The sequence below is a fragment of the Mucilaginibacter flavidus genome (assembly GCF_024055575.1).
Lineage (GTDB): Bacteria > Bacteroidota > Bacteroidia > Sphingobacteriales > Sphingobacteriaceae > Mucilaginibacter > Mucilaginibacter flavidus.
The window spans coordinates 115,344-173,014 of record NZ_JAMXOE010000011.1 but is presented as its reverse complement, the minus strand read 5'-3'; the positions used below and the strand labels follow the sequence as shown (position 1 = coordinate 173,014).

57 protein-coding genes and 1 pseudogene (2 of these 58 cut by a window edge) are annotated in these 57,671 nt (G+C 41.1%); 30 read left to right on the top strand and 28 right to left on the bottom strand.

Features of this window, described 5'->3' with window-relative positions; all coding sequences use genetic code 11:
• The 7 genes from NAF19_RS17170 to NAF19_RS17140 form a co-directional block, all read left to right on the top strand.
• A protein-coding gene (locus NAF19_RS17170) for a cbb3-type cytochrome c oxidase subunit II (protein ID WP_252791413.1) crosses the window boundary here: on the top strand, positions 1-856 show its 3' portion. Its footprint begins 170 nt before the window's first position; 856 of the gene's 1,026 nt are visible here — the last part of the coding sequence; its start codon lies off the left edge, out of view; its stop codon occupies positions 854-856.
• Positions 857-881: 25 nt separating this feature from the next.
• Complete coding sequence (locus tag NAF19_RS17165; protein ID WP_252791411.1) at positions 882-1,154, top strand: hypothetical protein; 273 nt, start codon at positions 882-884, stop codon at positions 1,152-1,154.
• Positions 1,155-1,158: 4 nt separating this feature from the next.
• The gene (locus tag NAF19_RS17160) at positions 1,159-1,572 is read left to right on the top strand and encodes a cytochrome C (RefSeq protein WP_252791410.1); all 414 of its coding nucleotides are present in this window, start codon (positions 1,159-1,161) and stop codon (positions 1,570-1,572) included.
• 148 nt (positions 1,573-1,720) lie between these two features.
• Complete coding sequence (locus NAF19_RS17155) at positions 1,721-2,080, top strand: group III truncated hemoglobin (RefSeq protein WP_370362889.1); 360 nt, start codon at positions 1,721-1,723, stop codon at positions 2,078-2,080.
• Positions 2,081-2,175: 95 nt separating this feature from the next.
• Positions 2,176-2,475 (top strand): cupin domain-containing protein, encoded by a 300-nt coding sequence (locus NAF19_RS17150; protein ID WP_252791408.1) that lies wholly within the window; start codon positions 2,176-2,178, stop codon positions 2,473-2,475.
• Positions 2,472-2,969 carry a hemerythrin domain-containing protein gene (locus NAF19_RS17145; protein ID WP_252791406.1) on the top strand — a complete coding sequence of 166 codons (498 nt, stop codon included), beginning with the start codon at positions 2,472-2,474 and terminating at the stop codon, positions 2,967-2,969. Before NAF19_RS17150 ends, NAF19_RS17145 begins: the two co-directional genes overlap by 4 nt.
• Position 2,970: 1 nt before the next feature.
• On the top strand, positions 2,971-3,303 hold the full coding sequence (locus tag NAF19_RS17140) for a 2Fe-2S iron-sulfur cluster-binding family protein (protein WP_252791405.1): 333 nt from the start codon (positions 2,971-2,973) through the stop codon (positions 3,301-3,303).
• A 394-nt stretch (positions 3,304-3,697) separates the two neighbouring features.
• Here the strand turns inward: NAF19_RS17140 and NAF19_RS17135 are convergent, their stop codons facing one another.
• From NAF19_RS17135 to NAF19_RS17105, 7 genes and pseudogenes are all read right to left on the bottom strand, one after another.
• The gene (locus NAF19_RS17135; RefSeq protein WP_252791403.1) at positions 3,698-4,039 is read right to left on the bottom strand and encodes a DUF488 domain-containing protein; all 342 of its coding nucleotides are present in this window, start codon (positions 4,037-4,039) and stop codon (positions 3,698-3,700) included.
• Positions 4,040-4,058: 19 nt separating this feature from the next.
• Positions 4,059-4,193, bottom strand: a pseudogene (locus NAF19_RS17130) (BON domain-containing protein); the annotation flags it as partial.
• Between the two features lie 252 nt (positions 4,194-4,445).
• Entirely contained in the window at positions 4,446-5,894 is a 1,449-nt protein-coding gene (locus tag NAF19_RS17125; RefSeq protein WP_252791401.1) for a hypothetical protein, read from the bottom strand.
• A gap of 53 nt (positions 5,895-5,947) precedes the next feature.
• Positions 5,948-7,195 carry an MFS transporter gene (locus tag NAF19_RS17120; protein ID WP_252791400.1) on the bottom strand — a complete coding sequence of 416 codons (1,248 nt, stop codon included), beginning with the start codon at positions 7,193-7,195 and terminating at the stop codon, positions 5,948-5,950.
• 383 nt (positions 7,196-7,578) lie between these two features.
• Positions 7,579-9,315 (bottom strand): thiamine pyrophosphate-dependent enzyme, encoded by a 1,737-nt coding sequence (locus NAF19_RS17115; RefSeq protein WP_252791398.1) that lies wholly within the window; start codon positions 9,313-9,315, stop codon positions 7,579-7,581.
• 354 nt (positions 9,316-9,669) lie between these two features.
• Positions 9,670-10,551, bottom strand: a complete 882-nt coding sequence (locus NAF19_RS17110; protein ID WP_252791396.1) for a Rieske (2Fe-2S) protein — start codon at positions 10,549-10,551, stop codon at positions 9,670-9,672.
• 256 nt (positions 10,552-10,807) lie between these two features.
• Positions 10,808-11,530 (bottom strand): FAD-dependent oxidoreductase, encoded by a 723-nt coding sequence (locus tag NAF19_RS17105; RefSeq protein WP_252791395.1) that lies wholly within the window; start codon positions 11,528-11,530, stop codon positions 10,808-10,810.
• Positions 11,531-11,864: 334 nt separating this feature from the next.
• On the opposite strand from NAF19_RS17105, the gene acnA reads away from it, so the two are divergent.
• From acnA to gap, 3 genes are all read left to right on the top strand, one after another.
• Positions 11,865-14,642: an aconitate hydratase AcnA gene (acnA, locus tag NAF19_RS17100; protein ID WP_252791393.1), complete on the top strand. Its 2,778-nt coding sequence runs from the start codon at positions 11,865-11,867 to the stop codon at positions 14,640-14,642.
• A 32-nt stretch (positions 14,643-14,674) separates the two neighbouring features.
• A complete protein-coding gene (locus tag NAF19_RS17095; RefSeq protein WP_252791392.1) occupies positions 14,675-15,025 on the top strand; it encodes a carboxymuconolactone decarboxylase family protein in 351 nt (116 codons plus the stop codon).
• 253 nt (positions 15,026-15,278) lie between these two features.
• Positions 15,279-16,268, top strand: coding sequence for a type I glyceraldehyde-3-phosphate dehydrogenase (gene gap, locus NAF19_RS17090; RefSeq protein ID WP_252791390.1), 990 nt, complete (start codon positions 15,279-15,281; stop codon positions 16,266-16,268).
• 167 nt (positions 16,269-16,435) lie between these two features.
• Here gap and NAF19_RS17085 read toward each other — a convergent pair whose 3' ends face one another.
• The 6 genes from NAF19_RS17085 to NAF19_RS17060 form a co-directional block, all read right to left on the bottom strand.
• Positions 16,436-17,296, bottom strand: a complete 861-nt coding sequence (locus NAF19_RS17085; RefSeq protein WP_252791388.1) for an oxidoreductase — start codon at positions 17,294-17,296, stop codon at positions 16,436-16,438.
• Between the two features lie 446 nt (positions 17,297-17,742).
• A complete protein-coding gene (tkt, locus tag NAF19_RS17080; protein WP_252791387.1) occupies positions 17,743-19,770 on the bottom strand; it encodes a transketolase in 2,028 nt (675 codons plus the stop codon).
• A gap of 171 nt (positions 19,771-19,941) precedes the next feature.
• A complete protein-coding gene (locus NAF19_RS17075; protein ID WP_252791385.1) occupies positions 19,942-20,145 on the bottom strand; it encodes a hypothetical protein in 204 nt (67 codons plus the stop codon).
• An 804-nt stretch (positions 20,146-20,949) separates the two neighbouring features.
• Positions 20,950-21,387 carry a hypothetical protein gene (locus NAF19_RS17070; protein ID WP_252791383.1) on the bottom strand — a complete coding sequence of 146 codons (438 nt, stop codon included), beginning with the start codon at positions 21,385-21,387 and terminating at the stop codon, positions 20,950-20,952.
• 102 nt (positions 21,388-21,489) lie between these two features.
• Positions 21,490-22,422 (bottom strand): slipin family protein, encoded by a 933-nt coding sequence (locus tag NAF19_RS17065; RefSeq protein WP_252791382.1) that lies wholly within the window; start codon positions 22,420-22,422, stop codon positions 21,490-21,492.
• The gene (locus tag NAF19_RS17060; RefSeq protein WP_252791380.1) at positions 22,419-22,646 is read right to left on the bottom strand and encodes an SHOCT domain-containing protein; all 228 of its coding nucleotides are present in this window, start codon (positions 22,644-22,646) and stop codon (positions 22,419-22,421) included. Before NAF19_RS17060 ends, NAF19_RS17065 begins: the two co-directional genes overlap by 4 nt.
• A gap of 202 nt (positions 22,647-22,848) precedes the next feature.
• Here NAF19_RS17060 and NAF19_RS17055 point away from each other — a divergent pair, with 202 nt between their 5' ends.
• From NAF19_RS17055 to NAF19_RS17015, 9 genes are all read left to right on the top strand, one after another.
• Positions 22,849-24,156 (top strand): NAD(P)/FAD-dependent oxidoreductase, encoded by a 1,308-nt coding sequence (locus tag NAF19_RS17055; RefSeq protein ID WP_252791379.1) that lies wholly within the window; start codon positions 22,849-22,851, stop codon positions 24,154-24,156.
• Positions 24,157-24,648: 492 nt separating this feature from the next.
• Positions 24,649-24,945, top strand: a complete 297-nt coding sequence (locus tag NAF19_RS17050) for a cupin domain-containing protein (RefSeq protein WP_252791377.1) — start codon at positions 24,649-24,651, stop codon at positions 24,943-24,945.
• Between the two features lie 2 nt (positions 24,946-24,947).
• Entirely contained in the window at positions 24,948-25,952 is a 1,005-nt protein-coding gene (locus NAF19_RS17045) for an NAD(P)/FAD-dependent oxidoreductase (RefSeq protein WP_252791375.1), read from the top strand.
• A gap of 2 nt (positions 25,953-25,954) precedes the next feature.
• Positions 25,955-26,272 (top strand): 2Fe-2S iron-sulfur cluster-binding protein, encoded by a 318-nt coding sequence (locus tag NAF19_RS17040; protein ID WP_252791373.1) that lies wholly within the window; start codon positions 25,955-25,957, stop codon positions 26,270-26,272.
• 398 nt (positions 26,273-26,670) lie between these two features.
• Positions 26,671-27,072 carry a cupin domain-containing protein gene (locus NAF19_RS17035; protein WP_252791371.1) on the top strand — a complete coding sequence of 134 codons (402 nt, stop codon included), beginning with the start codon at positions 26,671-26,673 and terminating at the stop codon, positions 27,070-27,072.
• 104 nt (positions 27,073-27,176) lie between these two features.
• Entirely contained in the window at positions 27,177-27,737 is a 561-nt protein-coding gene (locus tag NAF19_RS17030; RefSeq protein ID WP_252791369.1) for a DUF488 domain-containing protein, read from the top strand.
• A gap of 74 nt (positions 27,738-27,811) precedes the next feature.
• Complete coding sequence (locus NAF19_RS17025) at positions 27,812-28,381, top strand: uracil-DNA glycosylase family protein (RefSeq protein ID WP_252791368.1); 570 nt, start codon at positions 27,812-27,814, stop codon at positions 28,379-28,381.
• Positions 28,382-28,405: 24 nt separating this feature from the next.
• A complete protein-coding gene (locus NAF19_RS17020) occupies positions 28,406-29,254 on the top strand; it encodes an isocitrate lyase/PEP mutase family protein (RefSeq protein ID WP_252791366.1) in 849 nt (282 codons plus the stop codon).
• 4 nt (positions 29,255-29,258) lie between these two features.
• Positions 29,259-29,693 (top strand): carboxymuconolactone decarboxylase family protein, encoded by a 435-nt coding sequence (locus NAF19_RS17015; protein ID WP_252791364.1) that lies wholly within the window; start codon positions 29,259-29,261, stop codon positions 29,691-29,693.
• A 52-nt stretch (positions 29,694-29,745) separates the two neighbouring features.
• Here the strand turns inward: NAF19_RS17015 and NAF19_RS17010 are convergent, their stop codons facing one another.
• From NAF19_RS17010 to NAF19_RS16995, 4 genes are all read right to left on the bottom strand, one after another.
• The gene (locus tag NAF19_RS17010) at positions 29,746-30,546 is read right to left on the bottom strand and encodes a succinate dehydrogenase/fumarate reductase iron-sulfur subunit (protein WP_252791363.1); all 801 of its coding nucleotides are present in this window, start codon (positions 30,544-30,546) and stop codon (positions 29,746-29,748) included.
• 81 nt (positions 30,547-30,627) lie between these two features.
• Entirely contained in the window at positions 30,628-32,601 is a 1,974-nt protein-coding gene (locus tag NAF19_RS17005; RefSeq protein ID WP_252791361.1) for a fumarate reductase/succinate dehydrogenase flavoprotein subunit, read from the bottom strand.
• A 52-nt stretch (positions 32,602-32,653) separates the two neighbouring features.
• Positions 32,654-33,322, bottom strand: coding sequence for a succinate dehydrogenase cytochrome b subunit (locus NAF19_RS17000; protein ID WP_252791359.1), 669 nt, complete (start codon positions 33,320-33,322; stop codon positions 32,654-32,656).
• Positions 33,323-33,523: 201 nt separating this feature from the next.
• Positions 33,524-33,739 (bottom strand): hypervirulence associated TUDOR domain-containing protein, encoded by a 216-nt coding sequence (locus NAF19_RS16995; protein WP_252791357.1) that lies wholly within the window; start codon positions 33,737-33,739, stop codon positions 33,524-33,526.
• A 206-nt stretch (positions 33,740-33,945) separates the two neighbouring features.
• On the opposite strand from NAF19_RS16995, the gene NAF19_RS16990 reads away from it, so the two are divergent.
• On the top strand, positions 33,946-34,299 hold the full coding sequence (locus NAF19_RS16990) for an MGMT family protein (RefSeq protein ID WP_252791355.1): 354 nt from the start codon (positions 33,946-33,948) through the stop codon (positions 34,297-34,299).
• Positions 34,300-34,367: 68 nt separating this feature from the next.
• Positions 34,368-34,862, top strand: coding sequence for a DUF421 domain-containing protein (locus NAF19_RS16985; protein ID WP_252791353.1), 495 nt, complete (start codon positions 34,368-34,370; stop codon positions 34,860-34,862).
• Positions 34,863-35,034: 172 nt separating this feature from the next.
• Here the strand turns inward: NAF19_RS16985 and NAF19_RS16980 are convergent, their stop codons facing one another.
• A complete protein-coding gene (locus NAF19_RS16980; RefSeq protein WP_256484338.1) occupies positions 35,035-35,373 on the bottom strand; it encodes a glycoside hydrolase family 130 protein in 339 nt (112 codons plus the stop codon).
• A gap of 450 nt (positions 35,374-35,823) precedes the next feature.
• Between NAF19_RS16980 and tal the strand changes: the two genes are divergently transcribed.
• The 3 genes from tal to NAF19_RS16965 all read left to right on the top strand — a co-directional run bounded on the left by tal (position 35,824) and on the right by NAF19_RS16965 (position 39,270).
• Entirely contained in the window at positions 35,824-36,918 is a 1,095-nt protein-coding gene (tal, locus tag NAF19_RS16975; RefSeq protein ID WP_252791350.1) for a transaldolase, read from the top strand.
• Between the two features lie 309 nt (positions 36,919-37,227).
• Positions 37,228-37,527, top strand: a complete 300-nt coding sequence (locus tag NAF19_RS16970) for a phosphoribosylpyrophosphate synthetase (RefSeq protein WP_252791349.1) — start codon at positions 37,228-37,230, stop codon at positions 37,525-37,527.
• A 72-nt stretch (positions 37,528-37,599) separates the two neighbouring features.
• Positions 37,600-39,270 carry a molybdopterin-dependent oxidoreductase gene (locus NAF19_RS16965; protein WP_252791347.1) on the top strand — a complete coding sequence of 557 codons (1,671 nt, stop codon included), beginning with the start codon at positions 37,600-37,602 and terminating at the stop codon, positions 39,268-39,270.
• A gap of 253 nt (positions 39,271-39,523) precedes the next feature.
• Here NAF19_RS16965 and NAF19_RS16960 read toward each other — a convergent pair whose 3' ends face one another.
• From NAF19_RS16960 to NAF19_RS16945, 4 genes are all read right to left on the bottom strand, one after another.
• A complete protein-coding gene (locus NAF19_RS16960; RefSeq protein WP_252791345.1) occupies positions 39,524-39,880 on the bottom strand; it encodes a hypothetical protein in 357 nt (118 codons plus the stop codon).
• Positions 39,881-39,939: 59 nt separating this feature from the next.
• On the bottom strand, positions 39,940-40,128 hold the full coding sequence (locus tag NAF19_RS16955) for a hypothetical protein (RefSeq protein ID WP_252791344.1): 189 nt from the start codon (positions 40,126-40,128) through the stop codon (positions 39,940-39,942).
• Positions 40,129-40,401: 273 nt separating this feature from the next.
• Complete coding sequence (locus tag NAF19_RS16950) at positions 40,402-40,998, bottom strand: hypothetical protein (protein WP_252791343.1); 597 nt, start codon at positions 40,996-40,998, stop codon at positions 40,402-40,404.
• A gap of 68 nt (positions 40,999-41,066) precedes the next feature.
• Positions 41,067-42,278 carry a hypothetical protein gene (locus NAF19_RS16945; protein WP_252791341.1) on the bottom strand — a complete coding sequence of 404 codons (1,212 nt, stop codon included), beginning with the start codon at positions 42,276-42,278 and terminating at the stop codon, positions 41,067-41,069.
• A 359-nt stretch (positions 42,279-42,637) separates the two neighbouring features.
• On the opposite strand from NAF19_RS16945, the gene NAF19_RS16940 reads away from it, so the two are divergent.
• Genes NAF19_RS16940 through NAF19_RS16930 form a run of 3 tightly spaced genes read left to right on the top strand, consistent with a single transcriptional unit; the run spans position 42,638 to position 46,974 of the window.
• Entirely contained in the window at positions 42,638-42,778 is a 141-nt protein-coding gene (locus tag NAF19_RS16940) for a hypothetical protein (protein ID WP_252791340.1), read from the top strand.
• 48 nt (positions 42,779-42,826) lie between these two features.
• Positions 42,827-45,061, top strand: coding sequence for an ATP-dependent endonuclease (locus NAF19_RS16935; protein WP_252791338.1), 2,235 nt, complete (start codon positions 42,827-42,829; stop codon positions 45,059-45,061).
• On the top strand, positions 45,061-46,974 hold the full coding sequence (locus NAF19_RS16930; protein ID WP_252791337.1) for a UvrD-helicase domain-containing protein: 1,914 nt from the start codon (positions 45,061-45,063) through the stop codon (positions 46,972-46,974). The genes NAF19_RS16935 and NAF19_RS16930 overlap by 1 nt, the downstream gene beginning before the upstream one ends.
• 80 nt (positions 46,975-47,054) lie before the next feature.
• Here NAF19_RS16930 and NAF19_RS16925 read toward each other — a convergent pair whose 3' ends face one another.
• Positions 47,055-47,285: an amidohydrolase family protein gene (locus NAF19_RS16925; protein WP_252791335.1), complete on the bottom strand. Its 231-nt coding sequence runs from the start codon at positions 47,283-47,285 to the stop codon at positions 47,055-47,057.
• 71 nt (positions 47,286-47,356) lie between these two features.
• Complete coding sequence (locus tag NAF19_RS16920) at positions 47,357-48,346, bottom strand: hypothetical protein (protein ID WP_252791334.1); 990 nt, start codon at positions 48,344-48,346, stop codon at positions 47,357-47,359.
• Between the two features lie 60 nt (positions 48,347-48,406).
• On the opposite strand from NAF19_RS16920, the gene NAF19_RS16915 reads away from it, so the two are divergent.
• Both NAF19_RS16915 and NAF19_RS16910 read left to right on the top strand, forming a co-directional pair.
• On the top strand, positions 48,407-49,267 hold the full coding sequence (locus tag NAF19_RS16915) for a DUF4238 domain-containing protein (RefSeq protein WP_252791332.1): 861 nt from the start codon (positions 48,407-48,409) through the stop codon (positions 49,265-49,267).
• A gap of 43 nt (positions 49,268-49,310) precedes the next feature.
• Entirely contained in the window at positions 49,311-50,234 is a 924-nt protein-coding gene (locus NAF19_RS16910; RefSeq protein WP_252791330.1) for a DUF4238 domain-containing protein, read from the top strand.
• Here the strand turns inward: NAF19_RS16910 and NAF19_RS16905 are convergent.
• Together NAF19_RS16905 and NAF19_RS16900 are read right to left on the bottom strand one after the other, a co-directional pair.
• Positions 50,231-52,756 (bottom strand): KAP family P-loop NTPase fold protein, encoded by a 2,526-nt coding sequence (locus NAF19_RS16905; RefSeq protein ID WP_252791328.1) that lies wholly within the window; start codon positions 52,754-52,756, stop codon positions 50,231-50,233. The two genes, NAF19_RS16910 and NAF19_RS16905, sit on opposite strands and share 4 nt — an antisense overlap.
• A gap of 12 nt (positions 52,757-52,768) precedes the next feature.
• A complete protein-coding gene (locus NAF19_RS16900) occupies positions 52,769-54,904 on the bottom strand; it encodes an ATP-binding protein (RefSeq protein WP_252791327.1) in 2,136 nt (711 codons plus the stop codon).
• Between the two features lie 408 nt (positions 54,905-55,312).
• Between NAF19_RS16900 and NAF19_RS16895 the strand changes: the two genes are divergently transcribed.
• On the top strand, positions 55,313-55,564 hold the full coding sequence (locus NAF19_RS16895; RefSeq protein WP_252791325.1) for a GIY-YIG nuclease family protein: 252 nt from the start codon (positions 55,313-55,315) through the stop codon (positions 55,562-55,564).
• 304 nt (positions 55,565-55,868) lie between these two features.
• On the opposite strand, the gene NAF19_RS16890 is transcribed toward NAF19_RS16895, so the two are convergent.
• Together NAF19_RS16890 and NAF19_RS16885 are read right to left on the bottom strand one after the other, a co-directional pair.
• Positions 55,869-56,756 (bottom strand): hypothetical protein, encoded by an 888-nt coding sequence (locus tag NAF19_RS16890; RefSeq protein ID WP_252791324.1) that lies wholly within the window; start codon positions 56,754-56,756, stop codon positions 55,869-55,871.
• Between the two features lie 367 nt (positions 56,757-57,123).
• Positions 57,124-57,671, bottom strand: partial view of a T9SS type B sorting domain-containing protein gene (locus NAF19_RS16885; RefSeq protein WP_252791322.1) — the end only. Its footprint extends 2,569 nt past the window's final position; 548 of the gene's 3,117 nt are visible here — the last part of the coding sequence; its start codon lies beyond the right edge, outside the window; the stop codon is at positions 57,124-57,126.

Sequence of the window (57,671 nt, the reverse complement as noted above, 5' to 3'; positions counted from 1 at the left end):
TATAAGAGAAGGCTGTATCGCCTGTCATACGCAGCAGGTTAGAAATGTAGATATGGATAAAATGTGGGGCACACGCCCAAGTATTGCCGCCGATTATGCCAGGAACATAAGAACTGATATATGGCGTAACACAGCGAACCTGATGGGGTCAGAACGGACCGGGCCGGATTTGATGAACATTGGCAACCGGCAGCCCAGCCAGGACTGGCACCTGCTGCACTTATATAATCCGAGGTCAGTAGTTGAACAATCAATTATGCCTGCCTACTCCTGGTTGTTTGAAGTAAAGGATTATCCTTATCCGGGTGATATCGTGCTTCATGTTCCCGATCAGTTCCGTAAAGGGGTAACCGGACAGATTGTAGCAACCCGGGAGGCTTTGCAATTGGTCGCTTACCTTAAATCATTTAAGCAGTATAAACTTCCGGATGGCAAGCCAACACCAATTTTTCTATATGGCAAAACCTTATCAAAAGCGGAACCGGCAGGAACTACAAGTAAACTGAATACTGAATTAGACGGGGCAGCTTTATATGCTGCCAATTGTCAAAGCTGTCACCAGGAAAACGGCGAAGGTTTAAAAGGCGCCTTTCCACCTTTAAAGGGCAGTTCGATTGTTTTGGATAAAGATCCCAAAGTACAGCTCACCGTTATCATGAAGGGATATAACGGAAGGGCCAGTGAAGGTTACGGCATTATGCCGGCTGTTGGAACCAACAATAACCTGAAGCCGGAGGAGATTTTGGCCATCATCAATCATGAACGCAGTAGCTGGGGTAATAATTCTCGAAAAATCACCCTTACAGAAATCAAGGAACTATTTAATCAAATTAAGTCAGGGCCTATAGCTAAGTAGTATGGAAAAGAATAGGAAACTCAAAATGAAAAGTCTGATAATGACGATGTCCATCACCCTTGGGATATGGATAGCAGCGTACGCACCCGCAAAAGCTTGTGATGCTTGTAAAGCGCAGCAACCCCAATTTTTACAAGGCATAACCCATGGCGGTGGTCCTACAGGTAACTGGGATTATATCATCGTAAGCATTATGGTTGTGATCACGCTATATTCCCTGTACGCCTTGATCAGATGCCTGACAAAACCAGAAAATCCCGAACATCAGGATATTAAAAAGATCATCTTAAATTCTTAAGGTTATGGAAGATAAAAGCATGGTGACGCTGTTCATTGATGAAGACCCGCAACCCATCGGAACATTTCCGGCTCCGGTATCTTTTGACCTGGATACAAAAAAACTGACAGATGGCAAGCATGTGCTAAAGGTTGTAAGTAAGGATCATAAAGGAAAAGAAGGCATTAAAACAATTCCTTTTATTGTTCGTAACGGGCCTGCAATTGCAGTTGAAGGTATAAGAAAAGATGAAGTGGTGGATGGTATTTTGCCGTTAATGATCAATGCTTATAGCAAAGGAGATCAAAAAACTTTTTTGCTGCATGGCAGTGAAACGCCCAAAAGCATCCCTTTTTGGATAATTGTTCTTTTAATTGCATTTGCCGCCTGGGCTGTCTATTATCATATAACCTCCGGTCAGATGACTTTATTTAAATAGAAAAGCCAGGCGTAATCAACAATATATAACACCAATGCAATAAAAGATATAAAACTCTTTTAATATTAATTATTGAGATACCTTTGTATAGGTTAAATATTCAATACCAAAATGAATGAATATGAAAGATATTAAAGACATTTAATCGATCAGGATTTTTGTAGATGAGTTTTATAGCCGGGTACGTAAGGATGCACTGCTGGGGCCTGTCTTCGAAAAAGCTGTTAAAGATAACTGGACACTACACCTCGAAAAAATGTATGCATTTTGGAATGCAGCGTTATTTGGTGTGGCAGGGTTCAGAGGTAATCCTTTTGCAAAGCATGCACCTTTAGCAATTGAACAAAAGCATTTTGACCGTTGGCTGGAACTTTTTAATGAAACGATAGATCAGCATTTTAAGGGTGCTGTAGCAACAGATGCAAAAAACCGGGCCGGATTGATGGCGAATATGTTTCTAATCCGGTTGCAAAAAATGACCGGAAGCATTGATAAAATAATTGTTTGATAATTTGAATAGTGTTATAGGAACAAAGAATTGCAGGGTCAGACTCAATAACAAAACGCCTTATCAAATCTTAAATCAATTTAATACTTACAGGCATGGAAGAACTTCTGAGAAATGTTCAGTATAAGGTAGTCAAGGTTGAATTTTCAGCTGGTACTCATATGCCCAGGCATTTTGCTAACTCAAAGGCCTTTGTGATTGTAGAATCAGGCGAAGCCTTACTGATTTATAAAGGCGATACGTATGAATTAGGTCCAGCGTCAAGTGAGGCGATCCCGGCACATGAACCGCATCTGTTAAAAGTAATTTCCGATTTTAAGGCTTTTATCATTTTGGCAATGATGCCGAGATTCATTATGTCGTGGAATAATGACTTAATCAAAAAAAACAAATGACAACTCAACCGATCAAGCGCAGTAAGCATCTTTTAATACTTTCCAAAGACCATCATGCTGGATTACTCTTTTGCTGGAAGATCAAGGAAGGAATAAAGAGAAATATAGAACTCCACAGAATAAAAAAATACATTAACTTTTTTTGGGAGCGTCATTTGAAAGAACATTTCCATGAGGAAGAAGCCTTGTTATTCGCCCAGATCGATGACCTGCTCTGTCAGCAGGGTAGAACAGAACATCTTATGCTGGAGAGCAGGCTGCAGCGGTTAAATTACTATGAGAATGAAGCCGCAGAAGAATATGTCCTATTCGCAGAACTGTTGATCAACCATATCCGTTTTGAGGAAAGGGTACTGTTTCCTCACCTCGAAACTGCGCTCCCGCCATCAGTTTTATCAAACATTGGTGAGGTTTTGGCTCAGCAAAATCCAGCATCTTTTCAAGAGGAATACCCGGATGAGTTTTGGATAACTAAAAAGGATAAAGCAGATTGATATGGCCAGCGCCCCGGTTAAAGACATAGCTGTTTCTATTTTATATGATGGCGAAAGTCATGAGATCCAAACTTATACCAATGAGTATAGAAGCCTGATGATGCTCATCTATGACAAGATATACACGGAGGATTTTGGAGAATGTTTGGGGATGGGAAAATGCGGAACCTGCCTTATTGAAATTATCAGCAATTGCGGCGGGTTATCTTATTATGAACGTAATGAAGACATAACGCTGCTTCGGGCAGGCCATACGGATAAAAAGTTTCGTTTATCCTGCCAAATATTGGTTGACAGGCATCTCGATGGATTAAAAGTGAAAGTTTTAACATAAGAATGATAAAATGATTATACAGGAGATTTTGCAACAATTAGAAAATTCAACCTCCCCGATTGTCAAAATTTCACAGCGCGGCGAACATTTCAAAGTACTCGTATTAGGCTTCAAAAAGGGGATGATTTTAAAGGGACATCAAACAAACATGAAAACCAGATTGGTTATTGTAGATTGAAGCGGCGTTTATCGACGAGCAAACGATGCAGTTAACCTGAACAAATTTGACGAAATAGATATTCCCATTAATGTACCGCATTCAGTAGAAGCACAACAAGATAGTATTTGCTTTTGAATACAAGGATAATATGATTACTACAGACATTTGCATTGTTGGGGCCGGGCCGGCTGGTTTATTTGCGGTATTTGAAGCGGGCTTATTAAGAATGCGCTGTCATTGATAAAATTCTTTAAGTACAAGCGCTTCGTTATGTTTTTCATCTTTTGCGCCATAGACTAATGTTACAGTTCCTCTTTTCAATTGTTCTTTCAATAGCAATACCTGTTCATTGTTTTCTTTCAGTTCCTGATGGTAACGCTTTTTGAACTCCACCCATTTAGCCGGTTTATGACCAAACCATTTTCGGAGTTCAGTACTTGGGGCAATTTCTTTTAGCCATGTATCTACCGCTGCTTTTTCCTTTGTTAGTCCTCGTGGCCATAGCCTGTCCACAAGAATCCGTACGCCATCCTCTTTGGCTGGCGCTTCATATACTCTTTTAATATTGATTTTCATTTTAAAACTGTTGTAAAATTTATTGCTTTAAGAGAAAAAATATTGAGAGATAATACAAATCATTATCAACAATCCCAACACCTGGTGCATTCCAGGCTATTCGTTCAGCCTCATCCTTTTGGTAAAATGAATGAACTGTACCATTTAGTGTGACTCTATTTCCCGAAACCTAACTAGGATATCATAAGTTTTGACGTTTCCTGTTTTGAATAATTTCATTGTAAATAATGAAGTATGTAGCTCTTTAACTTAAAATTAATAGCTGCAAAGTTTACTGCTGTGTTTCTAACAAAGCAATTAGCAGTCACTTTCATAATAAAGATTTATCAAAACGGACAAGATAATATCGTAATAACCCTCCCATTTGGATATCAAAGTAGTGTATAAAATGTTGTAGTAATGTATCTCAAAGGTAAACTTGAGTTGCTATTATAAAAGTACCTTTAGATGATTCTTGTTTGTTGTTCATAACAATTGGTCTTGTCTGGTATTTGAATGTTACGCTGGCGTGGTGTCCGTCCAGATAGATGTTGCTACCCGCGCTCCAATACATGAATTTGGAATCTCCAAAACGGTCGAATTTTTGGAGGCTAACCTCGCCAAATGGTTGGAACCGGATTTTTGCATCAAGTAAATTTTTTGGCAGGAGCAAACCTGCCTGTGTAAACCAAGATATACCCGTGCCAATAAGTGGGGCTAGATTGCCAAAACCAGCTTGCGAAACTTTGCCTGTATAGTTTGGTGCAAGACTTACGTTTTGGTTCATAATGGAACCATACCGAAGATATTTCGGTCCAAAATCGTAATGATAACAAACGGTGTAACCGGTAAAGGCCCAATTACTATTTGAACCACCGAATGGTAGATCAGCAAAGACATCTATTGCCCAAATAGTAATGTTATGACGAGTAAGCGTCGATGTAGCGGTGTTGCGGGCTTGTGTTACTGTACCTTCTGCTGCACTATAATAACCGACCCCGATATTTAATACACGCATGGTGCCTACATAAGTACCTGTTGTGTATGGTAATTTATTACTTTCCTTATCAAGGAACTGCCATGCAGCATAACCCGTAGTGGAAAACTTTCCAGTCGCATTATTATCTACGGCATAACTGCTGTCCGGTGCCCCATTAGGAAATGCTGTAATGGGCGAAATAACCGTAAACGGTTTATTAATAGCCCACCTGTAACTAACAGGACCAATATTTCCTTTTAGATAAACGCCGAGTTGCCTTGCAAACTGGTCAGAAAGGTCAACCAAAGGCCAATTATAAACCGGTGCATCCAAAGCCAGGTAGTTGGCTGAACTACACGTGGTCATTCGGCTTATGCCCATCCAGTAATGCAAACCTGTACCAATATAAAGAGATGATTTACGTGGTCTACCACTTATTGGATCTTTGTCAGGAAAAACGGCATATTCATTCCAAAGATCGTGTAAATAAAGCTCAGGCTTTTTACCGAGCGTTCCACTAAAGGTTGCTCCTCCATTTCCAGTATTCCCACCACCGACAGATCCTCCGCTTGAAAAAGACTGGTTATCTATGCCTATATCGGCAAATATCAGATACCTTGGCGAAAGTTGGCTGTAGGTAACAAAACGAAACTGCCTAAGGCTAAAATCTATCCAATTTTTTATTTCGATCCCGTTCAACGCAGTTCCAGGATTCGCTTCCGTATTCCTTGCCCAAAAAGTGGCCCATGTAAAAAAACGGATATACTTTTCGCCCGAACTGTCAAGCTTGATGGTCATACCATCCTTATATTCAGGTGATCCATTCTGGCTATAACTGCTATTGCTCCAAAACAACAACAGAATGAAAAGAGAAGCAGCAGTTAAGTTTTGTGTCATATGTTTTTATTATATAATCCGGAACCTTAATTACCCAAGTAAACAAGATGTATTTACCTCCTTACTGGTTTAGTTGATTTTGCGCCGGTTTCCTTTATAAGAAGGCTTACCAGAATTGCTAATGTTATAACGGCCAGCCAAAAGATACCGGCAAATTTAAAATGGGCTGCGTGGTCCGTTGCGCTCATTAGGCTTTTACCATATAGCCCAGCGAATACAGGATTCAGTAAAGCCGTTACACCAAACGTTAAGAAGTTAATTGCACCCGTTGCACTGCCTTTTACCTTATCCGGATTTGCTTCTTTAATAATAGTATAAGGGATCATTGCGGCCCCTGAACCTATACCAAAAATGATCATAGAGAGTACACCTGGCAATAAGCCAGGTAGGAATATGAGCTGCGCAAAACTTAACATCATTACTGCTGATCCTCCTATTAACACGGGTTTTCTACGACCTATTTTGTCAGAGATCCAACCTAATAAGGGTGCCCCAACAACCCAGCCCAGGGGTACCATAGAACAAATTAAAACAGCCGAAGAGTAACTTACATGCCTGTCATGTCGAAAAAATGCGATGCCCCAGGTCATCGCAAAAATAGTGGTGGGAGCAAAGAGCAAACCAGAAACAACGCCGCTTAAATAAGACTGCAGATTACCAAATACCAGCTTGTAGGGCTGAAGCAAACTTAATGCTCCCTTTGATTTTTCTTCAGCCAGTTTTTTTTCGCGGGGTGTAACAAAAAAGATTATTATACATAGCAATCCACAAATTATTCCTATTCCTATCCAAAATAGGCTCACGTGGAGCCCTTTTTGTATTAAAGGCCCAACTATAAACTGTCCGGCCGATCCCCCAAGCATACCTACACATTGTGTAAAACCGATAGCTGTTGCTATATAACGTGCAGGAAAGCCGTGTGAAGCCAAATAAACGCACCCTGTAAAGGCAAAGGCTGAACCAACCCCCTGAAATAAGCGACCACTATACCCCGCAAAAACGTGTGGAAAGGCAAATAAAATACAACCTATACTTAAGATACCTATACCAACGCTAATCGAATATTTTGCTCCGGCACGGTCAAGTGCAACACCGGCAATCAAGCTGGTGAAGGCATATGTATAATAATACACCCCGAGTATAGAACTGACCGTTAAAACACTAACTTTAAATGTACTGGATAGTTCGGGAATCATAACGGCAGGAGATGCCCTAACCACATACTCCAAAAAATAAAAAATACATCCCAGTACCCAGGCGATGATAAAAGGCCTCCCACTATATTTAGTTGATTGACTCATTTTAATTTTTGTATAGTCGTTACGCTTTCAAATTTAAATTCCTGAAAGATTCAATTGAATAAAGAGCATCTCTAATTCTACTTTGACAAGCCAATCGTTTTTAATTTTTTGTTGACCAGCAGCGGTTTTTCATGGCGACATCGTTGTGTCACTCACTTGTACTGTATTTTTGATGGCAACTTTTCCGTTCCATAATTAAGATTATTGTAATGCTGAACTACGTTTTCTAAACATGTCAAAGTAGAATTAAAAACTCATTTTTTTTTACCTCACCCCGTCCGAATGGTTTCAACCAGACGGGCTTTAAATCTTCTCCAGAGGAGCCGAAAAGGAGAGTTTTTAGAGATGCCCTAAATAATATGCAACCTAACTACCGGGCTGCACTATAATATTTCTTCTAAATGCTTATAGTTCGATTTAACTGTGTCCAATACTTCTTCAAATCTTCCTCCAAGCATCAGTTTAGTCATGGAAAGAGCCATTCCCTCCATCATTTTTAATTCAACTTTAGGAGGCATGGCCAAGGCGTTTGGATCGGTCATAACATTTATTAGTACTGGGCCGTTATACAGAAATGCTTCTTTTAAACTGGATTCAACATCGTTAGGTTCACTAATTGTGATGCCTTTTATACCTATGGCTTCGGCAACAAGAGCAAAGTCGGGATTAAGCATATCCGTTTCAGAATCTGGTAAACCTGCAACTTCCATTTCTAATTTGACCATGCCAAGCGAACGGTTATTAAATACAACTATTTTGATTGGAAGATTATACTGTTTAATAGTAGCCAGATCACCAAGCAGCATGGAGATTCCGCCATCACCACACAGTGCGACAACTTGTTTGTCTGGACATGCCAAAGCCGCACCGATCGCATGAGGCATTGCGCCAGCCATAGATCCATGCACAAAAGAACCCAACAAGCGGCGTTTCCCATTAGCCTGAATATATCGGGCACCCCATACACAACACATGCCGGTATCAACGGTGAATATGGCATCGTCTGATGCTAATTTGTTCAATTCAAAAGCAACAGCCTCGGGGTGAATAGCATCTTTTTTACCTTTGTCAAGTACATAAATGTTCAGCTGCTCTTTTACTTTTTTATAAATTTGTAATTGTGCATTTAAAAAGCTTTTGTCTTCCTTAATATTCAACAGTGGAATCAAAGCTTTGATCGTGATTTTAATATCACCAAACAATCCCATAGTTAGTTTAGCTCTTCTTCCTAGTCTTTCGGGGCTTATATCCACCTGTACCAATATTTTATCCTGGGGAATGAAAGGTACATAAGGAAAATCGGTACCCAGCAACAGGACGAGATCGCTTTCATGCATACTGTGATAGGCAGAGGGCAAACCTAACAACCCAGTCATACCTACCTCATAGGGATTATTGGGTTGAATGTCCATCTTACCGCGGAAGGAATAACCCACAGGCGCATTCAGCAAACCGGCAAGCTCAACTACTTCATCATGTGCATTTGCAGCGCCAATTCCGCAGAATATGCAAATCTTCTTGTATTTATTGATCAGATCGGCTAATGCTTGCAGGTCATGGTCTGCGGGTCGAATATCTGCTTTGGAGAAATAATTTTTGTCAGAAGAAACATTCTCTACCGCATGCATCGCGGTTACATCACCTGGCAGGCCTAAAATTGCTACACCCTTCTTCTGGATTGCATGCTGGAGAGCTGCCTGTGCCATTCGGGGTAACTGGGCAGGTGTAGATGCGATTTGGTTATAGCAGCTGCAATCATCAAAGAGTTTGATAACATTCGTCTCCTGAAAATAACCTGTGCCGAGCTCTGTCGTAGCACAGGTCGAAGCAATCGCAAGAACAGATGCACCAGAACGATGTGCATCGTAAAGGCCGTTGATTAAATGAACATGCCCAGGCCCGCTGCTACCCGCACAACATGCTAACCCCGTTAGTTGGGCCTCAGCTGACGCAGCAAAGGCTCCAGCTTCTTCATGCCTGACGTGAATCCACTTTATTTTTGGGTTTCGTCTTACAGCATCATTTAATTCATTAAGGCTGTCGCCTGTTACTGCGTAAATATGTGTGATACCTGCTTGTACCAACATTTCTACTAATTGTTCTGCTACTTTCTTTGCCATATCCTAAGATTTAAATGATTTATTTTCATTCCCAACTGGTTGCCTATGCCTTTAACTGTTAAGAAACTCATGATAATTTAATCAGCTCAATTTAAACTTCCTTCTACTTTGGCTATCTCAGATAGCATGTTTCAGAGCTGCTTATCTTTTAATTTTATATTGATTATACCATGCTATATAACATTCATAAGCCTAAACCATGCGATAGATGTTACAACAATTATTTATGTTACGGTATCAAAAATTCATCCTAACATTCACTATTATTCTATCACATAGATATGAATGAATAATGCAAACAAAGTTGAGTATTGTCAACACAGAAAACACACAATAATTATGCCGACACATTTACTATTTTGCCCTCCTTACTTCAATTTGACCGTTATTGATACGCACATCAAATTTAGGTTGGGATTCTGTTGCCGGGCCGTCCACTACGCTTCCATCTTGCATGGAAAAAACCGAACCATGCCAAGGGCATTTCACGCGGCAATCATCCAGCAGTTCCCCTTCTGAAAGTGGACCGCCGAGATGGGAACAAGTATTAGCAATTGCGAAAATATTTCCATTTTCCCGTACCAGCAGCACTGGAATTGCTCCAGCTTTTACACAGCGCATTTTATTTTCTATTAATTCGTTTTCCGGAAGCACTACTACAAACTCCATTGGATATTCCTCGGATGTAGCTGTATGGTCAACGCCTAATTGCTCGCTATAAACAAGATGGCCGCCCAGATAAGCTGCTATACCAGTAACTCCATAACCAAGCATTGCCAAAGTGATTGCCCTATTGCGTGAACCTTTGCAATTGCGCAAAACGAGTGAAGTAGCATAAAGTGCGGTAGCACTCAGGTTTAATATTCCATGCAGTAAACCAATTTTACGTTTCTTCTTGGTCGTTCCGGTCCAATCAGTTAGTCCGGTAACCGCTGATCCAACCGCTCCTGCAAGTCCTAGGGCAATGGCTGCATCTGCACCTGCTTTATATTTATTTTTGCCTGCCAGTTCTAGTCCGTCTAAAACTGCGGCGACGGTCCAAGCGCCAATCGGAACATCTGTTATTACCGGATGCAGGGGGTGACCGAGCCATGTTCCATGCAGAAAATTTTTTATTTTCTGACCGGTTTCACCACCCGCTTCAAAGGCCTTAATAACGACGGGCTGGATTGCATCGCCGGCTTCACCAAGCCAGTCCTGTTTTTCAATAAAGTCAATTGCGATTTTCTGATTCATTTGTCTTTATCTAACTTGTTTACAATTTGATTTCCTATTTATTTTTAAATTTATTTAATAGCGCCAGCGCTTCATTGTGTTCTTCATCCTTTGCGCCATGTTATACACTAATGTTACAGTCCCTTTCTTCATTTGTTCTTTTAAAAGCGAAACCCGCTCTTTGTTCTCTTCAAATTCTTTGTGATACCCATCTTGTTTGGCCGGGACTTCATATACTCTTTTGATATTGATGTCGTTTTATTTTATTAATCTATTCTTAATATCCTGAAAATTCTTCGGTGCGTATGTTATCATCATCAATACCTGACTCATTAAGCGTTTTTCGTATGGAAGTAACCATAGTTGCCGGACCGGCTACATAATAAATCGGTAGCGTTATATCATCGATATATTTTTGCAGCATTTCTTTGGTGAAGAACCCAGTTTCTCCATGCCAATCCTTATTTAATTTCTCTTTATCTGTCATAGAGGGAACAAAAGTGTAGTTCGGATTTCTTTTTTCAGCGCCAAGCAGTTCGTCCATAAACGCTGCATCTTCGGGTGTTTTATTAGCGTAAAAAAGAAATATCTTGTGCGCTGTCTTATCGTGCGTAGCCTGGAGAATTATGCTTCTAACCGGAGTAATGCCAATACCGCCTGAGAGGAAAACTGCGGGGATTTGAGTATTGTTTTGAAGGGTGAATGACCCGTAAGGAGCATCCAGGGTCAGTTCAGTACCTATATCCATCTTTTTCAGGTCCCGTTTGAATGCAGTATCACGCATCCTGGTTGCGAACATGATATCATCTTCATAGGGAGCGCTTGTCAGGGAGAAACCGCGTACGTTTCCTTCCGCATCGGTTTCGGATGGGTTAATGAGTGTGTAATCAGCGAATTGACCGGCTTTATAGGTGAATCCTGCCGGTTTTTCAAAATGAAATGCCATCGTTCCGGAGGCTATTTCCTTTTTGCTTTTTAGTTTGACCTTATAAATGGGCATAGCAACAAAAATTTTAGATTGATATAAAAATATAGTTATAAAAAACTTATTGCGCGCGGTATCCAACTATTCATCACTCCGATCTGAAATGCTTTCGAAACGATGTGTTTGTCTATAACAAATCCATCAGAAAATGGTTTGTAAATAATTGTCATTATAATCCAATTCTGGAAAACTGGCGCCAATGCTAATCAGTTGTGCAATTAAAAAAAATGCAAAGAAATAGAATCATTTACAAACAATCAGAAATTAATCTGTTATATAAAGAGAAGAACACCATAATAAGAATGATTTTTAAGCTTCGTTTTTGTAAGAAAAATTAAATGGCACAATTATGCCTAATGACCCATATCAAATAAAAAGATTATTAAATACTAAAAATGGCACTTTTACATATTACAGCCTTGCAGAACTTGCTAAACAAGGTCATGAGATTAGTAAACTGCCTTTTTCCATTCGCATTTTATTGGAAAACGCATTGCGGAATTTTGATGATTTCGCCATTACCCGGAAAAGTATAGACACCATTCTTAACTGGAAACCCGCTGCGTCGAATAAGGATATCCCATTTAAACCGGCACGCGTACTTATGCAGGATTTTACCGGCGTTCCCGCTGTAGTGGATATCGCTTCGCTGCGTGCTGAAATAGCAAGGAAAGGAAAGAACCCTGATGAAATTAATCCTTTGATCCCTGTTGACTTGGTTATTGATCATTCTGTACAGGTCGATTATTTCGGAACGGAATACGCTTATAGCCACAACATGGATGAAGAGTATAAACGCAATAAAGAACGCTACCAGTTTTTAAAATGGGCGCAAAAATCCTTTACGAATTTCAATGTTGTTCCACCCGGAATGGGTATTTGTCATCAGGTAAATTTAGAATATTTCGCTAAGTGTGTAATTGAACGAAATGGAGAAGTTTTTCCGGATACACTGGTTGGTACTGATAGCCATACACCCATGGTAAATGGAATTGGTGTAGTGGCCTGGGGTGTTGGCGGCATTGAAGCCGAAGCTGTCATTCTTGGGCAGCCCATCTATTTTATTTTGCCTGAAGTGATCGGACTAAAGCTTACCGGGAAAATTCCATTGGGTTCCACAGCTACAGACCTGGTATTAACTATTGCTGATTTACTTAGAAAATATGGGGTTGTAGGAAAATTTGTAGAAGTCTTTGGTCCGGGGCTCGACAACCTTTCTGTTCCGGACCGGGCGACCATTGGCAATATGTCGCCAGAATTTGGTTGTACTATCACCTATTTCCCCATTGATGATAAAACTTTGGAGTATATGCGTAAAAGCAACCGCTCTGAAGAACAGGTAAGGTTAGTGGAAGATTATTGCAAGGCCAATATGTTATGGAGAACCGGAAGCGAAGCTATCAACTACACAGATATTGTAGAATTGGATCTTGCAGCTATTGAACCTACCGTAGCAGGCCCAAAACGTCCACAAGATAAAATATTGCTGAAGGACTTTAAGCCCACCTTCATCGACCTGCTAAACAAAAGCTTTGGACGGAAATATATTCAGCCGCAGGATCAATTAACACGATGGTTCGCAGAGGGCGGCAGTCAGCCCGCACAGCTTCCTTTACCAATGCCACCCGAAACCAAAATTGAAGAAAAGATAGAAAATGGAATGAAGACGGTTTGGGTCACCGTTGGGCAAGAAAAATTTATGATATCAGATGGTGCGGTTGTCATTGCTGCTATTACTTCATGTACCAATACTTCCAATCCTTTTGTTATGATAGGCGCCGGCCTGGTAGCCAGAAAAGCGCGTGAACATGGGCTGGATACAAAGCCATGGGTGAAAACCTCGCTTGCTCCCGGTTCAAAAGTAGTTACTGATTATCTCGAAAAGGCAGACCTGCTGGATGATTTGGAAGCATTGAAGTTTCATTTAGTAGGATATGGTTGCACTTCCTGTATTGGCAACTCAGGTCCACTACCCCCTTATATCGCAAAAGCAGTGGAAGAACACGATTTGGTCGTGGCTTCCGTGCTATCAGGCAACCGGAATTTCGAAGCCAGGATCCATCCGCAGGTAAGAATGAATTTCCTGATGTCACCAATGCTGGTAGTTGCTTATGCCATCGCAGGCAGAGTGGATATTGATTTGATTAACGATCCTATAAGTTACGACCCTAATCAGCAGCCAGTTTATTTAAAGGACATTTGGCCTGCAGACGATGAAATTAATGAGCTGATGAACAAAGTGCTTTCGCCTAAAGATTTTTCAAAGAGTTATGGTGAAATATTTGAAGGCAATGATATTTGGAAAAACCTGGAAGTGCCGGATGATCAATTATATATTTGGGATGCGGCGTCTACTTATATTAAAGAGGCGCCTTTCTTCTACAACATTTCTGATAATGCACAGCCTTTAAAAGACATTTATGGGGCAAGGGCTTTATTAGTGTTGGGCGATAGTATTACTACGGATCACATTTCGCCGGCAGGGCAGTTCAACGAGTATTCACCGGCAGGCAATTACCTCATTAGCAGGGGCGTAAAAAGAGAAGAGTTTAATTCTTATGGTTCGCGAAGAGGACATGACGAAGTGATGGTACGCGGTACCTTTGCAAATGTACGGATCAAAAATAAACTGTCTCAAAAAGAAGGTGGCTATACCCGGCATTTACCTTCCGGGGAAGAAATGTCGGTTTATGATGCATCAATAAAATACCAGCAAGCACAAACACCATTAGTCGTTTTGGCCGGGAAAGAATATGGTAGCGGTTCGTCGAGGGATTGGGCAGCGAAAGGCACATTTTTATTGGGAATTAAAGCGGTGATAGCCGAAAGCTATGAGCGCATTCATCGAAGCAATTTGGTGGGAATGGGCGTTTTGCCACTTCAATTTAAAGAAGGAGAAAATATAGAAAATTTGGGTTTAACAGGGAATGAGGTATTTACAATAACAGGTATTGCCGATGACCTCAAATCTTTAAAAGAAATTCAGGTAATTGCTCAAAAGGAGGATGGGCAGGAAGCTAAATTCCAGGTAATTGCAAGATTGTATTCTGAAATCGAGATTGAATATTATCGCCATGGAGGCATATTACAATATGTGTTGAGACAATTTTTAGATAAGGTAAATTGAATAAATAAACAAATAGAATAAAATTAGCTATTATGAAAAACGATCAACTTTTTCCGGCAGCAACCAGGGAGATCAATGAAAAGAAAGCCGCGCTTGCTCCAGAAATAATAGAAACGTGGCGCAATTTCAGCAAGGCGGTTTTTAAAGAAGGCGCGCTGCCTCAAAAAACTAAACAACTTATCGCGGTAGCGGTAGCGCACGTAACGCAATGCCCGTATTGCATACGCGGGCATACTGCAATGGCTTTGAAAAAAGGAGCAAGTAAACAAGAAATTATGGAAGCTATTTGGGTAGCTTCCGAAATGCGGGCCGGCGCGGCTTACGCTCATGCTTCATTGGCAATGGATGAAATGGGAAAAATAGAGAATCCTGATTTAGGCTAAGTCCGGATACTTATTAATCTATCGTAAACTATCAATCTTGCTTAATGAATATTCGAAACGTTGATCGTTACAATACAACCATAAATGCATTGACTGATGATGACTTTTGAAGGTTAAAAATGTTTCATAAATAATAGAAAGGATTACGATTTGAATAACAATGCCTTTAAACTTAGAAATTGTTTATTAATGATTTTGAAGATTAGACAGTTTCTAAATGTGAATATATTTTATAACGATAAAAAACAAAAACATGAAAAAAATAGCGATCAATGGCTTTGGCAGAATCGGAAGGGCTGCTTTGAAAATAATCATGAATGCTCCGGAAATGGAGGTTGCAGCTGTCAATGACTTAATGAGTATTGATAATGCAGCGTATTTACTCAAATACGATAGTGTTTATGGTAAATATGAAAATGAGGTGAGTGTTTGCGATAATCATTTACTTATCGGGGATAAAAAGGTTTTATTTATATCGGAAAACGATCCGGCCAAACTTCCATGGAAGGAACTGGATATAGATGTCGTAATAGAAAGCACCGGTTTCTTTACAAATAGGGAAGAAGCAGAAAAACATATTTATGCAGGAGCGAAAACTGTGGTAATATCGGGCCCTACTAAAAGCAAAGACACGCCAACAGTGATACACGGTGTAAATTCCACAGATGGGAAGACCTCCATATTCTCGTGTGCAAGTTGTACTACCAATAGCATTGGCCCAATAATAGAGATCATAGATAGAAGAATAGGTATAAAAAAAGCCATATTAAATACAATTCATGCTTATACCGCTTCCCAAGCCCTGGTAGATGCCCCTTCAAAAAAAGCACTTAGGATGGGACGTGCCGCTGCGGTAAACTTAGTACCCGCTTCAACAGGCGCAGCTATTGCTACAATTAAAGCGATCCCTCAATTAGCAGGCAAGTTTGATGGGGTTGCAATACGCACGCCGGTACCGGTAGGTTCTATTTCAGATATTACTTTTGTCGCAGCCAGAAATACCTCAGTTGATGAAATTAATAGTATTTTACTAGAAGAATCGAAAAGTAACAGATATAAACTGGTGTTGTCAGTTTCAAATGAGCCTCTTGTTTCGTCAGATATTGTCCAAAGTCCCTTTGCTGCTGTTGTTGATTTGGAAATGACCCGGGTGGTTGATGGTGATTTGGTTAAACTCATGATTTGGTATGACAATGAATGGGGATTTACCAATCAGATGATCCGTCAGATTTTAGAGATATAACAGAAGAATATTATTTGCTATTTAATAACAACACGTGATCAGTTGAATTAACAAAAGAAATGTCAGTAATGCATGAACTGCGCCGCACGGCGTTTTGGCAAAACGAGCTGTTTTTCGTGGTATAGTTTAATAACTACAAGAATCGGCTATCCTTTTCTCTTAGTGCTTCATGCCTTATTATTACCTTCAGGAAAATCGGCGCCCAAAGTGAGTTCTTTCCAAGCGTTGAAATTATGTTTCATCGCTTCTGTTTTTTCATTAGCAAGAGTATATGCCATTTTGCCCAATAATAATCTCAGGTGTGGTACACCTTCTTCCACTGCTCTTATAACGGCTTCACAACCTCTAACAGGGTCGCCCGCCTGTTTACCACTTCCCTGGAGACTAATATTCATGCGTGCGCCAACGATATCTTTATATTCTTCGATCTTTACAGGGGTGCGGGCAGTTGAGCGTCCGGCCCAGTCGGTTCGGAAAGGTCCCGGTTCTACTATTAAGACTTTTATTCCTAAAGCCGCTACCTCTTTTGATAATGATTCAGATAATCCTTCTACTGCAAATTTTGACGCATGATAATATCCTGTTGCGGTAAAACCGACCAACCCTCCAATGGAAGAGAAATTGATAATATTGCCACTACGTCGCTTACGCATGCCAGGTAGAACAGCCTGTACCATATTCACCAATCCAAAAAAATTGGTTTCAAACTGTGCCCTTATTTTTTCTTCTTCACCTTCTTCAATGCTGGTGAAGTAACCATACCCGGCATTGTTAACTAATACGTCAATCTTGCCAAAGGATGCTTCAGCTTTTGCAACTGCCGATGATACCTGGTCTTTCTTATTTACATCTAAAGGCAAAATTATTGCTGTGTTTTCATATCCCTCAGCAATGTCTTTTATTTGGTCAATGTTTCTTGCGGTTATTACAGCATTCCAGCCTCTTCCTAATATTAGTTTTGCCAGTTCTCTTCCAAACCCTGTTGAGCAACCAGTGATGAACCAAACGGGACTATTGTTATTTGCCATTGTGTATGTTTTATTGTAACTATTCAGATTGCGTGTAAGTTAATAAACTGAAATTAGTCAAAAAGGTTTTATTAATTCCTCTTGAAATGAACTTCTATTTTGTCAACAATTCAACTAGTCTATACAAAAAAACTGCTGGTAAGACCCCGTGTTTACCGAAATGATCCAGCAATTGGCGCTTCATAATAGTTTAACGCTGCTGGTCGCCAGGGTGCGTAAACCTAAGGATAAGACTTCGGGGGAAAGCGAAGTAAAACTGGTCTATCAGCGGGTCTATTCCCCATCAGGAATAAGGAATTCTTTAGCCTTTCCGAATTAAATAAGGCCATACTGAGGAAGCGAATACCTCTTATTATATAGGTGTAAAGAAAGTTTGTCGTTAAGTGTTCCTTCAATTCATGAGCATCATGACGATGACGAATCCATCAATTCCAATAGCTGTTGCGTCAGGTAGCTTTAACTATGCTTTTGGCGGTATTTACCACGTTTTCTACGGTGAATCCAAATTTCTCCATTACTTCTTGCCCCGGTGCAGACCTGCCGAAAACGTCAATACTTATAATGCGGCCTTCCCGCCCGATGTATGCATGCCAGCCGAAAGAGGTTCCAGCTTCGATTGAAACTCTTTTTTGCAGATTGGCAGGAAAAATCTTTTCTTTATACGCTGCATCTTGCCTTTCAAATAGTTCAAAAGAAGGCATACTTATCACCCTTGCCTGAATGCCTTGCTTTTTGAGTTCTTCCTGTGCGCCCAATGCCAGTTGCAGCTCTGAACCGGTGGCTACAAGAATCAGATTAGCGTCACCGGAAGCTTCACTTATGATATACGCGCCTTTTTCCAGGTTATGCGCTGAAGCAAATTTCTGCTGATCAATAACAGGGATTTTTTGACGGCATAAAATCAAAGCTACAGGACTTTTCTTACTGGCAATCGCTACCCTCCATGCTTCAATGGTTTCATTGGCATCCCCCGGCCTGATCACAATCAGGTTAGGCATGGCACGCAAAGCAGCTATCTGGCCAATTGGCTGGTGTGTTGGTCCGTCTTCACCCATCCCTATGCTGTCATGGGTAAATACATAAATTACAGGTTCCTCAGATAGTGCTGCCAGGCGAATGGCGCCCCGCATATAATCTGAAAAAGCTAAAAAAGTACCACCATAAGCTTTGATACCGATTTTTGCAATCATACCATTTAAGATCGCTCCCATTCCGTGTTCACGCACCCCGAACCATATATTGGTCGCTTCATAACGGCCGGGTTGAAAACTTATATCGTGCTTTGTTGGCATTTCAGTTGAGCTGGCCAGGTCGGCAGAACCCCCTATCAGGAATGGGATGCTTTCTTTTAATATTTTCAGGGCTGTCCCCGAAGCCTGCCTGGTTGCCAAAGGGCCTTCAGATACTTGAATAATTGGCAATTTTGCATCCCATTTTTCAGGCAACTTACAGGTTTCAATCAATTTTATTTCCGCAGCTTCTTTCGGATACAGCTTTGTATATTCTTCCCGTTGATGCTTCCATTGATCCTGCAGTCGTGAACCTTCGATACCCTTTGTTTGCATGTGCTCATAAACACCGTCGGGCACAAAAAAGAATTCGTGCGGGTCAGCGCCGAAAAACTCCTTGGTTTTAACAATATTTTCTACTCCCAAAGGGCTGCCATGTGCTTTGCTGGTATTTTGCACCGGGCTGCCATAACCTAAAATTGTTCGAACCGCAATGATGGATGGCTTATCTTTATGCTGCTGCGCATTTTTGATTGCTGATTCAATCTCATCAAGATCATTGCCGTTATCAACTTGTTGTGTGTGCCAGCCATAAGCCTCAAAACGTTTTAAACGATCCTCAGTGAAAGCAAGGCTGGTTGGCCCGTCAAGTGAAACATGGTTGTCATCATAAAGGCAGATGAGTTTTCCAAGTTGTAAATGCCCTCCAAGTGAGGCGGCTTCAGACGAAACGCCTTCCATGAGGTCACCATCACTGGCAATCATATAGGTATAGTAGTCAAATATTTCCTGATCCGGCCGGTTATAAGTTGCAGCAAGAAAAGCTTCTGAGATACAAGAGCCAACGCTGTTTCCAAACCCCTGGCCAAGCGGGCCCGTGGTAACTTCCACTCCAGGAACTAACAGCGATTCGGGATGTCCTGGCGTCTTGGAATCCATTTGCCTGAAGCGTTTAAGATCATCCATGGATAAATCATACCCTGTTAAATGCAGCAAGCTATATAGTAGTGCACAACCATGACCCGGAGATAAAATAAATCGGTCACGGTTGAGCCAGTTGGAATCCTTAGGATTATATTTTAAAAACCGTGTCCATAGAACATAGGCCATAGGTGCAGCGTCAAGTGGTAAGCCAGGATGGCCTGAGTTTGCTTTTTGCACCATATCTATGGATAAAAACCTTAGTGTTTCAATAGATAGTTGTTCGATATCTGTGGTAGTGCCGCTTAATGTTTGTTCTTGCATGATGTTGATTGCTTTAGATATTAACGTTTTAATTTCTATATCGTTTTAAGTAAATGAGTTCTTTCCATAATGAGGGCATAAAAGTCAGATTGGCTAATTGAAAGACTTTAACAACTACGAAAATGAAGTTGCTTTCTATTGAATTTACGTCATCCATTAGCTATTTAAACTCTATCCAGGCAGTATACCATGGCCCTTTTCTTGCCAATAAATCAGTCCTATAAACAGTTTATCGAAAGTGGCCAATTCTGCTTTCTTCTTTTCCAGTTGTTCGGTTCTCTTCTTTTCATCCATATCAACCAGTAATGAAAGATAGGCAATGATATTACCGGTTTGGGAGTTGATAAACTCGTAGTGTTTAAGTGCGTTCTTCATAAAAATAAATTATTTATGATTCCTGGGACTCAATAGCTGACGTTATAGATATTATTAACCTTTTATCCAGAGTATGTCCTATCAATATGATCCAGCCTTGCAATTCATGCTGTAACCAACAAACCCTGATATTATCGCTTATTTGACTGCTTAACACTGTCTTATAAATGGATTCATTACCTCTATAAACTATTTTCAGAACCTTCACATGATATGCCTGTAATAAATAATGAATTGTTATCATGAATATTTTTGATGATGACAGTATGTTATGTATTTTGACCGGTATCTCTTCTTTAATTATTTCATTGGGAAAATAAGCGTTGGGACTTGGTATAAGTATATCAATATCTGTATCTTCCCTAGTTAGAATATCGGACTTTATTTTTTTCGGAATAACTATAGAATCATGAGATGCATGAACTAACATATATGATGGCAGTTAAATAAAATGTGGAGCCTGGGTTGTTATGCTGGCGCAAGCGAAATCCCGGAAAGACCATTTCGATTTAGAATCAGGTATTTGTATCAGCTATAGTTATAAACCAAATTATGCTGGATAAGTTTCGAATAAGCTAAAATAATTGCGATTAAGAAAACCGGTATAAAAAACTAAAGATGACTAAAATTTGCGATGTTAAGTCTTTTAATCATTATTGATTTTATACAACGAAAGCTGGCTGAAATGCATAGTTGGTGGTTTCTATTACAGGTTAGTCGCAAAAAGGTTCATGGAATTGGTCAATCAAAGATTGTGAATCATATCATTTACATATGAAAAATGTAGACTAATTGTTTTATCATTCAATACGTTAATCCTTTTATAGGAACTGGAAAAATGAAACTTTCCAGAAAATTATTGTGTGCTCTTGACACATGGTCTTTAAAGGATTTCATGCTTTGATGCATTGTTGCCGCATAAACTTTGTCAAACTTTAATAACAAACTTTCCAACTTTTTAAGCTCTGCCTTTATAGCAGCATCCCGCTGTGTTTTACCTTTAGGTAATTCATCATCAAGTTGTTGTAGTGTATCTTTGAACACCAGATCTGCCTTTTTATAAAAACCAATAAGTAAAGGATTGCAGGTGTACGTTTTCATATGATCGAATTCAACTGCTATTTTCTTTTCCTGATCGTCTGTTTTACCATCTGAATTAGCAGCAAGTAAAGAAATATAAACTGGAAATTTCAAAAATGCCAGCTGATCAGTATTGGAAAGATTTTCAAATACATTAACCATAATATTTTTTTCAAGGTTATAAATGTTTAGAAAAAATAATGCAATAGTTATTTTATCATCACAAAGATATATAATCACGTTCCTTGGTAGATATTAAATAATCTATGGATTTCTTACCTCTTTATTTTTTGCCGCATCATTCTCTTTATTTGTTTTTTCCTGGCCGATGCCCATGGTCAATGCTGTTAATCCGGCCATGCTGCCCAATTGCATGGTATCCACTGCTGAACTGGGCACGATTACGATGGTTGAGTTTTCCTTTAAGCCTTCATAAAGCATATTCATCGCTCTTAAATGCAAAGCTACCGGATTGTTTGCGTAGGTAAGAGCTGCTTCTGCAAACTTCTCAGCCACCTGCCTTTCCGAATCTCCCAGGATTACCCGGGCCTGTCGTTCTCTTTCTGCCTGTGCTTGCATAGACATCGCATTCTCTAATGAGGCAGGAATCAAAACGTCTTTAACTTCTACTGAATTAACATTAATGCCCCATGGTTCTGTGCGTTCATCAATAATCTTTTGCAGCATACTGCTAATTTTGTCCCTTCCTTCAAGCATCTCCGATAGCATGGTCTTTCCAATAACATCGCGCAACGCGGTTTGAGAAGCCCAGCTGATCGCACTTATATAGTCTGCAACTTCCAGGGCGGCCTTTTGCGGGTCCAGCACTTTCCAAAACAATACCGCATCCACATCAACCGGCACCGTGTCTTTGGTAAGGGTTTTTTCGGCTTTAAACGATGTGGTGATCACGCGGGTGTCGATCCAGTAGGGTATGGTATCCAGAACCGGGATGATAAAAAACAGGCCGGGGCCCCTTAAGGATTGAAATTTGCCCAGCCGCAGCACCACGGCTTTGTCCCATGGATCAGCGATTTTTATAGCGGAAGATATAAACCAGGCTATTATAAATGACCCTGCCGCAATGATGATGCTTTGCGCAGGATCTGAAACGTTATATGCGGCATGCGTCCAAATCAGGCCAATGCCGAAAATTATAACAAAAATTATTACAGAAAATAAACTTTTACTTTTCATTTCAAATTAGTTAAATCGTCTTCAAGAATCTTTTTCTTTTCCTGGTATTCTTCAGTCGTGATTTGTCCTGAAGCAAATCGCTTCTGCAAAATGTCAAGTGGAGATTCTTTCTTTTTTCGCTGACCGGGGACATCATAAGGCGTTGCGAATATCCAAAAAAGCAGAATAAGCCAAATGAACCACCAAATGAAGTTCATTCCCCAAAAATTACTATTGTAAAACATGATTTTGATTTTAAGAGTAATTGAACAACTACTGTTAAAGCTAAACACCATTATGCAGTTAAGTGTTTTACATTCTATTGATTTGTTACTTATTCATACTTTTTGAGAAATGATGCTTCGTATATCAAACAAATAAAGCAAATCGATATTTATAAAGATACCGGTTGTCGTGCGGTCTCTTGTTTTTAAAAAATACAATCACATGAATTCTAAGGATAAATCAAAATTGCCGCTGGTTGTCATTGCTGGCGGCGGCTTTGGCGGTCAACAGGTTGCCAGGAAGCTTGAAGATAAGCCGGTAGATGTGCTAATGCTGGACAAGCATAATTACCATACTTTTCAGCCTTTGCTTTACCAGGTAGCTATAGGCAGCCTTGAGGCCGACTCCATTGCTTTTTCATTAAGAAAAAATTTTGCAGGCCAAAAAAATTTCCATTTCCATATTGCGGAGCTTACAAAAGTAAATCCTGAAAAGAACACCATTGAGACCACTATAGGCGAAATAGCTTACGATTACCTCGTGATCGCCACGGGGTCAACTACCAATTTCTTTGGCAATAAAAACATTGAACACAATGCAATGCCGATGAAATCTATTCCAGAAGCGCTTAATTTGCGGTCGCTTATATTACAAAACATAGAAGAAGCTGTACTGTTAAAAACTAAAGAAGAAAGAGAGCCTTACCTTAATTTCGTATTGGTTGGCGCCGGCCCTACAGGGGTTGAGCTATCCGGGGCATTAGCGGAACTGCGCACCCATATTCTCCACCGGGATTATCCTGAACTCAAAAAAGATGAGATGAGAGTTTATTTGGTTGATGTTCAGCCAAGGGTAATAGCGTCTATGTCAGAACAAGCCTCAAAAGCTGCACATGAATTTCTGACAAAGATGGGTGTTGAAGTACTTTTAAATGTAAAAGTGGAAAGCTATGATGGCAGCGAAATAAAATTTGAAGATGGCAAAAGCATCCCTACTAAAAATGTAATATGGTCGGCTGGCGTGATGGGTGTTGTACCGGATGGTATATCAAAAGATATTATAGAGCGGGGCAACAGGATCAGAACAGATAATGTTTGCAGGGTTGAAGGCGCTTCCAATATTTTTGCAATTGGTGATGTTGCGGCAATAATAAGCAAGGAAACGCCAAAAGGGTATCCGGGTTTAGCTCAGGTTGCCATACAACAAGGAAAACATGTTGCCAAAACAATACTGCACCTGGTTAATAGCGAAGTCACTGTACCGTTTAAATATTCTGATAAAGGATCATTAGCGACAGTAGGCCGTAATAAAGCTGTTGCGGACCTGGGAAAATTAAAATTCCAGGGATTTTTTGCATGGCTGACATGGATGTTTGTTCATCTCATTTCTCTTTTGGGTTTCAGGAATAAGGTAGTTGTTTTTATTAATTGGACAATGAGCTACCTTACCTACAATGGAGGAGCGCGCCTAATAATCAGGCGCTTTGTTAGAGATGGTGTCCCGCAAAAAAGAGAATTAGACGAAAAATGACTGGTAAATACCAAGATCAAGACTCATTGTTATCTGATGTGCTGGTAACTAAACAATGGAGCAGGGTATACTGCATCATTTCACATATGACTGCATCAAAAATTGGCGGAATGCCGATGCGATTATCGCACCAACTAACATTTATTTTAAAACACAATTTATCAGAATAAAGGTTATAAAGATGTAAGGATATTAATATTTAGTTATGAAACGATTTCTTGCTTTTTTAATCATTGTGCTGAGTGTATATCTCCATTTTGTTACTGCTTAATATGATATATACAGAAGGGTCTGACGAATATTTGGGCATGCGAAAGTGTGCAGCCTGCTTGGCTGAAATTATTGAAGCAATCGTGAACTGACTTGTTACTACGAAATGAAGAAACAACGCTTAAATCTCGTCTACTGGTAAAGAGGTTCGTTTATCCTGTCAAATTATGGCTAATAAATTATTATAAACCGATTAGTTAAAGTTTTACCATAAAAATTATAATGATCATACAAGAAGTTTTATTTCAGCTGAAAAGCGCAACCTCACCAGTTTTCAAGATACTACAGAGCAGCGATCATGTCAAAGTTATCGTATTAGGTTTTAAAAGAGGGATGATCTTAAAAGAACATCAAACGGCTATACCCGCAAAATTAATAATTATAGATGGTAGCGTAATTTATAAGGAAGCCGGGAGAACTGTAACCATGAACAAATATGAAGATGTGGATATACCCATTAATGTGACACATTCTGTTGAAGCGGTAGAAGATAGTATTTGTTTTTTAATCAAGGGTTAGCTATGTTGAATACGGATATTTGTATCATAGGAGCAGGGCCTATAGGATTATTTGCTGCGTTTGAAGCAGGTTTATTAAAAATGCGCTGCCATTTAATCGATGTGCTTACACAGGTTGGTGGCCAATTATCCGAAATTTATCCTCATAAGCCCATTTATGATATCCCCGGTTACCCGGAAATCAAAGGACAGGAATTAGTCGATAAATTAATGGAGCAAATTAAACCGTTTCATCCAGGTTTCACTTTAGGTGAACGCGTGGAAGTTATGACCCAAAATCCCGATGGTTCACTCATCATCAAAACAAATGACCAAACTGAGGTTCATTGTCAGGTTTTAGTGATTGCGGGCGGTTTAGGCTGCTTTGAACCACGTAAGCCAGATATCGACCGACTGATAGAATTTGAAGGTAAAGGGGTAAATTACATAGTAAAAGATCCGGAAATATTTCGCGACAGGGAGATCATTTTAGCCGGCGGAGGGGATTCTGCACTCGATTGGACGATATATTTAGCTAATACAGCTGCCAGAGTAACGCTGGTCCATCGAGGGGATACTTTCCGGGGTGCGCCAGATTCAGTGGAGAAGATTTTTAAGCTGGCAAAAGAAGGGAAGATTGATCTCATTCTGCAATCCAATGTAATAGCCTTAAATGGAAAGGAGCGTTTGCAGTCGGTTTCCATTTCCGCACGGGATAATAGTCTTACGACCTTGAAAGCACATCATTTTATCCCTCTATTTGGGTTAAGCCCGAAATTAGGGCCCATCGCTGAATGGGGATTGGAAATCGACAAATCGGCAATTGAAGTAAAACCGGTAGATTTCTCAACCAATATAGAGCGGACCTATGCTATTGGAGATATTAATACCTATCCTGGTAAGTTAAAATTGATTTTATGTGGTTTTCATGAAGCTGCCTTAATGGCGCAAAGCGCCTTTAAATATGTATATCCGGATAAAAAAATAAGTTTTAAATACACTACTGTTTATGGCGTACCCACTTTTTAATTATGATTAAAATAACCATTGAAGATAGAAATGGCAAACAGGCTACTTTGGGAATCCCCAGCGATGTCAGTCTCAGCCTGATGGAAGTTTTAAAAGCCGCAGATTATGAAATTTTAGCTGCCTGTGGAGGAATGGGACTTTGTGCAACGTGCCAGGTACAAGTAGTAAAAGGATTTGAAAAACTTCCACCGCGTAATGATCAGGAATTGGATATGATGGATATTCTTCCTAATGCTGATCAGCATAGCCGGCTTTCCTGTCAGTTACGTATAAATGAAGAAATGGATGGAATGATTTTTCGTATAATAGGCGGAGACTAACCGACACGTATTCCTTAATAAGTTGCTGAATGGTTCCTCTATTAAGCATTAATTTAAAAATAGCAACGCAAATGTTATCATTATTGGCGATGGACATACCGGACTAACGGCAGCCTGTATGATATTCTTATTAAAGCAGCCTATTATCTATCAATAACTTAAAGGAATTATCTTATTATTTGCTATTTAAGTGTTACGAAATTGTTTTTGTAATACAAAAACTCAGAACCTAATGATCCGTCAATGCGGAACTTTCACTTGTTCCTGTAATAGGTGGATTTTTAAAACTTAAAAAAATAAATAATGTTGATTAACTTAAAGACATTGTGTTAAAAATAATAAAACAATAGAAGCTCAACGAATAATATTTAAGCATGTTCTAAACCAAAATAGCCGCTATGGAAGACAGATTTAATGAAGCCACCCCTCAACGTCCGAAAGACGGCCACTTGCTGGATGCACCAATGATAATTATGGACTTGTTATCCCTTGTGAAACAGATTAAAGAAGAGCAACCATGGAATAATAGTGACCGGAATGCCATGACTATCTTTAAGACAAACGGCATGTGTATCGTACTGGTGGCCTTGCATGCTGGTGCTGAAATGAAAACTCATACGGCATCCGGCATCATCAGCGTTCAGGTGCTGGATGGACAAATAACATTTAGCACGAAACAGCAATCTGTTGAATTGGGTAATGGTCAGATGCTGGCTCTTCACGAGGATATTCCGCATAGCGTTTTGGCGGAAAAAGAAACAACTTTCCTATTAACGATTGCAAAATATTTTCAACAATAAATTTATGAATGTAGAGTAAATCATTAAAGCAGAACTTTAAGTGAACAAGAATTCCAAAAGGAGCCAACAAAAAAACTTCGATGGGTCAGTTTGAAGGAGCAAATATGAAAGAAGAAAATAATACTATCTGGACGATTGGCCATTCTACCCGTCCTTTTGAAGAGTTTGTCGCCATGCTTCGTTCATTTCATATTGAACTGGTTGCAGATATCAGAAGTTTTCCTGGTTCACGTAAATTTCCCCAATACAATAAAGAAGCATTGGAGATTTCCTTACCTCAAGACGACATCCAATATATTAATTTAAAAAATCTTGGAGGAAGAAGAAAGGTAAAACCCGATTCTAAAAATACAGCATGGAGGCATGCCGCTTTTCGCGGTTATGCTGACTATATGGAAACGGATAATTTTAAGGACGGTATAACTGAGCTTGAAAGTATTGCATTAAAACAACGCACCGCCTACATGTGTTCAGAAGCCGTATGGTGGCGTTGTCATCGCTCTATGGTCTCAGATTATCTAAAAGTTCGCGGCTGGAAAGTAATGCACATAATGGACATTGGAAAAGAAGAAGAACATCCTTACACCTCTCCTGCAAGGATCGTAAATGGAGCATTAAGTTATGAAAAGGAATTGAAGGAAAATAAAGAGCCGACTTTATTTTAAATTCATATTTTGAAAACCGATCAGTGTAAATAGATTAATTTTGTGGGATATAAATATTTTTATAAGGCTTGGCAATGGAGACTCTTTTGAATAACATAAAGCTATGTGATATTTGTAAAAATTATTTACCATTAGGTCAGAGGCCGGTAGTGCAGTTAAGTTCCTCCTCTAAAATCATCATTATCGGGCAGGCTCCTGGCAGGCTCGTTCATGAAACAGGAATTCCCTGGAATGATGCAAGTGGGAGAAAATTAAGAGAATGGATGAATGTAGATGAGGCAACTTTCTATAACCCTGATTGTTTTTCGATAATGGCAATGGGGTTTTGTTACCCGGGGAAAGGAATATCGGGAGATATGGCCCCGCGGAAAGAATGTGCCCCGCTGTGGCATTCACAAATTTTAAAAGAAATGAAAAGCACGCCACTCATATTATTAATAGGACAATATGCACAACGTTATTATTTAAAAAATAATTGGAAAGGCAGTCTTACAGAAACAGTAAAAAGTTATAAGGAATTTCTTCCAGAATATTTCCCTTTGCCACATCCTTCTCCACGAAATCAAAACTGGGTAAAAATAAATCCCTGGTTTATGGAGGAAACTATTCCCGCACTTAGAGACGAAATAAAAGAAATTTTGTAAAACTTTATTTTAATAATGCATAAAATGCCAGCACATAATTATATTCATCCTGAGAAAGGAAATCTATTAAAACAACTTCATCATAATGGTAAACTATTGATACTCCCTAATATATGGGATTCGTTAGGGGCTATTTTGCTTGAAAATTTGGGTTATCCTGCTGTTGCTACGGCGAGTGCTTCTATTGCTTTTAGTAATGGTTATCCTGATGGCGAAAAAATCCCTTTTAATGACCTGTTGTTCGTTCTGCAAAAAATAGCACAAAGTGTAAAAATCCCCGTAACAGCCGATATTGAAAGTGGTTATGCGGAAAACAACTCTATTCTGAAAGAAAATATTAGGAAACTTATTGATGTGGGGATTGCGGGAATTAATTTTGAGGATAGCCACCATAATGATAAAACAATTATTCCTGTTGAAACACAATGCGAAAAAATCCGGTTGATAAGACAAACAGCTATAGAAATGGGCATGCCTCTTTTTATTAATGCAAGAACAGATATATTTCTTAAAGCAAATCATTTATCCGATGAAGAAAAACTATCAGAAGCCATCCGAAGAGGAAAAGCTTATAAGGACTCAGGGGCAGACGGCTTCTATCCCATCGTTCTAAAGAAAAAAGAAGATATAGAAACTGTCATTAAAGAAGTTACTTTACCTGTAAATATTTTATTGCTCCCTGAAATTCCGGATTTTGAAGTTTTAAAAATAATTGGTGTATCAAGATTAAGCCTCGGTCCTGGATTTCTAAAAATTGCCGTTGATGCCATGAAAAATTTGGCGGGGAAATTGTTACTTAATGAAGGGATGCATGAAGTGACCGATAATCCCGTAACTTCTGCTTACTTAAATAATTTAATTTCAAAAAAATAAACAGATGGACCGGATATCAATTAAAGACTTAGAGCCGAACGCTTACAAAGCGATGCTTGGTTTGGAACAATATATCAGAAACTCTCAAATTTCGCCGATGCTTCTTGAACTGATAAAAATAAGGGCCTCGCAAATTAACTGTTGTGCTTATTGTATAGATATGCATACGCAGGAAGCGCTAAAGATTGGAGAAACCCAAAGAAGGATTTTTGCACTATCCGCCTGGAAAGAATCGCCCTTATTCACTGAAGATGAAAGAGAAGTATTACAATTAACCGAAGAAATAACCCTTATTTCAAAAGATGGCGTCAGTAATGAAACATATGATAAAGTTATAAAGGCTTATGGTGAAAATGGGTTAGCACAAATTATTATGCAGGTCATTATTATTAATTCATGGAACAGGATAGCAGTTTCTACCAAACAGATTTTCGGATAATTTTTATAGTGGAAAGAAGCTAAGATTATGTCCGCCCGATGTTGACTTAGCCTCAGACCCCATTATGCTTTGCAGGATTTGGCCTGGTCTGCATTTCTGAAGACGAAAAAGCTCCCAAATATTCTCTGTTCATCCTTGCAATATTTTCTACTGAAATACCTTTAGGACATTCGGCTTCGCAATTATAGATATTCCCACAATTGCCAAAACCTTCTTTATCCATTTGGTCTACCATATTTATTACTCTTGCTTTTCTTTCAGGATCCCCTTGTGGCAACAGCGCCAATTGAGATATTTTCGCCCCGACAAATAAAACTGCGGAGCTGTTAGGACAGGCAGCCACACAAGCGCCACAACCAATACAAGTAGCTGAGTCAAAAGCTTCTTCAGACTTTGCCCTATCTACCGGAGTCGAATTAGCATCTACTGCGTTACCTGTATTTACAGATATGAAACCGCCCGCTTCAATAATTCTGTCAAATGCCTTTCTATCTACCATCAAATCCTTTATAATAGGGAAAGCCGCTGATCTCCAGGGTTCCACTACTATCGTATCACCATCTTTATAAGCACGCATGTGTAATTGGCATACAGTATTTTTTTGCCACGGGCCGTGTGCCCTTCCATCAATGTACATGCTGCATGCGCCACAAATTCCTTCGCGGCAATCCTGATCAAAAACAACAGGCTCCTTATTTTCAAGAATTAACCTTTCATTTAGTACATCAAACATTTCCAGAAAGGACATTTCTGATAAAATATCTTTCATATCATAAGTTTCGAAATGCCCTTTTTCCTGGCGATTTTTTTGTCGCCAGACTTTTAAGGTGAGGTTCATTGTATAATGTTCCATAATTGCTTTACTAAAATATCAAATCCAAAAATTCACAATAAAAAAGCTAAGTGTCTTCACTTCCAGATAGCTACCAGGTTACTATTTATAGTTTCGCTGCGATGGCATAGCAACTTCAAAGGTTAATTCTTCCTTATGCAATATTTCACCGCTATCTGTGTATTCCCATGCTGCTACATAACTGTATTGTTCGTCATTACGTAATGCTTCGCCCTCGGATGTTTGGCTTTCTTCCCTGAAATGGCCACCACAACTTTCCTTGCGGTTGAGCGCATCAATGCATATTAATTCTGCAAGCTCTAAAAAATCTGCTACCCTGCCCGCTTTATCCAATTCAGGATTCATTTCTAAAATTTCCCCGGAGACTTTTACATTTCCCCAAAATTCTTTTCTAAGAGCTTTAATTTCATTAATGGCTTCTGATAATCCTTTTTCATTGCGTGACATTCCGCATTTATCCCACATGATTTTTCCTAACCTCTTATGAAAACTTTCTACAGATTCATTGCCTCTTACATTCATTAATCTTTCAATTCTTTCCTTTACTCCATTTTCTGCTTCGTCAAATGCAGGATGTGACGTGGAAATTGCATTCGTCCTGATTTCATCGGCCATATAACGACTAAGCGTATAAGGAATTACAAAATAACCATCACCCAATCCTTGCATTAACGCAGACGCTCCCAATCTGTTAGCGCCATGATCGCTGAAATTGGCTTCGCCTAAAGAATACAATCCGGGAACGGTTGTCATTAGTTCATAATCTACCCAGAGGCCTCCCATAGTGTAATGAACGGCAGGGTAAATCCGCATCGGAACGTCATACGGGTTTTCGCCGGTGATCTTTTCATACATTTCAAATAGGTTTCCATATTTTTCAGCAATCACTTCTTTGCCTAATTCTGTTATGGTTTCATTTTTAGTATCTGTCATTCCGAGTTTACCGGTCTCTATTTTTCCATAACGCTTAATGGCATCTGCAAAATCAAGATAAACTGCCATTTTTGTGGTTCCAACTCCGTAACCCCCATCACACCTTTCTTTGGCTGCACGTGATGCCACATCACGTGGTACAAGGTTTCCAAAGGCCGGATACCTTCTTTCTAAATAATAATCGCGGTCTTCATTTGGAATATCAATCCCCCTTCTTTTATCGCCTTTATTTTTTGGCACCCATATTCTTCCATCATTTCTAAGACTTTCACTCATCAATGTGAGTTTGCTTTGATGATCTCCGGTAACGGGAATACAGGTTGGATGAATTTGAGTGAAGCAAGGATTGGCAAAATAAGCTCCCTTTTTATGCGATTTCCATGCGGCAGTTACATTGCTGCCCATCGCATTTGTGCTTAAATAAAAAACATTTGCATAACCACCAGAACAAATAAGTGCTGCATGACCGAAATAACGTTCGAGTTTTCCTGTGACCAAATTTCTTGCGATAATCCCTCTTGCTTTGCCATCAATTATTACAATGTCATGCATTTCATGGCGTTCATACATGGTTACGTTTCCCATTGAAACCTGTCTTTCCAGTGCACCGTAGGCACCTAACAATAATTGCTGTCCCGTTTGCCCCGCTGCGTAAAAGGTACGCTGTACTTGTGTTCCACCAAAAGAACGGTTGCTTAATAAGCCTCCATATTCGCGTGCAAACGGAACACCCTGTGCCACGCATTGATCAATAATATTTCCGCTTACCTGTGCAAGGCGATAAACATTCGCTTCCCGTGACCTGTAATCACCGCCTTTTACGGTTTCATAAAAAAGACGAAATACAGAATCGCCATCGTTCTGATAGTTCTTAGCCGCATTGATGCCTCCCTGAGCTGCAATGGAATGCGCACGACGAGGACTATCCTGGAAACAGAATACTTTTACTTTATAGCCCAGTTCGCCAAGCGTTGCAGCAGCAGAAGCACCGGCAAGGCCGCTGCCTATTACTATTAGTTCCAGTTTTCTCTTATTGGCAGGGCTTACTAAGTTTACATGGTTTTTATAATCGGCCCACTTCTGATCAAGTTCTGTTACAGGGATTTTCGCATCTAATTCCATAGGTTAGTATTAAATATTTTTATGCTGGAAAGATTTTTTCATGATGAAATATCTATTGCAGCCATCCTGCCATAAATGCGATAGGCATTAAAGCAAACACAATGCAAATGATAATTGAATAAAAAATACCTATTCTTCTTACTATAGGAATCCATCTTCTATTATTAATCCCAAAAGTTTGAAAAGCACTTTGAAAACCTTGCAATAAATGAAATAATAATGAAACCAATCCTAACATGTATAAAGTGAATAGCAAAGGGCTTGTAAAAACTTTTTTCATTTCCTTATAAAGATCATTCGAAGGGCCTTTGAAATACAATTCGTGTTTAGTACCCGCCCAAAAATTATATAAATGCAATACGAGAAATAAAAGTATGAATGTTCCCAGCCAACCCATATAGCGGCTGTACCATTTTATTTCACGTGGAAAGTTTTGTCTGTAATAATTTATTTTTCTTGCCGATGTATTTTGTTTCCACAACATGAGACCTTGTACAATGTGCAGAATAAAAACAGCGAACAAACCTATTTCCAGGAACCTAATGAAATAGTTATGGAGCATGAAATGAGCTACTACATTAAATGTTGCACCATTATCATCATAAAATATCAGCGCGTTTACAGATGCATGAACAATCAGATAAATAATGAGAAAAAAGCCTGTTGCGCCCATTAAATATTTTTTCCCGAGTGAAGATGTGAGTAGCTGTTTCCAGGTCATAACGCGAAAGTTGAGTGGATTGTCAGATATAAAAAAACATTACAGGAAGATTAATGATGCTTATGAATTTTATCAACAGAAAATGCGAAAGTATTGTTTCAAAAGTTGATGAAATAATAAGCAAAATGAAGGTGGAAGAGCTTAATAGTCAGCAACAAAAAGACGGAACTCATTGATTACACTTTTCGCACAGGTATCTCTTTACTGTTTTACTTTAGTAAGCGCCTTCCCTTTATGTGCAGCAATATGGTCACTTATATCACTTTTAATTTCATATTGCGGATCTTCTTTAGTGGCATGATGTGTATATCCCTTGTAATCAAAATCCTTTTTGTGTATTTTAATAATGGTTCCGGATACGTGGCCGGCTTCAGAGTTCCATGTTACATGATCTCCGATTAAAAATTTCTTTTCCATAAGCTTTTATTGCTAAATTAAGCAATTTATTATAGGTGATGAACGTAACTTTTCAAATTAACAATTAATGATCTTATTTATTAGTCAACTTCTTTAATCTATTGAGAGAATTTCTCTTCCATTTCTGCGTGGCAGTATTGTTAAAGTTAAAAATGTCTGAAAATAATAAGACATTAACTATTTTTAAGTCGTCTATTTAATAAATAATGACTGACCATAATTTTTTCGAAAGGGTTTATGTAGTTGTGCGCCTGATACCAATCGGCAGGGTAACCTCATTCGGAGCAATTGCAGCTTATCTCGGCACCAAAGGGTCATCTCGCATGGTGGGCTATGCTTTGCAGGTATCAGATAAAGCGTGGCCACCTGTTCCAGCGCATCGTGTGGTTAACCGTCAAGGGTTATTAACAGGAAAATTTCATTTTGGCTCCAATTTGATGGAGGAATTATTGGAAAGCGAAGGCATTAAAATACAGAGCGATCAGGTGCAAGATTTTAAGGCCATCTTTTGGGATCCGGCTATTGAATTTTCGTTAGAAAAGCCAGATATAACCAATTAATGGCTACGAATATTATTGTTAAAAGAATCATATTTCTGAATTATTATACATATTTTAAATAATGCATTATGAATATATTTATTGAAATATTTGGTCAGGGAGTGGATTTGAATATTTTGCAAATGAGTTGCAGGGGAATAGCGGTTTTTTTTATTGCCCTGGTATTGATCAGAATATCCGGGCGACGTTCTTTTGGAATGCGGTCACCATTAGACAATATTATTGTCATAACTCTCGGCGCTGTATTGAGTCGTGGCATAGTTGGTGCTTCACCATTTCTGACTGTTATTATTACCTGTTTTGTAATTGTTCTTTTACACCGGTTTTTAGGTTTGTTAATTGTTCGCCATAAACGTTTTAGCAATCTGGTGGAAGGCAACAAGATCCTTCTTTTTAAAGACGGACTGTTTATCAGGAAAAATATAAACAGGGCTCTCGTAGGAGATGAAGATATTATGCAAGGGATAAGGGAGACTGCATTGACAGATAACCTGGATAAAATTGATAAAGTATATATGGAACGCAATGGGCAAATAAGTGCGACCAGGAAAGAACTATCCTAACATAATATTGCGTTTCATCAAAAGACGCTTCCATGGTTTTGGCGGTTTTATAATTCAGTAACTGTTGCTTCTTTTGAATTGATTAGTCACTAATTTTTATATTTTTAGCGATTGTGCATTTCGAAGTATATATAATCACTAAAACCAATCTAATCACAGTGTTTTTATTCTGCTAGTTTTTAACTTGTTTATTAACCTTTGCACCTGAAGGTAATACATCAGGTACTTCCATCTTAGCAACGCCTATACGATCATCAGCCATACCATAATAAACATCAAAGCGGTTAGGTTGTCCAATATCATTGCGACGGTCTATTCCTGTAGGAAAAACCACGTTAGCTATAGCACCTACCTTTTCCTGAGGTAAAACTGGCTTTAATACCGGCTTTGCCGAACGATAAAGAATCGTATATGGGTCTGTTTCTGATAAGATCATCACGCCCGCAGAATAACATAATTTGCGCCCTTTGGTGGATTTCTTCATTTCATGCACTCCATGATAAAATATCATCTATCCGTGTTTAGTCAAAATAGGGGGTGTGCCTGCACCTGTTTTTAACTGTTCCCATGCAGATACTGGGCTGGCCAGACGATGGTGTGAGGTAAACTTAGCTGGTTTTCTATATAAATGATATTTCATACAGAAATTGAGTGTTTGAAAAATGGGGCAGTGAATGAAAAAGGATTTGAAGTTTTAAAAACTGTATTCATTTATGATTGTTCGTAAATATGAGACGATAGCTTCAATATAATCACATTTAAACTGATTAGAAGCATGAAAACTGTTTTGAATGCAGATGTGATAAGATGAGACGAAAGAGTGGTGGTAAAGAAATGAAGTGACTATGTCAAGTCCTCCAGTGCATTTTTAAATGTTCGATTTACAGCACCATACATTGTTACATAGATTATAGAAAGTTCAACTGTTCGAAAAACAAAAAAACACATCGTAATAAATATCATGGAAACAAATAAAGTGAAACAAATACACAGTTTCGGTCAAAGCATTTGGCTGGATTTCATTGACCGGACGATTATTTCATCCGGAAACTTAAAGAAACTGATCGATGAGGATGGTATAAGCGGGGTAACCTCAAATCCTTCTATTTTTGAAAAAGCCATTTCCGGCAGCTCTGATTATGATAACGAGATTCGTGCGCTGGGCGAAGATGATAAAAGCAATGAAGATATATTTTTTGGACTGGCTATAACCGATGTAAAAAATGCAACTGACTTGTTTAGGAGTGTTTACGATGGGACTAAGGGCGCTGATGGTTTTGTAAGTTTGGAAGTATCCCCGCTTTTGGCATTGAAAACCGAAGAAACTGCTAACCAGGCATTGAAGCTTTGGAAAAAAGTTGACCGCCGAAACGTGATGATAAAAATCCCGGCTACTCAGCCGGGTCTATCTGCTATTCGCAGTTCAACCGCCGCAGGCATAAACATTAACATTACCTTGCTATTTGGCTTGCCAAGATACGAAGAAGTAATAGAAGCCTATTTATCAAGGTTGGAAGATAGGATGGCAAATGGTGAAATGATAAACCAAATTTCGTCTGTAGCTAGTTTCTTTTTGAGCCGCATAGATGTGATGGTTGATCCGATGCTTGATGAGAGAGACTTGAGTGATCTGAAGGGCGAAATTGCTATTGCGTCGGCTAAAAAAGCTTACGAAATTTTCAAAAGAGCATTCAGCGGCCCCCGCTGGGAGAAGCTGGCCGCAAAGGGTGCTAAAGTACAGCGTTTGCTATGGGCGAGCACCAGCAGCAAAGACCCTTCTTTTAAAGATACCAAATACATAGAAGCTCTGATTGGCCCAGATACGGTAAACACTGTTCCGTTAGAAACTATAGAAGCTTTCCGCGATCATGGTATAGCCCTAAATACTTTAGCGAAGGATCTTGATAAAGCAACCGAAACATTAAGCAGACTGAAAAAAGGCGGTGTTGACATAGATATAATTACCCAGAAATTAGAGGATGAGGGTATCGAAAAATTCAATAAGGCTTTTGAAAAACTGTTGCAGGCAATTGAGAGCCAAAAAGTCAAAGTCTAAATAAATTGGAACTATAGTATTAAAAATTTTCGCTTTTGAAGAGGAGGCGTACTCTTGAGTCATAGCAAAATTGGAGAATCGCGGAAATAAGCTATAGGAAGGTTGTGTATTCATGCTTCAGCATGTAGGTTTTGAACCCACCAAAAAACAATTAGAAGAATGAAAAATAGAAATCACAAGGAAAATGAGCAAAGAACTAGATAAATACGATTTAGGTATAATAGGCCTGGGTACGATTTGCGGTCGGGAAATGAATGATCTTTATAATTATTTATTAAACAACTTATTCATTGAATAATTATGCAATCTATGACTACAGTTTCTGAAGTTCTAAACTACCTTGAAAAAGAAGGTTATACAATTGACTTCAACTTAAAGGATAGTTGCCTGGAATGCCATGGAAATTATATAAAACTATATCCTGAAGAGTTTGTAATAGATCAGCATTACCGTTTTGAAGGGATCTCTGATCCGGAAGATGAAGCTGTGGCATATGCAATATCTTCTTTAAAACATAATTTAAAGGGTGTTCTAGTAAATGGGTATGGTATTTCCAGTGATCCACATACTGAAGATATAGTTCGAGCACTTCAACAAAAGCATTTGTAAACCGGGAAATACAATTCCTGAAAGTTTAGGTTATCCGGCTATTGCTGCTTTGATATTTAATTCTAAGAAACCATGTTTACCAACTTTAATGAAGCAGAGCGGGCAATACGTTTCCCACAGGACAGACGGATGTTTATAGGTATTAAGCCTTTTGCGCTTATTATCGTTTTTATTCTTCTGTTGGCAACTATAGGGCTTGCATGGTTCCAATACCTGGTATTTGGTTTGCCCCGCGATCCTTCATTATCCCTGCCGGAAACAACCCAGGCTGACCCTAAAGGGTTTCCGCTGTGGCTAAGTCTTAGTCATTGGGTTAATTTCTTTTTCCTTATACTCATTATCAGGAGTGGGCTTTCCATACTGGCTGACCATGCCCGCTTATATTGGAACAATGGTTGTTCGCCTAATTCGGAATGGTTACGGTTTACACCAATAAAGGTGCCGGATGATAGGGTTTGGACGGCCAAAGAAGATGCACGGTATTTAAACCCTATAGTTGGCCTGCCTGGTTACCGCCATTCTATTGGGCTGGCCCGGCACTGGCATTTTATAACCGTCCCTTTTTTTCTGCTCAATGGAATAGTATTTACAGCTTTACTGTTTTTTACTAACCAATGGAAACGGCTCGTGCCAATGTCATGGCAGGTGTTGCCCGACTCATGGAATGTGTTTGTACATTACGCAACCTTTCATATGCCTATTGAGCCAAATGGTTTTTATCATTATAATGCCCTTCAGCAAATATCTTACTTCGCAGTAGTTTTTTTACTGGCACCTGTTGCAATGCTTAGCGGCATGGCCATGTCGCCGGCGATAGAAAACCGGCTGCATTGGTTTCCTAAACTATTTGGCAATCGCCAGGGTGCACGGTCTATACATTTTTTGGTCATGCTATCTTTTGTTGCCTTTATAATTATCCATGTAGCCATGATAGCAGCTACCGGGTTAACACGTAATATGAACCATATCACTATTGGCACAGATAACCCAGTCAGTCATATGGGGATCTATATTGGTTTAGGTATTATCTTATTGACGATAGCATTTGGTTTCCTGGCCCATTGGATCTCCTGGCAACGGCCCCGGTCCTTACAACATACCGATGCAGCTATTAATGGCACATTGTGGAGTATGTCTATCAACAAATTCAAGCCTAAAGATTATTATAAACGAAAAGACATCTCCCCTTATTTCTGGGTAAATGGCAAAATGCCCGACTCAGAGGAGTGGCGCGACCTGGCAGCTAATAAATTTAAAGATTACAAACTTCAGGTTGGCGGGCTGGTTGAAAATCCGGTTGAACTATCGCTCGAAGACCTTAAACAAATGGGTCTGGAGCAAAACATAACGATGCACCAATGCATCCAAGGCTGGTCGGGAATTGCTGAATGGGGCGGATTGCCCATTAAAAACCTCGTGGAGCTGGTTAAACCACATCCTTCTGTAACGACAGTTGTATTTTACTCGTTTGGCGAGGGGATGTATGGCGGGACCTATTATGATACCCACAGTTTGGACAATTGCCTGAAACCGGAGTCCATACTCGCTTGGGAAATGAATTACCAGCCGCTTTCTGAAACACATGGCGCCCCCCTCCGATTGCGGGTTGAAAACCAACTTGGATATAAGATGGTGAAATGGATCAGTAGAATAGAATTTTTAGAAACGCATAAGCATGCAGGAAAAGGATATGGCGGTAAAAATGAAGATGATGAATATTTTGATTTGCTGGCTGATACTTAATCATCAATTACCCGGAAGGCTGCCTGCGTGGAAAATAACAGGTTTAATAAAATAAACGGGTAAACGTCTCAGTGGTGCATAAAGCCTAACCGATTCCTGAACCTGATCAGGGCTTTGGAAATCTACCAGACCTATCGATTTCCCCGCACCTTATTGTCACCGGCGGATTTTAAGAGAAAGTTAGATGTCATTATTGAAAATATATCAAAAAACTATCAAACGGAGGTTAGATAGGGCTTCACGTCCTCGGCAATTAGCCGGGTAATAAAAATCTTAACCGGGCAAGTGGTTTAAATAGGTTTTTATCGGGACAGGTTTGATGATCGATACAGCAAAAATCTTTGTGGTGGTCAAAATATTTAAGGCCTCTAAAATCACGTACCATCAGGTCACCTTCATGCATAAATTCGAGACAATGAGTGGGATTCCAGTAGTGTAATTTACGGTCTGGATCATATCTCCAGGGGCCATTGTCCTTTACCGGGTCATAAGGCACAAGATCTGGATATGCATGCGGCGTGATCAGGATGCGAAGCGCGTGTACCCGGCATTCTGTCATGATCTCTATCCAATAATAATTCCTGAATGCTATCAATTTTTCAAATTCCATTTCAAAGCCGATGTTGCCATACCGAGAACCGTCAAACCATTCATTAGGCGACAGCCAGTTTACCAAAATGCGCTGCTGGTTAAGTTTGCTTTTATCAAAACGAGCCCTGCTTTAACTCTGCCATCTTTGACGATGCGTAAGGCGGTTTCGACGTGGGCAACATGAAAGACGGTAGTTAACGGGCGGCATAGATTGTGCCAGCCGCTTTCGGGATCATATTCGGGTGTTTGGTAGGGTTGCCATTCCATGCTTTAAATTATGATTGGTTGAGTGTCAATAAAAAATGGCGGTTTTAAGGCCGCCATTTCCGGGTTTTGCCATAGCTCGCCCTAAACATCTCATTGTAATGGTTCATCTGATCCTTAGATTAGACAGGTTTTCCTATCTGCGATTACGGCCAGCTCTCATCGAAATGATCGCACAGGCCGCCACAATGACGTTGGTCACCATGGTCACTATTGTAAGTGCCATGGCGCAAAAATACGCGGTTTGGTTTGATGGCGGAAGCGCTTACTTATTTTTTAGTGAATTATTTCAGCGAGATTAAAGCAGGTAACCGGGCTATTTTCGTCGTGGCGGCCGACAATATCAATTTGTGTGGCATATTGTGCGATATGGGGGATCTGCCGCAGCAACTGGCAATCGGTAACGGTTAGCCTGAGGAAATCCGCGCTGGTGTTCACGCTTAAAAACATACCGCGCTGGTAGCCGTAACGGTCGATAAACTCTACGAGTTTGGAAATGTCAGCAGCCAGTTGTCCGTAGCTTAAAAAACGGTCGGTTTTGACTTCGATAACGTAGGGGTGTTCGGAGGAGTCACCGGGGCTATGGAGTAAAAAATCCGGGATAAAATTTCCGGATAAGGCTTCCAGTCCCATCATTTGCAGCATGGGTAATACCTGGTATTTGCGTAACTCGCCTTGCAGGTATACGCCTTCGAAGGCTTGGGGGTACTGTTCAAGGAGGGTCCTCAACTGGTGGTACAGTTCGTAACAGAAGATCCGTTCGCCATTTTTAACGAGGTCATCCCCTATCCGGTTATGTTCGATATGCTGCCGGTGGGCTTCCCCTTGAACCTCCTGAAGGATCAAATCTACTTCACCGTAAATGGTACGCATATAAGCTGCGCCGACCTGACTGACGGCTTGTAAAAATAAGGATCGGAACAGGTTGAGATTGGTTTCGGTCATGGGCGGAATAGCTGGTCTAAAAATTGTTTAAAATCGGGGGCGTCGTTCATATAGGCTTTAAAATCGTGATCCTGCAAACCGTATTTTGGCGGAGTGGTAAACTGAACTTTAGAAATAAGGCTGCCGGGATAGCCGAGGCTGCTTAGAGTATTTTTTACTTTATCGATCTCGTTATGCCAATTGCAGCCAAGGGTGGTCGCTCCTTCTGTCGCAGATAATACATATTTCCGGGTGGCATAATCCTTGGGGTTAAACCCGATAACGACCTTGTCGATGTGGTTATTTGGTGTGCTGATATCCGGGCTGCGGTGGTTAAAATCGGCAAAAGTGGCTGCACCGGGTATGGCCGGAACGATCATGCCCAGACGAAGATGAACATCGGTGCTGGAAGGTATGGTTTTCATCAGGGCGGCCAATTCATGGTCTATGGTGGTGTCCCTGGAGCGTTTCCATTTGGAGGTACAGTTGAATAGGGCGCCGGTGGCGACGCTGCCGCCTAGGCTATGCGATACGACCACGAAATTCAGGCGGTCGGTGATATGCCGCATCAGGTCGCGGACGGATAAGCTAACGTAACGGGTGTTGCCTTGGGCGTGTTTCCAGACGGCGGGGAATTTGAAGATGTTCTCATAGGTACTTAGCCCGTCCCAAAAGATCTCGATATATACGGGTTTCGCGCTGGTGTCGTAACCGCCTGCCGTTACGGCCTTTTCAAAATATTGAAACGCGGCGGTTGGGTCTGTTTCGTTAAAGCCGTGGATCAGGAACACGATGGTTTTGGCACCTTTGGCGGCGACCTGGGCGTGGACCGCTGTGGCGACGCGGCAGAGATAAGCTTCCTGCGTATTATAATAATCGGCGTTAAAGCTTTGGGTTGGGGTAATGCCATACGCGGTAAACAACTGACGCGCGTTGGCCGGGTGGCGTTTAAAAAAGGCGTATAAGTTCCCGCTGGCGGTATCTAAGGCGCTGGCTCCAGGATACGGCTTCAGCAGTTGCTGTTCATCAATGGGGACGCTTGTTGCCGGATAAAAATAGCCGTATTTGTCGAGGTAAACCCGGACAGCGCTATGCTCCTGCTCATTTTGCAGTTGTACTTTACGCCAACAGATCTGGTTAGTCGCAGGTTGGGCATTGGCGAAACCGTCAAAAAGAAGAAATAGGAACAGGCAAAAGCCCAGTTTGATACGGAGGTTCAGGGCGGTCATGACAAAAGGTTTTGGTAAATATAAAACTAAAGATCCATTACTTTAGCTGCACGCACGGCAATAAAATAGTATCCCCAGGTTTTTAACAAAGCATCAACGTCCGCGGAAGGTCATGTGACCAGGTTAGTGGCTTTATTACGGAGAAAGTAGCTAAATTCTGATTGTAAAATTCTTCCGGAGATCCTTGATATGTATCTGCAGCAATGCGACAAACGATCCCACTTGATAAAAAGAAGAAGATCGGGCTGCTGACTTTTCTTTCTTTTAAGATCTGAGAGCATTACTTTCCAGGTCGGCCTATTAAAAGATTTTGCTGAGTGGTCTTCAAAGACCATTTCTTTCACTTTTAACAGATTTATATGGCAATATTTGCAAGGCCTAAATTAATCTCAAAAAGTACAGAATTTGTATTTGCAGATCAAACAGGATATACAGGAATTCATACAGGAAGTGGCGGAAGGCTTATCGAGCGGTCCGGCTCAGATGTATTTGGTAATTAAGAAATAATATTTCATAACTTTAATAAATATTATAAAACCTTATCCATCATGCTACTCCAATTTGTTGAAATAAAAAATTTCAGAAAACTTAAATCCTGCCGTATCGATTTATCCGATATGGAAACTGTTTTCGTTGGTGCAAATAATAGCGGAAAGACTTCCGCTATGGATGCGCTGATTCTCTTTTTGAAAACACACGTCCTCTCTACAAGGGAGTTTACTTTATCTAATTGGAAAGAGATTAATCAGATCGGTAAGTCATGGTTGGAATTAAAAGAGGACGAACTACCTGATTTAGCCATGGCAAAATGGGAGGAGTATTTGCCGCAGCTGGATGTTTGGCTGACGATTAAGGAAACAGAATATCATTACGTCAGTGAACTCATTCCAACTTTAGAATGGAAAGGTGGCTCACTGGGGGTGCGCTTTCGTTTTCAGCCTAAATCAATTGAATTATTACATAAAGAATTTGTCGCAGAATATAGAGCCGCCCGGAAGGTGATGGATACGGCACGAAAAGATAAGGGAGGTCAGTCCTTAAACCTATGGCCTAAAAATTTATGGGATTTCCTGGAGCGAAGATTAAAAACGCAATTCGGGGTGGCCGGTTACCTGCTGGACGCCGCTAAATTGGTTCCGCCGGTCGATGGTGTAGCAACGCCGCAGGTCCTCGATGAAGGGAACCTTCCATTTGCCGGAGATCCGTTTAAAGGACTGATCAAGATCGATATTATTAATGCGCAAAGAGGGTTCTCTGACCCCGGATCAGATGCAGAGGAAGCGCCAAAAACAAATGGCAACCTTTCCACACAATTAAGAGAATATTATTCCAAACACCTGAATCCTTATGATCAGCCAGAGATTGAAGACCTGGAGGCTTTGATGGCTATAGAACAAGCAAAATTATCGTTTGATGACCGGCTCGAAAAGAGCTTCAGCGGTTCTATAAAAGAACTGGAGGGTTTGAATTATCCGGGATTTGGCGGCAATCCGAGTATCAAAATCTCCAGTAAGATTAATGCTATCGACGGCTTAAATCATGCATCAGCGGTAACATTTGAATTGTTTAAAGGTGAAGGCGTAACCTCAGATTACCCGCTGAGTTTGCCGGAGAAATATAACGGGCTTGGATATCAGAACCTGATATCGATGGTATTCAAGCTTATTCGTTTTAGGGATGAGTGGATGCAGGTAGGTAAAATAGCGCGGGCCAACACTGGCGGTGCTGAGGAATTAGAATTTCAGCCCTTACACTTGGTTTTGGTTGAAGAACCTGAAGCTCATTTGCACGCGCAGGTCCAGCAGGTTTTTATACGAAAGGCTTACGAGGTATTAAGAACCAATCATTTGCTAACTAAATACAAGCACTTCAATACACAGCTAGTGGTTAGCACACATTCCAATCACATCGCTCACGAAATAAAATTTACTTCCCTGCGCTATTTTAAAAGGAAGCCGGCAGAAAAAGACGGAGTTCCTTTTTCAACAGTCGTCAACCTGTCAAAAACCTTTGGCCCGGAAGATGAAACTACGAAATTTGCGATCCGTTATTTGAAAACAACACACTGCGACCTCTTCTTCGCAGATGCTGTGATCCTGGTAGAAGGTCCTGCGGAAAGAATGCTAGTGCCTAACTTTATCCGCAGGCATTATCCGACACTGGCCTCTTGTTATATCGCCTTACTTGAAATTGGTGGCAGTCACGCCCATACCTTGCGGCCATTGCTGCAAGATTTGGGAATTATCACGTTAATAATTACAGATATAGATTCAATAGATTCTGTAAGCGGACAATCGGTAATTCCGGAAAAGAATAAAAGCTATGAGTCAGATAACCAAACATTGAAAAGCTGGCTTCCAGGTTATAAGGAATTAGACAAATTACTGTCAACCGCACCGAGCGCCAAAATTGATACAGCTTTTCCTGTAAGAGTAGCTTACCAGTCGCCCGTTGTAGTTAAATTATCTCCGACGGATGATAAGGGTTCAGAAGTATTTCCTTATACATTTGAGATTGCCCTGGCTTTTAAGAATCTTGACATATTCAAAGGGTTAAACGGCATTGGATTGATCAAAAAATTCAGTGAGGCCAGCAAATTACCTACAGTCAAAGAGATGAATGAAAGCATGTACAGTGCGCTGAAGAACGGTAAAAAAGCAGAGTTCGCTTTGGAACTTTTACTCAAAGAAGAACCGCAGCAGCTCGCCGTACCGGAATATATTGCCGAAGGCCTTGAGTGGCTGAACGGTCAGTTAAATAATCAACCGGTAACCGTAAAATAATGGCATCACCAATCTTAAATATCGATTCACCGGTTGATGAGCAAATACTCGAATGCCTCAACCTGGAAGCCCCCAAAAGTTTCTTTCTTTTTGCCGGGGCCGGTTCGGGAAAAACGAGATCGTTAGTAACCGCACTGGCTAAGATCCGTGAAAATTCGGGGCAGTTCTTCCGGCTTAACCGGAAAAAAGTAGCCGTAATTACCTATACCAACGCCGCCTGCGATGAGATTATTCACCGCATTGATTACGATCCGTTATTTTCAGTATCTACGATCCATAGTTTCGTTTGGGAACTGATCAAAAATTATCAGCATGATATCAGGGAATGGCTGCGGATAGATCTTAAAAATGAAATTGCAGAATTGGAACTGGCCGCCACTACTGGCAGAGCTGGAACTAAAGCGGCTATCGACCGTGAAGAAAAGATAAAATCCAAGACAAAACGGTTAAGCACGCTCGATGAAATCAGGTCATTTACTTACAGCCCGACCGGGCAAAACCGGACAAGGGATAGCCTTAACCACGCTGAAATGATCAAAATGGCTGCTGATTTTCTGTTGAATAAGCCCCTTATGCAGGAAATATTGGTTAGCAAATTTCCCATACTGTTTATTGATGAAAGCCAGGACACAAAAAAAGAACTGATCGAAGCGTTGTTTGCTATTGAGCGGCTCCACAAAGGAAAGCTGACGCTCGGCCTTTTCGGTGATACCATGCAACGTATTTATAGCGACGGGAAGCCGGATTTGGGAATTGATCTTTCGGAGGATTGGATCAAGCCGGTCAAACAGTTAAACCATCGTTGTCCAAAACGGGTCATTGAATTAATCAACAAGATCCGCTTACAAACTGATAAACAAAGCCAACAGCCACGAGAAGGCCAGGAAGAAGGTATTATCAGGCTTTTCATTATTTCCAATCAGGCGACTGACAGGAGTTTACTTGAAAGAAATATAGGGGATCAAATGGCGCAAGTCACCGGTGATGAAGCCTGGCACGGCGAGCAGGCTGATGTTAAAAAATTAACACTGGAGCATCACATGGCAGCACGACGAATGGGATTTATGGGAATCTTCGAGCCACTTTCGCAGGTAGAATCAATAAGAACTTCCCTAATTGATGGTTCCCTTTCAGGGTTGCGTTATTTTACACAGTTAATCATGCCGCTGGTGGCGGCTCATCAAAAAGGCGACCATTTTACGGTAGCGAGGATCGTTAAGCAAAATTCGCCTTTATTTAACGGGCAATTGTTAAAGGAGAGCAAAGATCAGCCTGCTTTATTAAAGAACGCAAACGATGGTGTTACCGGATTTATGAAATTATGGGAAGATGGTAACGACCCTACATTGCTGGAAATAATAAAAATAATCGTCGGCAACGGTCTGTTTGTAACTCCCGAGCCGCTATCGATCATCGCAAAACGCCATATAAAAAATGAGTTGTCAAATGCTGACGCAGAAAATCCCGAAGTCGTAATTGCAGCGGAAGATGAGGAAGAGGACGAACCTGATACGGTAATTGACGCCTGGGAAACTGCCCTAAACAGTTCGTTTAGCCAAATAAAAAATTACGATGCCTACATCGCCAACAAGTCCCCGTTTGGCACGCACCAGGGTGTGAAAGGATTGGAGTTTCCAAGGGTAATGGTCATCTTAGATGACGAGGAAGCCCGCGGATTCCTTTTTAGTTATGAGAAATTGTTCGGGGTCAAAGCTTTGACAACAGCTGATCTTAACAACATCCGGGATGGCCGCGATACAACGGTGCTGAGAACGATGCGTTTGTTTTATGTTGCCTGCAGCAGGGCAGAAAAAAGCTTGGCTGTAGTAGCTTATACAGAAAACCCGGAGGCCCTAAAAAATCATGTGCTGAAAGAGGAATGGTTTTCAAAAGAGGAAATTACAGTGATGTAAATTAAGAGGTAATTTTAAATAACATCGCCTATTAATAATATTTGTTAAAACGGAGTTATTTTCTATTTTACAGGATAGTTTTAATTAACAATGGAATTTAAAACAAAATCATTAACGGATGAGGAACCTAATTCATAACTTAACCAAATCATCTGATCCGAACCATACATGATCCTATTTTCAAAACCGGCATCAACAAGCCTTTTAAGATATTGGTAAAACTCCTTTTTAGGAATTATATAGTCAATAACGCCCAGGTCTACATATAGCTGCGGATAAGTGTAAAGCATGGCGATCATATCATCGGCCATCCCGCATGCATGGCGTAAAGCCTTAATTTCGGGTGTCTGATGCCTCCAAAGAAACCGAATTAAAGCAGCTGCTACACCGTTCCTTCCTGCTTATTACGCCAGTCGCAGAGATAGACAAGTGGCTGAAAGTCTTCATCGAAGTTGTTCGCTAAGACTACGTTTACAGTGAACTGGTTATAAAAACAAACATTGGCAGCAAGCTTGCCTTTCGATGCCGCAAACATCAAATGGTGCGCATCAGCCGGAAATTGCGGCATTAACTTCGGCTTTGGAATAAAGATTACGCCTGGATTAGTACCGGCATCGGTAATGTAGGCCCGGAGAACGTCAAACGCTGGGCCAAGCACAAATATTTTCCCTTTCAGCAGGGCCAGCGTGTTCAGGGCGATCTTGGCGGTGACGCGGTAAAAGTCGTCAGCAATGACACTGACCTGATTGAAGCTGACCGGCTGGTGAAGCGGCCGGTAGGGTCCGGCACTGTTGGTGATGGCGTCTTTTATGCCATCGATGATCGCTGTTGTCAGTTCAAAATCCCGTGCCGGATGACGAGCGATATAGAGCTGCTCATCAAAGCCAATGATCACTTCCTCTTCACTTAATTTTTTATCAGGGATGTGCCGCGCCTTGTATGCGCTGCAACGCTGTAGTTCTCCTCTCAGATAGTCATCGGGACTGGCTGCCATTTCGATGGGTACCGACCAGTTGAGTTCGCCGCTTGCGGTATTCATTTTTATTTGAGGTAGGTGTATGGCTTTGGCCAGCGATAGGTAGCCGAGCGCATGGGTTTCCGGCGGGCCGGGCTGGGTGATGACCATGACCGGCGAACGGGTTGCCTTTTGCGTGGTCTTGCCGCGTTTTCCGGGACCGACCAATTGGCGCGGCATGGCAATGATGGAATTGCGCATGAAGGCCATTTCTATTTTAGAGATGTCATGATTGAACTGGTCGCTCACGTAACCTTTAGGCAGTTTGCGCTGGCCGCCTATGCCCGCCGGGATGACGTGCTCGCCTTTGTTAAAGGTCAGGTCGGGCTGGTCTTTGTAATAGATGCAGTTGCTCAAAGGTTGATTTGGTTTTGGGTGTTAGAATCGCCAAATTTAGTGTAATTATTTGAGCCGGTTATGAGCACGCCTGTCAATCATCATTATGTTTCGCAATGTCAATCCCGGCAGTTCTTTAACCCGGCTGAAAAAAAGATCTATGTTTACGATAAAAAGCTAAACAATTTTTATTCGAAGTTGACGACCGGCTCCCTGTTCAGCGAGGATTATTCCAATTCGAAAGTGATCGACGGGGAGGTTGACCATGCACAACTGGAAATTGAATTGAAGGTGCTGGTGGAAGATGATTTCCCGGTGCACCTGAAAGTGGTGGAGGATTTCCTTGCGGACCTGACAGATCAAAGCCATGACCGGATCGAAAAGCTGTATTGGTCGATGAATTGGCTGGCGCTACTGGGGCTGGTTGGGGAATACCGGAACCCGGCATATAAAGCCGGGCTTGACCGAACGATGGATCGTATAGAGGCGGATATGTTTGAACGCGTTAAAAGCCACCTCGGCGTCGATGTGCCGAGGCCGATAAAGCAGCCCTTGACAAAATATGAGAATATCGCTGGTTACCTCGATATCGCCTTTAAGCTTTTAGAGCGGATGGACCCGATCACATTTTCCATCTATTGGATCCGGTCAGCAGATCACCACTTCCTGTTACCGGATACATCCTGCTACCAGTTAAGGTCCAGGGGTGCTATCGGGGAGTTGGTACAAATAGGCATACCTGTGACGAATAAGATATTTCTGCTAGGTACGTCCGCTAAAATGGAACGGAAAAAGACACAGATCGTATTTTTCGATGATGAACATTATGAAGAGGTTTTGGATATCAACCGGAGCCTGGCGAATTTTGCGTACAAAGCGGTTGCCTGTAAGGATATGGCCTACCTGAAACGGACGGTCGCTGATCTGAAGAAAGACCGGTAATATACTGTCACTTAATTGATAGCTTTGCTTAAGCTTCTTTTTTATGGACCAGCATTTTCTTCCCGCCTGTTATCTCGACCAGTTTTGCCTCAAAGAAGGAAAATTCTACCGGATAGATTGCTCGTTGTTGAAAAAAGGAAAAAAACCCTACCCTTTAGAGGTAGTGCCGGCGGCGATCTGCTATGGCAGGGACTTTTATGCGCTGACGGATGAATTTAAAAAGCTGTACCCAGCGTTTAAAGATTATGACCGCCTTTTCCTGGAGGAAAGGTTTTACCGCTATGAAAATGTTTATCCGGCGATCATTGGCAAGATCAAAAAGGGTATACCGGTACTGACAGCCGCCGAAGCGGAATTATTGCTGTTCGCCCTCATCGATTTTAAGTTGCGCAACGACTACGTGCGCAAAAAGAACGAACAGTTAAGGCGCGATGTGGTCGATAAAGTCTTTCGGGAAACGAAAGAGACGCCCTTGCTGCAACAAGTGGCGGCCAGCATGAAGGAGGAGATCCTGAGCGACCCGCAATTCGCGAAGCATAGCCACCTGGCCACGATGATGGGTCGCGAGGCAGCAGGGTCAGCGATCCAGGAAAAGTTCGTCCGGACAATGATGCGCTATAAGTTCACGCTGATGGTTTCCTACGGCGAATTTATCACCTCCGATAACCCGGGCTGGACAGTTAGCGAGGATAACCGGGTACATAATATCAAGTTCGACGAAAACTTTCATTTCCTGATGCCGCTGACGCCGATGCATTGCCTGTCCATCTCTCACAACGACCCTGATCCGGCTTACGAAAGCGATCCTTCAAAAAAGAAATTATATCCGGTTATAGCCGACCAGGAGATGATCGGCGACATCAACCGGCTCTCCATCGATCACTTTACCAATTACCTGTTTGCTGCGGACAAGGCCACGGCTGAACGCATCGCCGGAGAGGTAAAACTTAAAACGCCTTTGGCCTAATCCTCTTCCCTGTTCCGGGCTGCCTTCAGCGCGGTGTTCAGCTCAAATTCAACCCAGCCCTTAAAGTCCTGCTTTTTACAGGCATCGAATAAGGCGAGGTATTCAGCTTTCACGTCAGTGGCCAGCAAAGTATGCTCTGCAACCAGCGCCCGCAGCTCTTCGGGCTCATCGAATATTTCGAGCATTACGGGCTGCAGCAGGTAAATATCCTTATCACGTATATCGTGCTTGATGGTGTATTTGAGAAACTGGAACGGATCATATTCCGGCAGGAGGTCTTTCATCGCCGCAACAATGGGTTTTTCAATGTGCTCATGGTGATGTCCAAGGTTCGGATTGTCCGGTAGGGGCACGAACTCTTCATATTTCGTCCACCAGAACATAAATACCGCATCTTTGGTTAGCCCGGCCTGCCCGACGTGCTCACTAAAATAATGGGTCTGGAGTTCCACGATCCGTTCCCGGCTGAGCGAAATATCCTTCTTGCCGTCCTTCACATGATAGAGTACTTCATGCTCAAATTGGTAAGGGAAGCCCGCGCCGCTGAACAGGCCGGCCACAAAGGAGCGGAAAGCGGCCTCGTCTTTTTTGTAAAACTGTTTATCCAAATTATGATCATAGTTCCAGATCAGATTCGTGATCGCCTGGTGGTCAAATGCGTACCTGCCTTTTTGCGCGATATATTTTGGTCCGAGGTAAAACAGGCTTTTCATCTTCAATTCATAACCCTCTTTATCCGCCGGCTTTTCCTGTAGGATGCGCGTGCCCAGTTCAGTGAGCATATTCTTTTGTTCGCATTCATCAATATAGTTTTTGATGCCCGGCAGACTCTCGTCATAAGCTGCACGGAAGGTCTTTTCCGATAGCTCTTTGCCGGAAAGCCGGTAGCGGAAATAGCGCTCGAAGAACATCGGGTAGATGATGGCATTCCTGGCTTTTTTTGACCGGTCAAACTTAAAGAAAAGGTTATTAACCAGCCCGCCGATCAGGTTGATATCGGCTTCACTATAATGTTGCTCGGCGCGCAGGGTCCGCTTGATGAGCAGTAGGTCTTCTTTATCTTCATTATAGGTGCGCAGTTCGTAGAATGCCTCATGGGAGGTCATCGTAGGATAGTCACGAATAAAGTCGTCACGGTGCTCGTACAATCGGTCGTAGATCAGCGGGAACCGGAATTTCAGGAGCTCCAGCACGAACAGGTTCTCAAACATCACCTCGGTGCCCAGCAGCTGATAAGTGATCTTAAAATTATTGATGAACTTGATGACGTCCCTGGATTGCCGGAATACCCGCTCAAACGCGAAATTGTATTTGTTACGAAAGCCGGTGTCCACAATATGGGTTTTATAAGCCTCGAGATGTTCGGCCGTAATAAACGGTGCGAGGTAAGTTTCCAGCAGGTCGAGCAGGTCATCCTTTTCCCGTTTCGGCAGCGGTATTTCCAGCTGGATGATCTTGTCCAGGAAGCTCCCGGCCGCGTTCGCATTGACCGATTTGATGGCCTCATCGATATAACTGCGCTCATAGGCAACCAAGTAGAAAATATTGCTGAAGTTGGCCGTGTTGCGGATCAAGCGCAGTACTTCCATCACTTCGTCTTTGTACAAACGGTCCAGGTCATCAATGGTAATGACGATCTTTTTGCCGGAGTTTTCCAGCAGCTGGTTGATCCGTTCAAAATCATCCGTATACGTCTTTTTGGTAAAGAGGCTTCCGGCAAGGCCGGCTTCCCTTACCAGCTTAGTAAATGACGAGTCTGTCTGGCTAAGTTTCCGCGAGTAATCCACAATTAAATTAGCAATGCGGGGATTAAGCTCATACAATTTGGCTGACAACTGGTCAAAGAAATCCCGCTGGATATTGGTGGCACCTTCTGCGCTCCAGGGGTTAAAGTCAAGTATTTCCGTCTTTGCCGGATCGAGGTAAGTCTTGATCAGGTTGATAAAGGAGGTCTTGCCGCTGCCATACTCGCCCAGGATACCGATCGCAAAGGACCTGACATTCGGCGTAATACTAATCCGGCGCGCGACTTCGGCTGCTACGGATGAACGCTTAAAGCTATCCTGAGCGTACGATTCAATGGGCCGTTCTTCAATAAAGCTTTCCGGCTGCGGGTCATGGTTTGCCGCCCTTTTACGCTTAAAAAAGGCAATAATTCCAGGGACGATCAAAGCTGCCGCCACAAAGTCCCAGTTTTTAAGCAGCGGATAAAGCCCGGAGGGCTGGAACTGCCAATAACTGTCAGAACGCATCAGCACATAAAAAAAGAGCGAAATCAACCCTACGACCTTATTGAATTTACCGCTGCCATAATGATATAGCCAAATAGCAATACCCACGCAAAGCAGGATCAATACACCATTGTCAAACAACGTATTTTCATAACGGGACAATAGCGGCTTAACCAACAGGGTATCCAGCATGCTGTCCACAGGCTTGCGAAAGAACAAGAAGAAAGCGAGGCAGCAAAAAAGCCACAGGGCAAAGGGATAATTCTTTTTGAAGGCTATGGGTGGTTTCATATTTACAGCAGCCTATAAGTCACTTAAAGAAGTAACAAGGCCCTGTGTTAGTTTCGTCAGGAATATCTTGTTGCGCTGCTGGGCCCGTCTCAGTAAGGTGGAGTATTTGATCACCTCCGTGTATATCGCGCCATCAGACCTGCCATCGAATCCAATCACTTTTGTCGCCGGCCGGAAGAGATAATCAAACTGGTACGAATGCTCATAACTGCTGACCCTGCCTAAAACATCCCTTGGCTCGATGCTTTCACCAATCAGGTAGCCGTAAAACTGGACGATCTGAAATTCATCTTCGGTGTAATTCCTGATCAGGTTTGCGTAACTGTCGATTTGGGTCAGGTGTTGAGAAACATTAGTGTCGGGCGTTTTAAACTCAATGATGATACACTTGCCTTCTTCGGGAAACAACAAGATATCGGGTCGCTTGACCTTCCTGTTTTCACCCAAAGAGGTTAAATACCGTTCAACTTCTTCAGAGAATTGGGTCTTAAATACCTTCTTTCCATCCAATGTAAGTTGCTCGAGTTGTTCTTCGGACGAGCCCTTAAAATAGATAAAGTCTTCGCTTAGGATCCACAAGTCGCTGCTTTCTGAGTCCCCGCTGTGCTGCTGGTACATCAGGTTATGTATTAAGGCCTCATCAAATCGCCTGCCGGATTGCTGGACTTCAAGGCTGCGGTCCAATATCTTTTGAAAAAGGTCAAGCACCAGTTTCCTGCGCGCAATATAATGTGTTAAAGAAATTTTATTTTGTATAGGAATAGTTTTGACTAACTTATTGACCTCCTTTTTCAGCTCCTCATTATAATTGTCCGCGGTCGTATCCAATTTATTGAGTTTGTCTATCGACTCTTTGATACTGGCGTCGATAGTAGCCGCTTTTCTCGCTTCGGCTTCATAAAACTTTTCCAGGATCTTGGTCTCGGTGTCGTTGATCGAAATATGGATATCCTGCGCGGTCCGTTCGTCAAGGCCGAACATCTCTTTTAATTCGGTGAATTGGCTGAGGTGGTTCTTCTTAACTTCGTCAATCTCCGGATACATTTGGATGATCTTTTCATTCACCCGCTGCTGGATGTCTTCGATGAAAATTTCACGGGGTGAAAAAAGGTCACCGCCTTTACTAAAGTTGTCCTGTGACGGGATATTCAATTGGCCACGGATATTGGTGTCCCTGGAATCAATATAGCCACTGGAAACGATAAACAGGAACTTGTTCCCTTTGATATGGTCATGCTCAGACAGGCTTTCAATCGTAACGCCCGATTCTTCGATGATCTCGCCTTTGGAACTCAATTTCAGCTGATTGGTTTTTAACACATCCTTGCTGACCTTGAACGCATCAATGGCGAAACTCTCCGTTTTGTCCGTTGATTCGACGATCTGGCCCGAGGGCGAGATCTCTTTATAGGTCAGCTGAATAATTTCAGTTTTTTCGATGCCCGGAATGTCGCTTGCACCAACCTTGACTGTGCTTTGGATTTTTCCCTGTACGAAGAAGTTTATCGTAATTTCCGGCAGCGTGTCCCGGTTGGTACAGAAATAGGAAATGTACCGCTCGACCAGGAAAGCCTTAAATGTTTCAGCTGTAAGACTGTTGTAAATATTGCTATCTTCCAACAAAGTGATAAAGGTAAGGGTAGTGGTAAGCTCACCTGCGGCATTAGTTTCCTTACAAAAATCATGGTAAACCAACGCGTTTTTATCCAGGAACTCTTTTTTCCTGGACATCGTAAACTTCCTGTGAAAGTTTTTTCCTTCCTGTGCAAAATAGCTGTCAAAGATCGTATGATCGAAATATTGCACAAATTGAATACGCCCTGAACCAAGGTTTTTAAACCCCTTGGAAGTCAGCTTATAGGTATTAAATCTTTGGAACTCATGGTCATTAAATCCAACGCCGTTGTCGGATACAGAAAGCTTGACAAATTCATAGCTATCGGTAGTGGTTTCGGATACGTAAATATTAACCGCTATTTTGCCTTCGTGTGCCGGGTTTGTTTGCTGCCTGATCTTAATCGACTCCAACGCGTTGGTAATGGCTTCCCAAATTGGCTGTAGTGCTGTTCTTGATTTTTTCACATCGTGCAGCACTCCGGCGAATGACAGGTCGGTTGCAGCAATGTAGGTTTGGTCAGCTATAGCCATTTAATAAAGTGTAAAATAAACGAACAGGCAAGATAGCACAAATATAGACCGGACGAAATTTAAATGCACGAAAAACTTCGGTATTCTGCCCCTTTCGTAAGTAAAGCAATACGATCGATTAATGCAGGACTATATAAGGAAATGGATCGCTTTATCAATACATGCTGCTATCAATAAAGGATAACTGAACATTATCGTGTTTAATTGAAAACTTTATCGAAACATTGATTCACAGTTTGGAAATCAAACCTTTATTTAAAATGGTTCGTAGTTTCAATAATTTTATTTGCAGCGACAATAGCCTCTATATCATTATGAAAGTTAGAACTTTGGCCGATTCCCTCTACATTGAAAATGAGGCTCTTATCTTGGCAGATAAGAGCCATTTTCTTTTTATTTAGTTTGGATATGTTTACAGTGTACATTTTATATTCTGTTAAATTCAATCAAATATACATCGGTTTTACTTCAGATTTATCCAACCGTTTCTTATCTCACAACGAGTTAGCCACTAAAGGCCACACTATCAAATATCGCCCATGGGTGATAGCGCATACTGAAGAATTTCAAACCAAAAAAGAAGCGATCATAAGAGAGAACCAATTAAAATCGGCCAATGGCAGAAAATTTGCCCGGGAAATTATTCGTCAAAAATGGTAGCTCAGATGGTTAGAGCGTAGGATTCATATCCGCTATAAAGCGGACAGCAGTTCGATCCTGCTCCCCGCTACTTTTAGATAAAAAGCCTTGAGTCGGAAGTTTTGAGACTTTTTGTTTTTTGGCATTCATTTTTCGCGAGTGTGGACACCCGCACTTGTCTTTCGGTTAAGCGTGGACGCTTAACCGGGCGCGTTAGGCTTTTTTTGTTTATTATGTAGATGCAATCTACAGGCATAATCGTTCGAAGTTGCAAACTTCGAACAACGGGATACGAAAAGAAATCCCCCCCCCCAAAAAACTCCCCCTAATGAACAATCTGGCCGGTAAGTACATTTACAATATAAACATAGATTTTAGGGGATGGTGGCCCGTAATCAAATCCGATTTGTACTTCAACACGCGCCAGGTGCTTTCCTAAAAACGTTATGGTTGAATAGTACGTGTAAAAAGATTCGCCTAAAGGGTTATCTTTATTTTGAACGACATGAGCGTCTGTAGACTTAGAGGTTCCCGAAATCATGTCAGGAATACTACCGGAATGGTCTATCTTAATATTATTTAACGTATAGTGGGTATGGTCTTCAATTATATCTGTATTGACCTTCATTAAGTTGGCGCCAAAGGGATTGGGATAAAATGGGCCATTAAATACCTGTTTATGACGCCAGGTTTCCATCGTTCCGTTCAGCGAAAGCAACTTGTAAGTTTTATTAAGCGCTTTAACAGTATATTGCTGGACAACATGAAGCGAATCGAGCGTATTAGTGGTTTTTAAGGTGGTAAAAAAGCTGTTATTGTTTTTGTAGCCATCGGGCGAAGCGCCGCTGCAAGTATAAGTAGTTGAATAATGCCCGCCATTATGATAAACGGTAGTATCCTTTACTTTGATAATTTTATTGGCTATGGTGTCGAATTTCATGCCGCATAAAGGATTGGTGCTTAGCAATACCAGCCCGTTTTTAGACAAGGAGTCGACCGATGATATCTTTATCCCGTTTTTTAATTCGGCACCGCCATAAGCCCCGGTTACTGAATTATAAAAACTTACCGCCAATTGACTAACTGCCGCCTCATTTAAATCAATTGTAGTGGTATTTTTAGCAGTTGTTTTAAAGCTATCTTTTTTACATGATGTAAAACAAAAAGCGCATACAGCTATCGCAAAAATTAAGGTGGTAAAATTTAACTTCATCTGGTTTAGCGTTTAATTAGCAAATCTTTTAATTATCAAATCATTTTAAGCAATAAATATACTAAATTCCGCTCGCTTTAATAAAAACCCCAAATAAGTTTCATTTGAGTCAATTAACACCTGGCATAAGCTTAACCTGTATAACTTTGACATTGCAGCGAATGCAATTTGTTTCGCAAGCATGGTGGTTGCGTTACGTAAGCCGATGGTATGCTGCGATAAACTTCAACCGCATATGGGGTAAATATTCACCCGCTGCCAGGTCATAAAGGGACAGATGACAAACCTACTATTCAGCAATATCGTAAAAGCACGAATTTTGCATTAACAATTAGCCGTTTCGTTTAGTAAAGTGGGCAATATTATTCTAATAAATAATTGTAACCGGGCCGCTAAAGGTTTGCTTTCCATTTTTAATGGTGATAATATAATAATACACCCCGGCGGCTAGCTTCTTGCCCCGGTATTCGCCGTTCCAGGGTTTTCCGTAACCCTTGCTCTCATATATTTCCTGCCCGTACCTGGTAAATACTTTTACGACGGCGGTTGGGTCATATGCTAACCCGGAGATCTCCCAGGTATCATTAACGCCGTCGTTATTGGGTGTAAAGGTATTAGGAACTTTCACGTCGGGGCAATCATCGGTAACCAGGATCTCCTGGGTAGCCTGGCAACCGTTTACATCTGTTACAGTTAAGGTAACGGTTTGTGCATGGTAGGCTATAAATGTCTCACCACCCGGCTGTCCGTTCCATACATAGGTTTGTAACCCCGCCGGCGCTGTTAGCGTTACGGTTTTATGCGATGCTTCACATAGTTCGGCATTAGCAATGTTTAATACCGGGTTTGAAAAAAACAGCACATCTACGCTTGCATCGGATGGGCAGCCTGCAGATGAGGTAACGGTTGCTTTGT

What these genes read in the sequence shown, in the direction of transcription:
- NAF19_RS16950 (WP_252791343.1), bottom strand. Translation starts at nt 40,998, where the DNA reads ATGCGTACCATTTACGGTGAAGTAGATTTGATCCTTCAGGAGGTTCAA.
- NAF19_RS16895 (WP_252791325.1), top strand. Translation starts at nt 55,313, where the DNA reads ATGTTTACAGTGTACATTTTATATTCTGTTAAATTCAATCAAATATAC.
- NAF19_RS17065 (WP_252791382.1), bottom strand. Translation starts at nt 22,422, where the DNA reads ATGAAAAGTAAAAGTTTATTTTCTGTAATAATTTTTGTTATAATTTTC.
- NAF19_RS17055 (WP_252791379.1), top strand. Translation starts at nt 22,849, where the DNA reads ATGAATTCTAAGGATAAATCAAAATTGCCGCTGGTTGTCATTGCTGGC.
- NAF19_RS17105 (WP_252791395.1), bottom strand. Translation starts at nt 11,530, where the DNA reads ATGCCCATTTATAAGGTCAAACTAAAAAGCAAAAAGGAAATAGCCTCC.
- NAF19_RS17165 (WP_252791411.1), top strand. Translation starts at nt 882, where the DNA reads ATGAAAAGTCTGATAATGACGATGTCCATCACCCTTGGGATATGGATA.
- NAF19_RS17020 (WP_252791366.1), top strand. Translation starts at nt 28,406, where the DNA reads ATGCCAGCACATAATTATATTCATCCTGAGAAAGGAAATCTATTAAAA.
- NAF19_RS16960 (WP_252791345.1), bottom strand. Translation starts at nt 39,880, where the DNA reads ATGGAATTTGAAAAATTGATAGCATTCAGGAATTATTATTGGATAGAG.
- NAF19_RS17160 (WP_252791410.1), top strand. Translation starts at nt 1,159, where the DNA reads ATGGAAGATAAAAGCATGGTGACGCTGTTCATTGATGAAGACCCGCAA.
- NAF19_RS17025 (WP_252791368.1), top strand. Translation starts at nt 27,812, where the DNA reads ATGGAGACTCTTTTGAATAACATAAAGCTATGTGATATTTGTAAAAAT.
- NAF19_RS17050 (WP_252791377.1), top strand. Translation starts at nt 24,649, where the DNA reads ATGATCATACAAGAAGTTTTATTTCAGCTGAAAAGCGCAACCTCACCA.
- NAF19_RS16930 (WP_252791337.1), top strand. Translation starts at nt 45,061, where the DNA reads ATGGCATCACCAATCTTAAATATCGATTCACCGGTTGATGAGCAAATA.
- NAF19_RS17150 (WP_252791408.1), top strand. Translation starts at nt 2,176, where the DNA reads ATGGAAGAACTTCTGAGAAATGTTCAGTATAAGGTAGTCAAGGTTGAA.
- NAF19_RS16985 (WP_252791353.1), top strand. Translation starts at nt 34,368, where the DNA reads ATGAATATATTTATTGAAATATTTGGTCAGGGAGTGGATTTGAATATT.
- NAF19_RS17045 (WP_252791375.1), top strand. Translation starts at nt 24,948, where the DNA reads ATGTTGAATACGGATATTTGTATCATAGGAGCAGGGCCTATAGGATTA.
- acnA (WP_252791393.1), top strand. Translation starts at nt 11,865, where the DNA reads ATGCCTAATGACCCATATCAAATAAAAAGATTATTAAATACTAAAAAT.
- NAF19_RS16945 (WP_252791341.1), bottom strand. Translation starts at nt 42,278, where the DNA reads ATGACCGCCCTGAACCTCCGTATCAAACTGGGCTTTTGCCTGTTCCTA.
- tkt (WP_252791387.1), bottom strand. Translation starts at nt 19,770, where the DNA reads ATGCAAGAACAAACATTAAGCGGCACTACCACAGATATCGAACAACTA.
- NAF19_RS17135 (WP_252791403.1), bottom strand. Translation starts at nt 4,039, where the DNA reads ATGAAAATCAATATTAAAAGAGTATATGAAGCGCCAGCCAAAGAGGAT.
- NAF19_RS17060 (WP_252791380.1), bottom strand. Translation starts at nt 22,646, where the DNA reads ATGTTTTACAATAGTAATTTTTGGGGAATGAACTTCATTTGGTGGTTC.
- NAF19_RS16910 (WP_252791330.1), top strand. Translation starts at nt 49,311, where the DNA reads ATGGACCAGCATTTTCTTCCCGCCTGTTATCTCGACCAGTTTTGCCTC.
- tal (WP_252791350.1), top strand. Translation starts at nt 35,824, where the DNA reads ATGGAAACAAATAAAGTGAAACAAATACACAGTTTCGGTCAAAGCATT.
- NAF19_RS17010 (WP_252791363.1), bottom strand. Translation starts at nt 30,546, where the DNA reads ATGGAACATTATACAATGAACCTCACCTTAAAAGTCTGGCGACAAAAA.
- NAF19_RS17070 (WP_252791383.1), bottom strand. Translation starts at nt 21,387, where the DNA reads ATGGTTAATGTATTTGAAAATCTTTCCAATACTGATCAGCTGGCATTT.
- NAF19_RS17085 (WP_252791388.1), bottom strand. Translation starts at nt 17,296, where the DNA reads ATGGCAAATAACAATAGTCCCGTTTGGTTCATCACTGGTTGCTCAACA.
- NAF19_RS17115 (WP_252791398.1), bottom strand. Translation starts at nt 9,315, where the DNA reads ATGGCAAAGAAAGTAGCAGAACAATTAGTAGAAATGTTGGTACAAGCA.
- NAF19_RS16970 (WP_252791349.1), top strand. Translation starts at nt 37,228, where the DNA reads ATGACTACAGTTTCTGAAGTTCTAAACTACCTTGAAAAAGAAGGTTAT.
- NAF19_RS17015 (WP_252791364.1), top strand. Translation starts at nt 29,259, where the DNA reads ATGGACCGGATATCAATTAAAGACTTAGAGCCGAACGCTTACAAAGCG.
- NAF19_RS16915 (WP_252791332.1), top strand. Translation starts at nt 48,407, where the DNA reads ATGAGCACGCCTGTCAATCATCATTATGTTTCGCAATGTCAATCCCGG.
- NAF19_RS16940 (WP_252791340.1), top strand. Translation starts at nt 42,638, where the DNA reads ATGGCAATATTTGCAAGGCCTAAATTAATCTCAAAAAGTACAGAATTT.
- NAF19_RS17125 (WP_252791401.1), bottom strand. Translation starts at nt 5,894, where the DNA reads ATGACACAAAACTTAACTGCTGCTTCTCTTTTCATTCTGTTGTTGTTT.
- NAF19_RS16900 (WP_252791327.1), bottom strand. Translation starts at nt 54,904, where the DNA reads ATGGCTATAGCTGACCAAACCTACATTGCTGCAACCGACCTGTCATTC.
- NAF19_RS17120 (WP_252791400.1), bottom strand. Translation starts at nt 7,195, where the DNA reads ATGAGTCAATCAACTAAATATAGTGGGAGGCCTTTTATCATCGCCTGG.
- NAF19_RS16980 (WP_256484338.1), bottom strand. Translation starts at nt 35,373, where the DNA reads ATGATATTTTATCATGGAGTGCATGAAATGAAGAAATCCACCAAAGGG.
- NAF19_RS17030 (WP_252791369.1), top strand. Translation starts at nt 27,177, where the DNA reads ATGAAAGAAGAAAATAATACTATCTGGACGATTGGCCATTCTACCCGT.
- NAF19_RS16995 (WP_252791357.1), bottom strand. Translation starts at nt 33,739, where the DNA reads ATGGAAAAGAAATTTTTAATCGGAGATCATGTAACATGGAACTCTGAA.
- NAF19_RS17005 (WP_252791361.1), bottom strand. Translation starts at nt 32,601, where the DNA reads ATGGAATTAGATGCGAAAATCCCTGTAACAGAACTTGATCAGAAGTGG.
- NAF19_RS17145 (WP_252791406.1), top strand. Translation starts at nt 2,472, where the DNA reads ATGACAACTCAACCGATCAAGCGCAGTAAGCATCTTTTAATACTTTCC.
- NAF19_RS17140 (WP_252791405.1), top strand. Translation starts at nt 2,971, where the DNA reads ATGGCCAGCGCCCCGGTTAAAGACATAGCTGTTTCTATTTTATATGAT.
- NAF19_RS17110 (WP_252791396.1), bottom strand. Translation starts at nt 10,551, where the DNA reads ATGAATCAGAAAATCGCAATTGACTTTATTGAAAAACAGGACTGGCTT.
- NAF19_RS16965 (WP_252791347.1), top strand. Translation starts at nt 37,600, where the DNA reads ATGTTTACCAACTTTAATGAAGCAGAGCGGGCAATACGTTTCCCACAG.
- NAF19_RS17035 (WP_252791371.1), top strand. Translation starts at nt 26,671, where the DNA reads ATGGAAGACAGATTTAATGAAGCCACCCCTCAACGTCCGAAAGACGGC.
- NAF19_RS16990 (WP_252791355.1), top strand. Translation starts at nt 33,946, where the DNA reads ATGACTGACCATAATTTTTTCGAAAGGGTTTATGTAGTTGTGCGCCTG.
- NAF19_RS17000 (WP_252791359.1), bottom strand. Translation starts at nt 33,322, where the DNA reads ATGACCTGGAAACAGCTACTCACATCTTCACTCGGGAAAAAATATTTA.
- NAF19_RS16935 (WP_252791338.1), top strand. Translation starts at nt 42,827, where the DNA reads ATGCTACTCCAATTTGTTGAAATAAAAAATTTCAGAAAACTTAAATCC.
- NAF19_RS17095 (WP_252791392.1), top strand. Translation starts at nt 14,675, where the DNA reads ATGAAAAACGATCAACTTTTTCCGGCAGCAACCAGGGAGATCAATGAA.
- NAF19_RS16905 (WP_252791328.1), bottom strand. Translation starts at nt 52,756, where the DNA reads ATGAAACCACCCATAGCCTTCAAAAAGAATTATCCCTTTGCCCTGTGG.
- NAF19_RS16890 (WP_252791324.1), bottom strand. Translation starts at nt 56,756, where the DNA reads ATGAAGTTAAATTTTACCACCTTAATTTTTGCGATAGCTGTATGCGCT.
- NAF19_RS16925 (WP_252791335.1), bottom strand. Translation starts at nt 47,285, where the DNA reads ATGGCCGATGATATGATCGCCATGCTTTACACTTATCCGCAGCTATAT.
- gap (WP_252791390.1), top strand. Translation starts at nt 15,279, where the DNA reads ATGAAAAAAATAGCGATCAATGGCTTTGGCAGAATCGGAAGGGCTGCT.
- NAF19_RS16955 (WP_252791344.1), bottom strand. Translation starts at nt 40,128, where the DNA reads ATGGAATGGCAACCCTACCAAACACCCGAATATGATCCCGAAAGCGGC.
- NAF19_RS17075 (WP_252791385.1), bottom strand. Translation starts at nt 20,145, where the DNA reads ATGAAGAACGCACTTAAACACTACGAGTTTATCAACTCCCAAACCGGT.
- NAF19_RS17040 (WP_252791373.1), top strand. Translation starts at nt 25,955, where the DNA reads ATGATTAAAATAACCATTGAAGATAGAAATGGCAAACAGGCTACTTTG.